The sequence below is a fragment of the Chitiniphilus shinanonensis DSM 23277 genome (assembly GCF_000374805.1).
Classification (GTDB): domain Bacteria; phylum Pseudomonadota; class Gammaproteobacteria; order Burkholderiales; family Chitinibacteraceae; genus Chitiniphilus; species Chitiniphilus shinanonensis.
Genome location: NZ_KB895353.1, coordinates 1 through 57,671, shown reverse-complemented (window position 1 = coordinate 57,671; position 57,671 = coordinate 1). Strand labels below are relative to the sequence as shown.

At 63.5% G+C, this 57,671-nt stretch carries 43 protein-coding genes (1 of these 43 running past the window's edge); 29 read left to right on the top strand and 14 right to left on the bottom strand.

Features of this window, described 5'->3' with window-relative positions; translation table 11 throughout:
* From C556_RS20800 to C556_RS0116155, 20 genes are all read left to right on the top strand, one after another.
* Positions 1-1,078 carry the 3' portion of a flagellar biosynthesis protein FlhA gene (locus tag C556_RS20800; RefSeq protein WP_040431340.1) on the top strand. The gene continues 965 nt to the left of window position 1, outside the view, so 1,078 of the gene's 2,043 nt are visible here — the last part of the coding sequence; the start codon falls outside the window, past its left edge; it ends in the stop codon at positions 1,076-1,078.
* Positions 1,079-1,093: 15 nt separating this feature from the next.
* A complete protein-coding gene (locus C556_RS22450; RefSeq protein ID WP_083930640.1) occupies positions 1,094-1,768 on the top strand; it encodes a flagellar hook-basal body complex protein in 675 nt (224 codons plus the stop codon).
* A gap of 17 nt (positions 1,769-1,785) precedes the next feature.
* On the top strand, positions 1,786-2,550 hold the full coding sequence (locus C556_RS22445; protein ID WP_083930639.1) for a flagellar hook-basal body protein: 765 nt from the start codon (positions 1,786-1,788) through the stop codon (positions 2,548-2,550).
* 15 nt (positions 2,551-2,565) lie between these two features.
* Complete coding sequence (locus tag C556_RS22440; RefSeq protein ID WP_157236223.1) at positions 2,566-3,162, top strand: flagellar basal body L-ring protein FlgH; 597 nt, start codon at positions 2,566-2,568, stop codon at positions 3,160-3,162.
* Complete coding sequence (flgI, locus tag C556_RS22435; protein ID WP_157236222.1) at positions 3,123-4,262, top strand: flagellar basal body P-ring protein FlgI; 1,140 nt, start codon at positions 3,123-3,125, stop codon at positions 4,260-4,262. Before C556_RS22440 ends, flgI begins: the two co-directional genes overlap by 40 nt.
* Before the next feature lie 12 nt (positions 4,263-4,274).
* Positions 4,275-4,568 carry a hypothetical protein gene (locus C556_RS23190; RefSeq protein WP_157236221.1) on the top strand — a complete coding sequence of 98 codons (294 nt, stop codon included), beginning with the start codon at positions 4,275-4,277 and terminating at the stop codon, positions 4,566-4,568.
* A 4-nt stretch (positions 4,569-4,572) separates the two neighbouring features.
* On the top strand, positions 4,573-4,899 hold the full coding sequence (locus tag C556_RS23185; protein ID WP_157236220.1) for a flagellar basal body rod protein FlgC: 327 nt from the start codon (positions 4,573-4,575) through the stop codon (positions 4,897-4,899).
* The gene (gene fliE, locus C556_RS24290; RefSeq protein WP_157236219.1) at positions 4,896-5,186 is read left to right on the top strand and encodes a flagellar hook-basal body complex protein FliE; all 291 of its coding nucleotides are present in this window, start codon (positions 4,896-4,898) and stop codon (positions 5,184-5,186) included. The genes C556_RS23185 and fliE overlap by 4 nt, the downstream gene beginning before the upstream one ends.
* A gap of 8 nt (positions 5,187-5,194) precedes the next feature.
* Positions 5,195-6,562 carry a flagellar M-ring protein FliF C-terminal domain-containing protein gene (locus C556_RS22430; RefSeq protein ID WP_083930636.1) on the top strand — a complete coding sequence of 456 codons (1,368 nt, stop codon included), beginning with the start codon at positions 5,195-5,197 and terminating at the stop codon, positions 6,560-6,562.
* Between the two features lie 311 nt (positions 6,563-6,873).
* Positions 6,874-7,545: a FliH/SctL family protein gene (locus C556_RS22425; protein ID WP_245559266.1), complete on the top strand. Its 672-nt coding sequence runs from the start codon at positions 6,874-6,876 to the stop codon at positions 7,543-7,545.
* On the top strand, positions 7,538-8,866 hold the full coding sequence (locus tag C556_RS22420; protein ID WP_040431335.1) for a FliI/YscN family ATPase: 1,329 nt from the start codon (positions 7,538-7,540) through the stop codon (positions 8,864-8,866). The genes C556_RS22425 and C556_RS22420 overlap by 8 nt, the downstream gene beginning before the upstream one ends.
* A 1-nt stretch (position 8,867) precedes the next feature.
* Entirely contained in the window at positions 8,868-9,314 is a 447-nt protein-coding gene (locus tag C556_RS0116180) for a hypothetical protein (RefSeq protein ID WP_018749294.1), read from the top strand.
* Positions 9,314-9,997 (top strand): hypothetical protein, encoded by a 684-nt coding sequence (locus C556_RS23175; protein WP_157236217.1) that lies wholly within the window; start codon positions 9,314-9,316, stop codon positions 9,995-9,997. The genes C556_RS0116180 and C556_RS23175 overlap by 1 nt, the downstream gene beginning before the upstream one ends.
* Before the next feature lie 10 nt (positions 9,998-10,007).
* Positions 10,008-10,424, top strand: a complete 417-nt coding sequence (locus C556_RS0116175; protein ID WP_018749293.1) for a flagellar hook assembly protein FlgD — start codon at positions 10,008-10,010, stop codon at positions 10,422-10,424.
* A 7-nt stretch (positions 10,425-10,431) separates the two neighbouring features.
* Positions 10,432-11,622: a flagellar hook-basal body complex protein gene (locus C556_RS22415; RefSeq protein ID WP_083930634.1), complete on the top strand. Its 1,191-nt coding sequence runs from the start codon at positions 10,432-10,434 to the stop codon at positions 11,620-11,622.
* Between the two features lie 3 nt (positions 11,623-11,625).
* A complete protein-coding gene (locus C556_RS22410) occupies positions 11,626-12,360 on the top strand; it encodes a FliM/FliN family flagellar motor C-terminal domain-containing protein (protein WP_083930633.1) in 735 nt (244 codons plus the stop codon).
* 8 nt (positions 12,361-12,368) lie between these two features.
* Entirely contained in the window at positions 12,369-12,695 is a 327-nt protein-coding gene (locus C556_RS0116170) for a FliM/FliN family flagellar motor switch protein (protein ID WP_083930632.1), read from the top strand.
* A gap of 276 nt (positions 12,696-12,971) precedes the next feature.
* Positions 12,972-13,742: a flagellar type III secretion system pore protein FliP gene (locus tag C556_RS0116165; protein WP_026263152.1), complete on the top strand. Its 771-nt coding sequence runs from the start codon at positions 12,972-12,974 to the stop codon at positions 13,740-13,742.
* Positions 13,743-13,805: 63 nt separating this feature from the next.
* Positions 13,806-16,520 (top strand): M16 family metallopeptidase, encoded by a 2,715-nt coding sequence (locus tag C556_RS0116160; RefSeq protein WP_018749290.1) that lies wholly within the window; start codon positions 13,806-13,808, stop codon positions 16,518-16,520.
* A gap of 127 nt (positions 16,521-16,647) precedes the next feature.
* The gene (locus tag C556_RS0116155) at positions 16,648-17,178 is read left to right on the top strand and encodes a hypothetical protein (RefSeq protein ID WP_018749289.1); all 531 of its coding nucleotides are present in this window, start codon (positions 16,648-16,650) and stop codon (positions 17,176-17,178) included.
* Between the two features lie 365 nt (positions 17,179-17,543).
* Here the strand turns inward: C556_RS0116155 and mutY are convergent, their stop codons facing one another.
* Both mutY and C556_RS0116145 read right to left on the bottom strand, forming a co-directional pair.
* Positions 17,544-18,584 carry an A/G-specific adenine glycosylase gene (mutY, locus tag C556_RS0116150; protein WP_018749288.1) on the bottom strand — a complete coding sequence of 347 codons (1,041 nt, stop codon included), beginning with the start codon at positions 18,582-18,584 and terminating at the stop codon, positions 17,544-17,546.
* Positions 18,581-20,824: an AsmA family protein gene (locus C556_RS0116145; protein ID WP_157236213.1), complete on the bottom strand. Its 2,244-nt coding sequence runs from the start codon at positions 20,822-20,824 to the stop codon at positions 18,581-18,583. Before C556_RS0116145 ends, mutY begins: the two co-directional genes overlap by 4 nt.
* Before the next feature lie 249 nt (positions 20,825-21,073).
* Between C556_RS0116145 and C556_RS0116140 the strand changes: the two genes are divergently transcribed.
* The 5 genes from C556_RS0116140 (at position 21,074) to C556_RS0116120 (ending at position 26,980) form a co-directional block, all read left to right on the top strand.
* Positions 21,074-21,484: an acyl-CoA thioesterase gene (locus C556_RS0116140; RefSeq protein ID WP_018749286.1), complete on the top strand. Its 411-nt coding sequence runs from the start codon at positions 21,074-21,076 to the stop codon at positions 21,482-21,484.
* A gap of 1 nt (position 21,485) precedes the next feature.
* Positions 21,486-21,965 (top strand): LEA/WHy family protein, encoded by a 480-nt coding sequence (locus C556_RS0116135; protein ID WP_018749285.1) that lies wholly within the window; start codon positions 21,486-21,488, stop codon positions 21,963-21,965.
* 31 nt (positions 21,966-21,996) lie between these two features.
* Positions 21,997-22,557, top strand: a complete 561-nt coding sequence (locus C556_RS0116130) for a hypothetical protein (RefSeq protein ID WP_018749284.1) — start codon at positions 21,997-21,999, stop codon at positions 22,555-22,557.
* A 131-nt stretch (positions 22,558-22,688) separates the two neighbouring features.
* Positions 22,689-23,891 carry an amino acid aminotransferase gene (locus tag C556_RS0116125; protein ID WP_018749283.1) on the top strand — a complete coding sequence of 401 codons (1,203 nt, stop codon included), beginning with the start codon at positions 22,689-22,691 and terminating at the stop codon, positions 23,889-23,891.
* Positions 23,892-24,052: 161 nt separating this feature from the next.
* Positions 24,053-26,980, top strand: a complete 2,928-nt coding sequence (locus C556_RS0116120; RefSeq protein WP_018749282.1) for an HD domain-containing phosphohydrolase — start codon at positions 24,053-24,055, stop codon at positions 26,978-26,980.
* 180 nt (positions 26,981-27,160) lie between these two features.
* Here the strand turns inward: C556_RS0116120 and murJ are convergent, their stop codons facing one another.
* On the bottom strand, positions 27,161-28,699 hold the full coding sequence (murJ, locus tag C556_RS0116115; protein WP_018749281.1) for a murein biosynthesis integral membrane protein MurJ: 1,539 nt from the start codon (positions 28,697-28,699) through the stop codon (positions 27,161-27,163).
* Between the two features lie 168 nt (positions 28,700-28,867).
* Between murJ and rpsT the strand changes: the two genes are divergently transcribed.
* Positions 28,868-29,134 carry a 30S ribosomal protein S20 gene (gene rpsT, locus C556_RS0116110; RefSeq protein ID WP_018749280.1) on the top strand — a complete coding sequence of 89 codons (267 nt, stop codon included), beginning with the start codon at positions 28,868-28,870 and terminating at the stop codon, positions 29,132-29,134.
* 89 nt (positions 29,135-29,223) lie between these two features.
* Here the strand turns inward: rpsT and C556_RS0116105 are convergent, their stop codons facing one another.
* Positions 29,224-29,580 (bottom strand): hypothetical protein, encoded by a 357-nt coding sequence (locus C556_RS0116105; RefSeq protein ID WP_018749279.1) that lies wholly within the window; start codon positions 29,578-29,580, stop codon positions 29,224-29,226.
* Between the two features lie 243 nt (positions 29,581-29,823).
* Between C556_RS0116105 and C556_RS20780 the strand changes: the two genes are divergently transcribed.
* Both C556_RS20780 and C556_RS20775 read left to right on the top strand, forming a co-directional pair.
* Positions 29,824-30,939 (top strand): response regulator, encoded by a 1,116-nt coding sequence (locus tag C556_RS20780; RefSeq protein ID WP_018749278.1) that lies wholly within the window; start codon positions 29,824-29,826, stop codon positions 30,937-30,939.
* A gap of 676 nt (positions 30,940-31,615) precedes the next feature.
* Positions 31,616-32,236: a TetR/AcrR family transcriptional regulator gene (locus C556_RS20775; RefSeq protein ID WP_051083255.1), complete on the top strand. Its 621-nt coding sequence runs from the start codon at positions 31,616-31,618 to the stop codon at positions 32,234-32,236.
* A 361-nt stretch (positions 32,237-32,597) separates the two neighbouring features.
* Here the strand turns inward: C556_RS20775 and C556_RS0116090 are convergent, their stop codons facing one another.
* The 10 genes from C556_RS0116090 to C556_RS23165 form a co-directional block, all read right to left on the bottom strand.
* A complete protein-coding gene (locus tag C556_RS0116090; RefSeq protein WP_018749276.1) occupies positions 32,598-34,211 on the bottom strand; it encodes an NAD+ synthase in 1,614 nt (537 codons plus the stop codon).
* A 201-nt stretch (positions 34,212-34,412) separates the two neighbouring features.
* Positions 34,413-35,528, bottom strand: coding sequence for a hypothetical protein (locus C556_RS0116085; protein ID WP_018749275.1), 1,116 nt, complete (start codon positions 35,526-35,528; stop codon positions 34,413-34,415).
* 253 nt (positions 35,529-35,781) lie between these two features.
* Positions 35,782-38,703 (bottom strand): response regulator, encoded by a 2,922-nt coding sequence (locus C556_RS20770; RefSeq protein ID WP_051083254.1) that lies wholly within the window; start codon positions 38,701-38,703, stop codon positions 35,782-35,784.
* Positions 38,704-39,059: 356 nt separating this feature from the next.
* Positions 39,060-39,323 (bottom strand): transposase, encoded by a 264-nt coding sequence (locus tag C556_RS20765; protein ID WP_018749274.1) that lies wholly within the window; start codon positions 39,321-39,323, stop codon positions 39,060-39,062.
* Between the two features lie 10 nt (positions 39,324-39,333).
* The gene (locus tag C556_RS21840; RefSeq protein ID WP_018749273.1) at positions 39,334-42,591 is read right to left on the bottom strand and encodes a sensor domain-containing protein; all 3,258 of its coding nucleotides are present in this window, start codon (positions 42,589-42,591) and stop codon (positions 39,334-39,336) included.
* Between the two features lie 3 nt (positions 42,592-42,594).
* Positions 42,595-44,196: a methyl-accepting chemotaxis protein gene (locus C556_RS20755; protein ID WP_018749272.1), complete on the bottom strand. Its 1,602-nt coding sequence runs from the start codon at positions 44,194-44,196 to the stop codon at positions 42,595-42,597.
* Between the two features lie 907 nt (positions 44,197-45,103).
* A complete protein-coding gene (locus C556_RS21835; protein ID WP_245559264.1) occupies positions 45,104-46,717 on the bottom strand; it encodes a methyl-accepting chemotaxis protein in 1,614 nt (537 codons plus the stop codon).
* A 494-nt stretch (positions 46,718-47,211) separates the two neighbouring features.
* On the bottom strand, positions 47,212-48,825 hold the full coding sequence (locus C556_RS20745) for a methyl-accepting chemotaxis protein (RefSeq protein WP_018749270.1): 1,614 nt from the start codon (positions 48,823-48,825) through the stop codon (positions 47,212-47,214).
* 376 nt (positions 48,826-49,201) lie between these two features.
* Entirely contained in the window at positions 49,202-50,812 is a 1,611-nt protein-coding gene (locus C556_RS20740) for a methyl-accepting chemotaxis protein (RefSeq protein ID WP_245559263.1), read from the bottom strand.
* A 216-nt stretch (positions 50,813-51,028) separates the two neighbouring features.
* The gene (locus C556_RS23165; RefSeq protein WP_157236211.1) at positions 51,029-51,199 is read right to left on the bottom strand and encodes a hypothetical protein; all 171 of its coding nucleotides are present in this window, start codon (positions 51,197-51,199) and stop codon (positions 51,029-51,031) included.
* A gap of 638 nt (positions 51,200-51,837) precedes the next feature.
* Here C556_RS23165 and C556_RS0116045 point away from each other — a divergent pair.
* A partial coding sequence (locus C556_RS0116045; protein ID WP_018749268.1) for an SdrD B-like domain-containing protein occupies positions 51,838-57,671 on the top strand: 5,834 nt, incomplete at its 3' end.

Here is a 57,671-nt window from a genome sequence, read left to right as displayed (position 1 = left end):
TCAAGTCACTCCTGAAAAGGAAGAAACCAGCGATGCATACCTAGAAATATCGAATTATGCGATCGATATTCGAGCAGGAGAAAATATTCTTGCCCTGGGTGTTAAATTTGAAAGCCAAATAATAGATCAATGTTCTTCCCTGCGTAAGAAAATTGCGAAAGAAATGGGGGTCGTTATTCCAGAAGTTGTAATTCGCAAGGATGAAGCTATTGATCCTGATGTCTATAGGATATATATAAAAGGCGCGTGCTGCGGCGAAGGGGTGCTTTATCTCGAACGGGTAATGGCGATTGCTCCAAAAAATGCCATTGACCTCATTGATGGAATTGCGGTGGCAGATCCTGCATATGGGCTGCCTGCAGTCTGGGTTGAGCCGGCACAAAAGGCTGCCGCGCAAGATGCTGGGTATACTACAGCAGATGCGATGACTGTTTTCTTTACTCATTTTGTCGATACCATTCGAAGAAATTTGCCGTCTTTACTTACTAGGGCAGAGACCGAGCGACTGGTTAATCGAATCAGAGCGAATCAGCCAACTCTTGTCGAAGAGCTCGTGCCGAACATTCTTACATTGTCTGATGTTCAGCGGGTGCTTCAAGGTTTACTTCAAGAGGAAATACCGATTTTGAATATCGAGCAAATCCTTGAGGTTTTGGTCGATCAAGGCCGCCAGCAAAAGGACCCCGTTCAATTGATCGAACGGGTGCGCCAACGATTATCCGCAATAATCTATCAATCATTGCTTGGCAACCGTCATGAGTTAAAGGTTATTACTCTTGATCCGGCTACAGAGTTGGCTATCGCTGAAAGTCTAAGAAATGGATTGCCTTCATCGGGCATGATTCTCAACCCGAGATTGGCCGAACAGCTCGTTTTCAAATTGTCAGATTATGCAGAACGCACGGCTCTGGAAGGGGCTAAGCCAGTCCTGATCTGCCAACCAGATGTTAGACGAGGAATTCGTTCCTTCCTGGAGAGGATTATTCCTCATTTGGCGGTTTTGGCGATTAATGAATTGCCGGCCCAAGCAAAGGTTCGCTCAGATGGTGTTCTGCAGTTAAGCCCAATTGATTCATGATAAGGGGAGTGAAAAATGGGGGTTTTTGATGTACTTGCTCGAGGAATGCAAGCTAACGAGCAAATGCTGCATTATCAGAGCTTGAATATAGCCAATATGCAGACTCCTGGGTATCTTCGCACACAGGCCAATTTTAGCTCCTTATTGAAAGAGGGCCTAAACGAGAGATCATTGACTTATGATAAAAGCTCGGGCCCCTTTGTTGCGACGGGAAGACCTTTGGATTTATATCTGCAACCAAGTATTTATATGCAGGTCCGTGATGAAAGCGGTGTTGCCTATTCTCGATTTGGTCGGTTAGAGATAAATAAGGATGGCGAACTTTTAGATGGAAACGGAAAGCCGCTCGATGTTGTCGGTGCTTTTTCGGCTTCCGATATTTCGAAAGCTCGTATTGATGAACAGGGGGGCATCTGGGTCGGCGAGGAAAAGAAGGGTGCTATTGCCTTGGTTAAAATTGATAACGCGACCGTTATTAAGGAAGGGTATGTAAGAGAGGCGGAAGGCATAAGCCAATCGATCAATTCCAACGCATTGTTGAGCGGAGGGTACGAAATGTCAAATGTCAATTTTTCAGACGAGGTCGTTGATCTTATGTTAAGCATCCGATATATGAATGGACTTCAGTTTGCATATAAAAGCATCGACGGATTATATCAAAAAGCTATTTCGGACCTCGGGCGATTTTGAATTAAAAGGAGGAGGGTATGATTGATTCTATTTATATTGGGAAAAATGGTTTACGGGCGCAGCAGCAGGTTGTAGAAACCATCTCTAACAATATTGCTAATCTGAATTCAATTTCTTTTAAGAAACAACAAACCAGATTGTCTCAAGTGATTGTTTCACAGTTGGACGAAAGCGAGCGGGCCAGCATTGGTGCCCAAGAGCAAGGGCCAGCAGTGACCGGTATTTGGCGAAATATGTCGCAAGGTCAGCCACAAAAGACCGATAGGCCGCTTGATTTGGCTATTCAGGGCGCTGGTTTCTTCATTGTTCGTAAGCAGAATGGAGATATTTCCTATACCCGTTCCGGGTCGTTCGGCATTGATCCAGATGGATATGTTTCCGATAAATATGGCAATCGCCTGGAGCCTGAGATACAGCTCGAAGGCGGTGAAGTTGATTTGAAAATTGGCGCCGATGGTATGATTCAAATCACAACAAAGAATGGCTCAACGAAGGAGCTTGGAGTTTTGGAGCTAGCCTACTTTGCTAACCCAGATGCACTCCAGCTTGATGGAGCAGGGGTATTTGTTGAGACGGAAGAGTCGGGGCGTGCAGTGACTGTCGCACCAGGGCAAGATAATGCGGGATTGGTTATGCAAGGGTATCTTGAGGGCTCAAACGTAAATTTGGTGGATGAATTTACCTCACTGGTCATGGCTCAGCGCGCGTATGAAGCCAGTGCCAAGATAGTACAGACAGCAGGTGAGATGTTCGATGCCGCCAATTCCTTGCTGAAAGCGTAATAAGCTATGGGGACGATGGCAAGAATTTGGGCATCTCTCTTTTTTTTGTTTTTATTCTTTTTTTGCCATGCAGAGAGTTTGTTCGATCAAGGGAGCTACCATGCGCTTACCAGCGATAATCGGGCACTTCAAGTTGGCGACAAATTAACTGTATTGGTCAGGGAGAGTACTTCGGCAATTAGTACTGCGGATACATCGACGTCGCGGGAGTCCGAATTTGCGGCTTCGGTGAAGTACTATTCTGACGCTCACTCTGGGGGAACGCATAGCGGTAGCGGTTCTGCTGCCCTTTCCCTTGAAAGAAGTGCTATGGGTCAAGGGAAAACTGCCCGCGGCGGGAAAATTGCAGCCGAAATTACGGTGATGATATTAGCTGTAGAGCCAAATGGAGACGTGCGAGTCGCTGGCGATAAGTTGGTTTCCGTAAACGATGAAAAGCAGTTCATAAGCGTGGAAGGAAGCGTAAGAAGAGGGGATATAGCAAGTGATAACACGATTGAGTCGAACCGCTTAGCAAACGTTAAGATCGCTATCAAAGGCGAAGGGGACCTCACTGCCAGTCAAAGGCAAGGTTGGCTAACAAAAATATTAGATTGGCTTCGGATTTTTTGATGAGAAATTTGCCTATTTTAATTTTCATTTTTTCTTCTATTTGTTCTGCTGCGGATTTGCAACTTAGAAGCATTGGGCGGTTCGAAGGATGGAAAGAAAACTATTTGTCTGGCATCGGCCTTGTTTCAGGGTTGGCTGGCTCTGGTGACTCCCCTCGCAGTAAGGCAACACGGCAAGCATTGGCAAATTTGTTGTCTCGATTTGACCTCAGCGTTTCTGATTCGCAGATACTTAGCCGAAATGTTGCTTCGGTTATTGTAACCGCTACGTTACCCGCTGTTTCTCGCGCGGGAGATAGAGTCGACGTGACGGTCACTTCCATGGGTGATGCGAAATCGTTGGCTGGTGGCTCTTTACTCGTTGCTCCGCTGAAAGGCCCCAATGGAGTAATATATTGCCTTGCGCAAGGGGCAGTGAATGTGGGGGGGTTTAAGGTTGAGGCGAATCAAACAGTAGAGCAGAAAAATTATCCTACTGTTGGAATCATCCCTGGGGGGTGTGCTGTCGAGCAAGGGACATTGTCGAGCCCAAGGCCTCCGGATGGGAAACTTCGGTTTTTGCTGAACAATCCTGATTATCTGATGGCCAATCAAGTAGCAAGCAAAATAAGAGCCTCAGTTTCTGATGTAACTGTCGTCCCAAGGGATGCTGGCTTGGTGGAAGTTCAGTTTTCCGAATCTTTGTCGGATCAACGACTGGTTGAGCTAATTGCGGGGATTCAGGCTGTCCGGGTGGAGCCGATTAATCAGGTAAAAATTGTTGTAAACGAACGCAGTGGTGTAGTTGTGGCAGGTGCAAATACGGTCATATCTCCAATAACCATCTCTCATAGTGGCTTGCGTATTTCTGTTACCACTACGTCGATAGTGACTCAGCCATTGCTGGTCATCGATTCCCCTGGAACTCGGGCAACAGTAGAGAAGGACAGTAGAATTGCGGTTTCGGAAACAAGTGGGGCTGTAATTACTCGGCCGGGGAACACTATTGCAGATTTAGTCGGGGAATTGAATCGCCAACATGTCACCGCGCGTGACATGATTGCGATTCTCCAGGCAATAAAGGCATCTGGCGCCTTGTATGCGGATATTCTTGTTCAGTAAAAGGGGGAAGGCGTGAGTTCGATTCAATCGATAGATTCCATAGTAGCATCGATGACGAGCATTATTGGGCGTAGCAACGACATCGCAAAACGTATCGAAACCTTTAGCCAAGCCGTTGCCGAGGTTCAAGAGGAGGGGACGGAAGCTGCGACAGAGACCCTACTTCCGAGTGTAGACCGTCCGGAAGCAAGCCGCTTACTTGTCGATTTAGCTCATGAGGTTGCCCGCTATCAAGTATTAGGCAAACTAGCGTCTGGGGAATTGGGTATCTATTCCTTGATAGCCAACGATGGAAAGGGAGTGTGATTCAGTGGACGCATTTGCTTTGTTTGATGTGGCTCGGGCTGGTATGGATAGACAGCAATTGGTTATCCAAGCACTGGCAAACCAAATCGCATATAGGGATTCCGGCGGGGGTGGGGGAAAAGATTTCTCAATGCACATTCAACGTGAAAAGGAGGCCGCGCATGTGGGCGAACTAGATACTTCCAGTCAAGTAGAGGCAAATAAGGGCTTATCCTATTTGACGAGTGTAACCGATCTAATGGATGCGATGCGCTTGTATCAAATGAATTCCACAGTGGCCAGTGCGGCTAAAAGTTTGATTGAGCGATCTTTAGAAATTACAGGAAGATGATGATAAATCCAATTTCTTCGACGGCAAGCGTTCCCTTCCTGTCCGAGGTGGCTCATAGTTCGACCGCAGAAGTTTTTTCGAAAGTCGCCGGAAAGATAGAAGCTTTAGAGGAGAGTATTTCTTCTAATGGCCGCAGAATTGAAGGCTTCATTAATGGGAGTTCTTCAATTCCGACGCATGAGCTTGTTATCCGAATGGAGGCAACGAGGCTAGATATGGCTTTGGCTTTGCAAGTGAAGAATAAAATAGTTGAGACGGTTCAGGAAATATACCGTACACAAATTTAGGAAAAAATATGTTTTTGGGGCTGGGTGCTATAACAAATAAAAGCAAGCCGATTTTCATCGTTTTTGTAGTGGCTGTTGCTGTGTTGTTTTCGGGAGTGCTTTATTGGATTTTTTATCCTAGACAAGCCGTTCTCATTTCGGGGGGAGATTCAAGAAAGATATTGGAGGTTTCTACCGTGTTGGATAAGGAGAAGGTTCCTTATTCATTGGTTGAGGATGGCCAGGCCATTACTGTCCCAGAATCTGCCTTGAACAATGCAAAGCTTAAAGTTTTTGCCGCTGATGCAAATCTTGCTCACGAAGTAGGGCTTGAGATATTTTCTGGCGGCGATCTCGGGATGACCGATTTTACTCAGCATGTCAATTTGGTCAGGGCATTACAGGGTGAATTGTCTCGTACTATCGGAAATTTGCCCGGAATCGGATCGGCCAGGGTTCATATATCGGTTCCGGAAATGTCGGCTGGAACGCGAAGCCGTATTCTTCAGCCAAAGGCTGCTGTTACGGTAACGATGAGCACAAAAAATGATTTTTTGCCTGAAGAAAGAGTACTTGCAATTCAACAGGTAGTTGCGGCAGCAATCCCGGGGCTTCGCCTAGATGAAGTTTCCGTTATCGACGGATCCGGGCGTCCAATTTCGGGAGCAAACGAAAGTTCTGCTGGTTCATACGGACGCCATGCGCAGGAAGCCTATTTAGAAGGTAAAGTCAGGCAAGTTCTTTCGCCAGTGGTCGGAGCATCGGGTGGCTTGAGTGTTGCAGTCGCAATTACTTACAGCCAGCAGCATAGGAAGACCCTGAAAGAGGAGCCGCTGGCAGCGGGAGCCTATAAGCAGATTCCGGTTGGTGTTCTCCAATCAAAGCGGTTGCATGGTGCCGAAGTCCTGGCTGAAGATGAATCGGTGACGGATGGGGTTGAAGGCAGCGCTAAGCAGGACGAAGACTTAACTTTTGCTACTGGAAAATTCGTTGAACAAGTAGACGAAGGCCCCAGCGCAATTATTCGGTTATCCGCGAGCGTAATCATCCGCGACCCGGAAAATCCGTTATCCGATGACGCTTATACCAATATTGTGGCTGATGCGCTTGGAATGGATACTCAGCGCGGAGATCGAGTCTCGGTACAAGTTTTGGAAAGCCAGGTTTTGAATAAAGATCCACTTTCCTCCGCAAATATACCTATCGAGAAGGCTGATCGCGTTGCTGTAATTGACGGCACTGCTGATGAGCCAGGACCTAGGTATCGGGTATGGTTTCTCAGCTTGTTGGCATTTGTATTTGTAGTGGTTGGTAGTGTGTATCTTTTTAGGCGAACACAATCGCGGCGAGATGTGCTCGTCGCCGAACTACGGGCTTTGCTGTCACGTTTACACTGAGCATTCTTCCCATGAGTAAAGTTGATTTGGTGATATCGTTTTTGGAGAAGCTCGACTCTCATGAAAGAGAGAAAGTGCTTTGCTCGTTGAGTCCCGACGAAAGAGGTTTGCTCTCGAGTATTCTAGGTGAAGCGCCTGAGCGGATTGAGGGGGAAGCGCCTTCCTTTCCCGGGCTTCCAATGGATTACCAGCTTCTACTTAATCGATTAATGCTAGAGCCAGACCAAGCGGGATTGGCTTCTGCTGCTCGTAGCGCGTTGCGACGTATTATAGATGCCGGATATCTAATTTGTTAAAAAAGGGCATTGATTGTGCCGACAATTTTGAAAAAGAGCGAAATTCGCTTTTTTACCCCAAAAGATGAGGGGGATAGCTTAATCGAAGAACATCGCTGCGAGGACGATGTCGAGTTGAGCATTCTGTCTTCGGCTGTGCAAGTTCAACATGTACCTTCCCCTAGTCAGGAGCAAATGGATTTTGAGCTGCACAGACAATTGGAAGAATTGAAAGAAAAGGCTTATCAGGAAGGCTTAACGCGGGGGATGGAGGAGGGGGAGAGGAACTCGGCCTTGGTTCGCAACCGATTGGGGGCGATGTTGGATAGAATTCCCCGCGAAGTCGATAAGCAAACTTTGCAGCTTGAGGAAGTTGCAATTTCAGTTGCACTTGCGGCATCGGTCAGAATTGTTGGAGAGCATGCATTGGACCATGAGCGTGCATTGGCAACTGTGCGTTATGTTCTTGGCGAAGTGCGAGCGGAGAGGATTACGTGTCTACATCTTTCTCCCGGGGATTATGAATTCCTTACTTCTCAAGGGGTTGATCTTGGAGATAGAAGGCTCGTGCGTATCATTCCGAGCGCGCGTGTTGAAATAGGTGGATGTATAGTTGACACCGAGTCTGGGTCTTTGGACGCAAGATATGAAACACAATTAGAGCGTGTGCGTGATATTTTGAAAAAGGCCTTGAAAGAAATTGATTAGTAACCGATTCGAGCGGGCTCTTCGACGGGAGGAGCTGATATCAAGGGTAGGCCAGATTGTACGGTGTGCTGGGACAATTGTAGAAGCGGATGGCCCCGATGCTTATCTGGGGGAGATCTGTGAAATTGCCTCTATGAGGTCAGGTGAAATCACTTTTGCCGAGGTAATCGGGATTAATAATGGAAAGACATTATTATTTCCTTATGGCGATGTCGCTGGTGTTTCTGTTGGTTGCGAGGTATTTGCAACGGGGCGATTGCCAACGGCGAAAGTGGGTAATGAGGCGCTTGGAAAAGTTTTAAACGCATTTGGTGAGCCTTACGCTGATGACCAGCGGTTTGATGCCGAGACTGAGTATCCCCTTAATGCGCAGCCACTTAATCCATTGAAGCGGACCCCGATTTCCCAACGCCTGCATACGGGAATTAAAGTAATTGATCACTTCTTATCTATTGGTGTTGGGCAGAAAATCGGAATTTTTGCTGGCGGCGGGGTTGGCAAGACTTCGTTGCTGCAACAAATCGTTCAAGGTACAGACGCCGATATCTGTGTGATAGCGCTTATTGGCGAGCGAGGAAGAGAGGTCCTGGATTTTGTCCGGCATATCTCTGCTTCCAAAATTCTAGAGCGGACGGTTGTTGTTGCCGCTACGTCAGATCAACCAGCAATCATGCGGCAACGCGCAGCATACTATGCTACCGCATTGGCGGAGTATTTCCGTGATCAAAGCAAAAATGTGCTGTTGGTCATGGACAGTGTTACGCGTTTCGGGATGGCGCAGCGCGAAATTGGTCTTGCGATCGGTGATATGCCGACCGCTCGTGGTTATACGGTATCGACGTTTTCCAATTTGACTCGCTTGGTTGAAAGATGCGGAGCCATTGAAGGAAAAGGCTCGATTTCTGGTGTATATACGATCTTGGTTGAGGGGGATGATTTAAATGAGCCTCTCTCTGATACGATGCGGGCCACATTGGATGGCCATATAGTCCTTTCGCGAGAATTGGCGAATGAGCGCAGATTTCCCGCAGTTGACCTGTTGCATAGTACGAGCCGGGTTATGCCTGCTGTTGTCGATAAGCAGGCGCTGAGCTGGGCCTCGCAATTGATACGCGTAGTTGCTTTTTATGAGCGATATAAGGAGCTGGTTAACCTCGGGGTGTATGAGCCTGGCAGCAATCCAAAGCTTGATCAAGTGCTCAATGTTATCCCCGTAATTCAGGAGTTTCTGAGCCAAGATAGCAATGTGCTTGTGGACGCGGAGGTAGGCAGAGTTGGTTTGGCCAAGCTGTTCACGCATATTTCCGAAATTGAGGTTTAGCTTGGCTCACATATTTGAGACCCTAGCTCAGATCAAACAATATGAGTTGGATCGTGCCTTATTGCAGAGGGCGAAGCTCAATGAGAAGTACTTGGCATCTGAACGAAAATTGACTGATGATCGAGCTGCGCTGAGAGGCGAGTTAGCCTTGATTGAGTCCTTTTATTCTCGCGGAAAGCACCAGATGGTGCTTGCAGGCGGTGTATTGCAGCGGGTTGAGGAACTACAACAGCGTGTAAAATCATCTGCCATAGCATTGGCTCGACTGAAGACCGAATTAGATGCTTTCCAAGAGGATGTGTGGAGATTGTTCGGGCGCGTTCGGGTCTTAAAAAATGCAATTTATATCGGGGTTCAGACTTCGAGAATAAAAATTGTTAGAGACCAGGAAAAATTGCTCGACGATATCTTGGCAGTTAGGAAGTGGCAAGTTGATGGGACTGAGTAATGAACAATATTTCTTTTGGAAGTGGCCATTCGTACCTTTCATTTGAGAAGGAACAAGGCACACTTTTGCCCCCCTCTGATCAAGGGAGAAGCGGATTTTCCTGTACGTTGCAGCAATTGGAAACGTCGTTCTCCCGAGAGGCTTTCAAGGAACTACGTAACCCGGTTGGGGATTTGATCAGTGTGGCTACGGAGGCCCCTTCACCTAACCTTCAACAACGAACCCAGCCAGATGGTGTTTCGGATGGAGAAATCGCTCGCTCAAGGTTTGACGTGCAATCACCCGCCGAGGGTAAAGCTCCACTTTTACCTTCTTCCACTTTTGATTTATTTGTCTTGCGGGCGTCGAAAGTAAATCCTGGTGTGCCGAAATCGATGGGTATGGTGGAGTTGGTTTTGGCAAAAAACTCTTCTTTAGAAAATCTTTCCTTTGATGGTGCAAGCGGTACTTCGGCTTTGCCTTTTTTAGTAAAAAATGAAAATAAGGCGCCGGCTGAAAAGAGATACCGATTTTATCAAAGTGATCGCAATGGAAGGCAGGGGGTTGTTCTTGTTTCAAGCCAGGAAGATACCCTTAATTTATGGAACGACCCTGATGTGGCGATGGCATTGGGGAGCATTCCTCATGATGGACAGGTTGACGAATTGATAGTGTCCGGGAAAAAATCAAATTTAAAGAAATGAGAGGTCGGAAATGGCTATTGATTTGATCGGTGCGGTGGCGGCAAGTCCAACTCAGACGAGTTCGAGTGTAGGCAGTCTGGGGCAAGATGACTTCCTGAAAATTCTCATGACTCAATTGACCTATCAAGATCCTTTGAAGCCGATGGACAATCAGCAGTTCATCGCACAAATGGCCCAGTTCACCACGCTTGAGCAGACAAGATTGTTGAACGAAAAAATGGATTCTTTTTTAAGTAGTCAAGGCGTCCTTCAAGCATTTGGATTAATTGGAAAAAACATCGAGTATTCATCGCCTTCCGGTTTGATTTCTGGAAAAGTTGTGGCAATTAATTTTGAGAATGGTCAGCCTTTGCTGACTGCTCAGGGCGCGGCAGGCGATTTGGTTACCCAAATCAAGCTCTCTTCGGTAGCTAGCATCCGTAACTGAGGCCGTTATGTCAATAAATAGCATTCTGATTTCTAGCTCGGCAATGGCCGCTTATACACAGGGTCTGTCGACGATCAGCGAAAATATATCTAATTTGAATACAACTGCCTATAAAGGAAAGCGCCTTTCCTTTTATGAGCAGCCAGGTCAGCTGCATAAAAGCCCTTACGACGAAGGAAGCTCATTCTCTGGGGTGAGCACTGGCGAACCAACGCGTTTGCTACTTCAGGGCGATGTGCAGCAGACAGGAGCCTCATTCGATTTTGCAATTGAAGGAGAAGGTTATTTCGTGATTGGGGACACAGCCGCTCCTCTTTTTACTCGCGCGGGCAGCTTTGTTGTCGATGAGGGCAAGCGACTGGTACAGCAAGGGAGCCGTTTGCCGCTGCTTGTGTATGATCCTTTGGGGAATCTCGGACCGATTATTTTTAAATCCGAGGATAACGTCTTTCCTGGAAAAGCAACTGCGGTTTTGCATTTTGCTAATGTGCTAAATTCAGCTGCTTCAACTTATGATCTCCCCGATGCTATTAGTGTATTTAATGATGCTGGGAATGCTATCTCAGTCAAGATGAGTCTCGCGCGAGACGAAGAAGATTCAAGCAAGTGGAAGGTTACGCTAAAGACGGATGAGAAGGACTCAAAGGAGTTGGGCTCTGGGACGATTCGCTTTTTGGATAGCGGCGAGGTTGACCCAGAGAATTCAACGATTCAGTTTGAATTTACTCGTGGTGATGAAGCATCGCAAAGCATTACACTAGATTTTTCCAAGGCAAAGTGTTTTTCAACACTTAGCTCAACGTTGTCCTTAGATGGCCAAGATGGGCTTGCTGCTGGCCAGCTTAATGCTATTAAAGTCGCAAAAAATGGTGAAATAACGGCAAACTATACCAATAATAATTTAAAAATTTTGGGGAGGGTTGCGTTGGCAAGCATCGATAACCCTGATTTGCTTATTTCTCGTGAGTTTGGTGTTTTCGCCGCGGAAAATCCGTTGCTGAATATAGAAATTGGGAAGGCGGATGAGCGAGGTAGGGGGCAACTGACCCAGGGGGCTTTGGAAGCTTCTAATGTGGAATTGACTCAACAGTTTTCTTCTATGATCATTATGCAACGCGGCTATCAAGCAGCCTCTCAAGTGATTTCCACTACCAATGAGATGCTGGGGCTGCTATTTGATATTAGAGGTAAGCGTTAATTGATGGAGAAGCTTGTTTATCTGGATAGCAGCATTGAGCGGTCGCTGCTACTGAATAGCATTCGGCGTCATGTTGAGAAATGGTCTGGTATGTGGCTTAGGGTGGTGCCTCAATGCGAGATTGTTTTCCCACAGGCGGAGCCCCCTTTTGCGGCCGTATGGCTTCAAGCTGAAGGTGATCAGTTACGCGGCTGGGGGGGGATTGATGCAGCCAGGATTTGGCTATTCAGGCATGTAGTAGGTCATGATACGGATGAATTATTGACCGGCTTGCCAGCTTGGTGTGAACAATGGATGAATGCTGCGTTAGCTGGTTTTTGGCAGGCACTTTCTAGTTCATCATGTGCCCCTGCAAGTTTTGTTGATGAACCACCGAACGTTGTCGACGGCTCACGGTTTTTCCAGGTCATACTTAGCTCCGAGTTAGGGGTTTTCCGGATTATGTTGCGGCTCTCCGATGTTAAGAGGGTTTATGGGGAGGATGTAGCAAAGAGACAGGTTTCCAGTTGGGGAAAGTGCTTGGGGGACGAACGGGAGGCCTACGGTGTTTTCTTGCCATCTGTTGAACTACCCTTGTCGGATGTTTTGAGCTTGGAGTTGGGGGACACCATTTTGCTTGATAAGCCGGTCCAAACTCGAGTTGAGGTCCGGAGAAACGATAGATTTCTGGCTGAGTGCGAGGTTTCTTCTTTACCGGGGTCCCTTTTGAAAGTCATCAGATTGTCGAATGAAAGGTAATCGAATTTATGGAAGAGCTTCCGATGGTATCTGCTGTGCAATTGAAAGATATGGTGCCGGAAAAAGAGGGCGAGCTTATTCGTACGCCAAGTGGTCTTTTCGATCCATTGCGTTATGTGGGTGATGTTAAGGTGAAGTTGGAGTTTCGAATTGGCGAGGCTAGCTTGTCGATAGCTGATTTGCGTAAAATGAAGCCTGGCGCCTTTATTGCAATGGAAGATAAGCCTGCACTAACGGTGGATATCTTCCTTAACGGAAGCCTGATCGGGGTTGGTGAGTTGGTGAATTCTGAGGGGGTTCTTGGTGTAAGAGTGGTGAATTTTTCAGCGGAGTGATGGTGGAAATTTGGTCTGTCCTATTGAATAGCCTTTTGTTTTTGTTTGTTGTGGCCTTGCTTTTCCTTGTGGCGGGTTACTTCAAAAAAAAACAAAGTGGCAGTCTTAAGTTCGGGAGATGGGGAGTACGAGGCGAAGAATGGGTTCGTGTAACTGGAAGGAAGGTTATATCCACCCGGCATAGCTTAATTGAATTGGAGTGGCGGGGGGTGAGGTATTTCGCCCACCTGAGCGACTCTCATATCACAATAATAGATCAGGAAAAGATTGAAGGTGATGAGGCCGTGTAGATTTTTAATCTTCGTATTTATTCTTCTATTGCCCTCCGTTATTTTTGCGGCAAGCGAAGATCATGCGATGGCAAGTGCGGTTGGTTCCGCAATGGACTATGCCAATGGCACAAGCTATATGCGCATCGTTGTGTTGATGACGTTGCTGGCTTTGGTGCCAATTTTATTGATATCTGCAACGGCATTTACCAGAATTTTGATTGTGCTGTCTTCTGTGCGGATGGGATTGGGCATGCCCGAAACCCCGTCCTCGTCGGTGATTATTACTTTGGCACTCTGCCTGACGATGTTTGCGATGGCGCCTGTTGGAAGGTCAATAAATGAAGTGGCCTTGCAACCATACTTGGAAAATAAAATTAGCTCCGTTGATTTTATTGAAAAGGCTTCGGTCCCTTTGAAAAAATTCATGTTGGCTCATACAAGAGAGGCTGACATTTTGCTTGTGGACGATCTCGCTCGGGGTAATGATATTGAGGGGACTGCTGAAACGGAGCACGAGACCTTGGCTAAGGAGCCTCCTCTTTGGCAGCTGGTTCCCGCTTTTATGCTTAGCGAGCTGCGTACAGCATTTCAAATGGCCTTTATGGTTTTACTGCCGTTCTTATTGGTGGATTTGCTGGTGTCTGTTGGATTGATGTCATTGGGGATGATGATGGTCCCCCCTACAACAATTGCCTTGCCTTTGAAAATATTGATGTTTGTTTTGGTTGATGGTTGGGCTCTGATCGCTCGTTCACTTGTAATGGGATACAGCTAGTTGGTTTCCTTCTTCAGATGGCTGTGTTTCGTAGTTTTTTGGTGGAGCCTGGTAGCCCAGGCGATGGTCGGGAATGATGGAGCTGACGCTTTACGCGAAGGCCGCCTCGCCAACGGCCTGAACTACATCGTGCGCAGTCATGCCACGCCCGCCGACAAGGTGGAGCTGCGCCTGCTGGTGCGGGCGGGGTCGCTGCACGAGGCCGACGACGAGCAGGGCATCGCGCACCTGGTCGAGCACCTGGCGTTCGGCCACACCCGGCATTTCGCGCCCGGCGAAGTGGTGGATTTCCTCAACGGCCAGGGCATGCGCATCGGCAGCGACAGCAATGCCTTCACCGCCCACCATTTCACCGCGTACCAGCTCAGCGTGAACCGCGACGCCGCCGACCGCGCGTTGACGCTGCTGGCCGACTGGGCGGACGGTGGTGTGGTGTTCGACCCGGCCATCGTCGCCAGGGAACGCACCATCGTGCTCGACGAGATGCGCCTGCGCGAAGCGGCGACCAAGTGGAGCGGCGAATACCTGGACGCGATGTTCGCCGAGCCGCGCTACGGCGCGCGCATGCCGATCGGCCAGGAAGCGGTGATCCGCGAGCTGCCGCTGGCGCGGATCGAGGCGTTCTACCGCCGTCACTACGTGGGGCCGCGCATGACGTTGCTGGTGGTGGGCGACCTCGATGCGGCGCAGGTCGAGGCGCGGGTGAGGCAGGCGTTCGCCAAGGTGCCGGCCGGGCCGGCGCCGGCCGAGCCCGCCGTGGTGGCGCCCAGCGGCGAGCGGCGCGGTTTCACCCAATTCCAGGCGCAATGGCTGGCGCGCTCACAGCTCAATTGGGCGTGGGTCGAAGCGCAGCCGGCCGCGCGCCCGTTCGAGCAGGAGCTGGCCGACTACCGGCGCGTGTTGGCGATGATGCTGGTCCAGGCGCGATTGGGCATGGAGCCCGGCTACTGGCCGCTGGCCGACCTGACGCCGCAGCACCGGCAATGGATCCTGCAACTGAACAGCAAGCAGGGCGGCGACCGCGCCACGGTCGAGCGGATGTATGCCGCGATCGAAGCCGCGCGGCGCGATGGCTTTGGCGACGACGAAGTGGCCGACGGCAAGCGCCGGCTGCGCGAGCTGGTCGAGGCCAACCACCCGATGGAGGCGGCGCGCTGGACCAGCGCAGCGTTGGTCAACCAGTACCAGGTGGCCGCGCTGATGCACGACAACGTCTACGAACCGGCGCAACTGCATGCGCTGTTCGAGCGCTTCGCCGAACAGACCGATGCGGCGGCGGTGACCGCGGCGTGGCGCGACCTGAGCGCGCAGCCCACGCAGGTGGTCTCGGCCTGGCGCGCGCCGAGCGAGAACGCCACGGCCTTCGTCGGCATCGACGACGACGAGGTGGCGCAAGTGGTGGCCGACCTGGGCGCGCGCCAGCGGCTGGAGGGCGGCCGGGCGGCGAATACCGTGCAGTTGATGGCCCACCTGCCGCCGGCTGGAACGGTCGCCAAGCGGGAGGACGCGCCGGGCGGCGGCGTGCTGCATCTGGCCAACGGCGCCACCGTGGTGTGGCAGCGCCAGCGCTCGCCCAGCGAGCAGATGGGGCTGTCGCTGACGATCGACGGCGGCCAGCTTTCCGCCGGCAGCCCGGAATGGCTGGCGACCGCCGCGGTGCCGTTCTATCTGAACGAAGCCGGCTGGGGCGGGCTGTCGCGCGAGCAGGTGCAGGGCGCGTTGGCCGGCAAGACCGTCATGCTGTGGCCGTGGGTCGACCTGGACACGCACGGCATCGGCGGCGCCGCGCGCGCCGAGGAATTCGAAACGCTGCTGCAACTGGCGCACCTGCAATTGCTGGAGCCGCCGCCCAGTGCCGCCGCGCGCGACTACGCGCTGTCGCGGCTGAAGGCCGGCAGCGGCCAGTTCCTCGGCGCGGCTTCGTGGCAGCGGCTGTACGCGCCGCTGGTCTGGCCCTACGACAACTGGAAGGATCAGGACTACCGGCTGCTGTTCCCGCTGGAGGTGGTCACCGCGCACCGCAACCTGTACGGCGATCCGGCGCGCTGGACCGTGGCGGTGACCGGCGTGGCCGACCCGGCGCGGCTGGAGGCGCTGGTCGCGCGTTACCTCGGCGGCGTGGCGCCGCGCGCGCCCAGCCGCGCCGCGCCGGAGCCGCAACGGCTTCAGCCCCATGCGCAGCATGTCTACGGTGGCGGGCCGGCCAAGCGCGAGGCCAGCCTCATCTGGCGGGTGATGGCCCCGGAGGATTTCGACGGCGCCGATGCGTGGATCGCCGCCTCGCTGGCGGACATCCTGCGCCAGCGCCTGATGGCCAGCCTGCGCTTCGAGCAGGGCGACTCCTACGGGGCGGAGGCCGGCCACGGCATGTTCCGCTCGCTGGGCGTCGGTCTGTGGCTGCGCGCCAGCGTCCCGGCCGACGCGTGCGCGCGCACCATCGAGACCTCGGTGGCGACGCTACGCCGGCTGGCGGGCGAGGGCGTGACCGAGGCCGAGTTCCAGGGGGCGCAGGCGCGTTCGCGCAAGTGGGTGGCCGATCTGCCGCAGATGCCGGTGGATTACGCCAGCGCCGTCGCCTTCCAGTACCGCATGGGCGGCAAGGCCGCGCTGGCGTTCGAGCCGGCCCGCCTCTATACCCGCGCCCGGCTCGACGCCGCCGCCGCGCGCTGGCTGGCGCCGCAGCACGTGTACCTGGAACGGATCGGTTGCGGCGGCACCTGGGGCGACCATGACCTGGAGGCGTTGTGGCAGGCGCCGGCCCGGGTGGCGGGGCCCTGACCGGCGTATTGCGGGCACTGTCCTACAGCGATCCGCGCGGCGTCCCGACAGCTTCGGCGGCGCCGTGCGTGCACGCTATCGGTATCCGGCCGCAGCCGCGGCCCAACTGATCGCAAGGAGGCGCCCCATGCTGAGCGAACTGATTTCCGCCGAGCGCGCGCGGACCAAGATTGCCGCGTTGTTCGATTCCGAAGCCGCCGCCACCGGCGCCGCCGAGCGGGTGCGGCGCGATGCCGGCGTCGACCGGGGCCAGGTGCGGCTGGTGCGGCCCGGCGAAGCGCACTTCGGCCGCAAGCTCGAACCCGAGGAACGCGGCATCGTCCTGACCGCGATCCGTGCCCATCTGACGCTGGGGCTGGTCGGCGCGGTGGTGGGGTTGATCGTGTACGGGGTGCTGTATATCGCCGGGATTCCGGCGGTGGTGAGCAGCCCGGTGGTCGCCGCCGCCCTGGCCGCGTCGTTCGGGCTGGTATTCGGCCTGCTGGCCGGCGGCCTGGCCACCGCGCGTCCCGACCACCAGGCGGTGGTCGCCCCTGTGCGCGAGGCGGTGCATGCCGGGCGCTGGGCGGTGGTGGTGCACCCGGCATCGCCTCAGCAGTGCGACGACGCGCTCAAGGTGCTGCACGGCGCCAGCGGCGAGGTGGTGCGCACCATTTAGGGTGAATCGACATTCAAACGCGGGTGCGAAGGACGAAGGCCGGGATGCAGGGCAAGGCGTGCCGAGCGAAGTGGGGTGATCCCCACGAGCGAGGCGCAACGCAGCCATGCGCCCGGCCTTCGTCCTTCCCTGCGGGTTGGTCCGTGGGCCGGCGTCTGCTTTGTCGCACGGCTTGCAGATAGGAGGGCTATCTGCTGCGCCGCGCTTCGCGCAGCCATCCGGCCCACGGATCAACGCATCCCACGTTTGAATGTCGATTCACCCTAGGCGGCATCGTACTGCGCGGGGCCAGAGATAGAGCCTCGTCGTGGCTCCTGGTCATGCAAAGGCCCCGCCGGCGGGGCCTTTGTCATGGACCCGCCCGTTCAGGCGCGCGCCAGCAACTTGCGCAGCGGGGTGGGGATGCCCGCGGCCAGCGCTTCGGCGCGGCTGAACCAGCGTCCGGCGGATTCGCGCAACACCGGCGCGTGACCGCTCACCCGCGCCGGCAGCGGGGTGATGGTCAGGCGGAAGTGGGTGAACACGTGCACCAGCTCGGCGCCGGCCGCGCCGGGGTCGATCTCCAGGCCGAAGCGCGTGCGCGCCGCGGCTTCCGCCTCCAGCGTGGTCGGCACTTCCGGCAGGCTCCACAGGCCGCCCCAGATGCCGGTCGGCGGGCGTTGCTCCAGCAGCAGGCGACCGGCGTCGTCGGCGATCAGCAGCATCACGGTGCTGCGCTCGGGCACGGTCTTCTTCGGTTTGGGCGTCGGCAACTCGTGCTGGCGCCCTTCGCGGCGGGCCGCACAGTCGTCGGCCAGCGGACAGGCCATGCACGCCGGCTTGCGCGGCGTGCACACCGTGGCGCCCAGGTCCATCTGCGCCTGGGTGTAGGCCGGCATCGCGGCGGCGTCGGCCGGCAGCAGCTCGGCGGCCAGCCGCCACAGGCGCTGCTCCACCGCGCGCTCTCCCGGAAAACCGTCGATGCCGGCCCAGCGGGTCAGCACCCGCTTGACGTTGCCGTCGAGGATGGGGGTGCGGACGGCGAACGAGAACGCGGCGACGGCGGCGGCGGTGGAGCGGCCGATGCCGGGCAGTTCGGCCAGCGCGGCCGGGTCGCGCGGGAAGGTGCCGCCGAAGCGTTCCATCACCATGCGCGCGGCCGCGTGCAGGTTGCGGGCGCGGCTGTAGTAGCCCAGGCCGCTCCACAGCGCCAGCACGTCGTCCTGCGGCGCGGCCGCCAGCGCGGCCACGTCGGGAAAGCGCTCCAGAAAGCGGGCGTAGTACGACAGCACCGTGGTCACCTGCGTCTGTTGCAGCATGATTTCGGACAGCCACACGCGGTACGGGTCGCTGACCTGCCACGGCAGATCGTGCCGGCCGTGGCTGGCGTGCCAGGCGATCAGGCGTTCGGCGAAGGAAGGGGTCATTGCTGTTTCTTGGCGGCCGGCCGGGCGGCCGGCGGAGTGGGGACGGGCTTGGCCCTGGCGGGCGCGGCGGGCTTGGCGGCGGCTTTCTGCCGGGCTTCCAGCTGCTCGCGCAGCGCGGTGTAGTCCACCCGGTATTCGGGCGAGGCCAGCGAGCCGGTCAGGCGGATCGGCACCGTCAGGCCGACGATGTCGCGCAGCTCGGGCACGCGCGGGTTGGCGCTGGCGCGCATGGTGTAGTCGATGCTGCCGCGCCCCAGGTCGATCTGCCCGCCGCCGTCCAGCCGCAGCAGCCCGGTGCCGACGTAGAGGTCGCGGTTGCTGGCGATGCCGTCCTTGATGGCCAGGCTGGCGTGCAGCTCGGAGAAGTGGGTGCTGGCCTTCATGTCGGCCGGGCTCACCTGCTCGCCGTTCATCAATCTGATCTGCTGGTTGGCGGTGCGCAGCAGCGCTTCCAGGTCCATGCCGCGGATCAGGCCGCGCGCCAGCGACATGCGGGCGCGGCCGTTGGCCGACGCGCGGATCTCCGATAGCCGCGAGCCGCTGGCCGAGACGTCCAGGTCGAGCTGACCGCGGCCTTCGAAGCGCGTGGTGGCGAGCAGGTCGTTCATCAGCGGGTTGACGTTGACGTCGGACAGCAGCTGCCGCACATGGAAGCTCGGCACGTCGCCCGAGGCATCGATCTCCATCTGGCCGGACAGCTCGCCGCCGTAGATGTGCGCCGACAGCGGATCGAGCCGCACCTTGCCGTCGTTGGCCTGGAAGTCGAGCGCGATGTTTTCCAGGTGCAGGTTGTTCACCACGAATTCGCCGATATGCAGCTGCCCCTGGGCGTCCATCTGCTGCAACCAGCCGAACTCGAACGGCGTCTCGGTATCGACCGCCTTGGCGCCTTCGGCCACCGCCGGCAGGTAGGGCGTGAGGTCGAGCCGCGCCAGGTCCAGGTCGAGGCGATAGCTGGGGCGGACGAAGTTGCGCACCCCGAAGCGGGTGGCGAACTCGGCGCCATCCAGCGTGCCGCGGTTGTCGAGCGCGATGGTCTCCTGTTGCAGGTCCAGGCTGGCTTCGCCCGACAGTTCGAACGGAATCGCGCCGCGCGGCAGGCCCTTGTTGGTGTAGGTGCCCGTCAGCCGGTAGTTGGGCAGGCGCGCCAGCGTGCCCTGGTGCAGTTCCAGCGGGCTGGCGAAGTTGAGGGTGAAGGTCTGGTCGGGCGAACTGAGCTTCACGTCCAGCTTGGCGGCATCGGCGCGCAATGAGCCGCGCTGGGTGCCGGCCAGCGCCGGCACGTCCAGCTCGGCCTCGATGCGGCTTTGCGGGCTGCGGATGTCCAGCGCGAACTTCAGGTCGTTCAGCCGCGCCACGCCGTTGCGGAAATCGATGCGCGGCGCGTCCAGGTTCCATTGCCACGCCTGCCGCTCGCGCGTGCCCACCGCCTTCACCTTGAGCGAGCCGCCGTTCAGCCGCAGCGGCTCCCAGCCGTAGACCAGCTCGCCGGTGGCGTCGAGTTGCGCGTGCGTCACCGCCAGGCTGTCGGCGCTCTTGCCCTGCTGCGTCATCGACAAGGTGAGCCCGGCCACGTACAGGCGGCGCTCGGCGGCCACGTAGCGCAGCGCGGCGCCGGCCTCGGTGTGGGTGCGCCATTGCGGCCGACCGCCTTGCGCCAGCACCAGATCGCCGCTCAGCGTCAGCGCGCCTTCCTTGGGATCGGTCGGGCGGTCGACGGTGACGTTCAGCTGGTTCAGGGTGAGCGAATCGCCGCTGGTGGTGTCGACATAGTCGAAGCGCGCCTCGCGGAACGACAGCGCCTGCAGGTCGAAGCGCAGTTCGGCGTGGGCGCCGCGGCTGGAGAGCAGGTCGTCGAAGTTGTAGCGACCGTTGCCGATGCGGCGGATCGACAGCTCGGGGCGCTCGGCCTCCAGCCGGGTGATGCTGACCTGGTGCCGGCGCAACAGCGCCCACGGCGACAGGTCGATGCGCACCCGGTCGGCGCGGGCGAAGCGGGTGCTGGCGTCGGTTTCGGACAGCGTGACGCCCTCGGCGATCAGCGCCGGGGAGGGCAACAGCACCACGTGGGTGTCGCCCTGGATCGTCAGCATGCGGCCGGTCTCGCGGAATATCAGCGCGCGCAACTCGTTGCGCGCGTATTCGGCGTCGAAGAAGTACGGCCCGATCCCCAACAACAGGGTCAGGGCAAAGACCAGCAGCAAGGTGATCCGGAAGGGACGGGAATGTCGGAGGTCCATCGCTTCTGCGTGCGATTCGAAAGCAGCCGTGGCAATGCGACCGATTATCGCGGGCGATCCGTCGTTTTGCCTAGGATTTAGTTGGTGTGTCCGGTCGTGCATCAAAGGCCGTCGTCACCTTCGGCGCGAGGCCGGCGGGCGTAGCGCACGGCGTCTCGTTTCAAACGTCTTGGTTCGTGACATTCACCTCTTGTTCCCGGGAATGGTTGTTCTAAGATTCTCCGACCCGATTCCCCAAGGCGCTTCGCAATGTCCCAATCCACCCGCATCAAGGTGCGCGGCTACCATCTCGACCTGTACGGCCACGTCAACAATGCCCGCTATCTGGAATTCCTGGAGGAGGCGCGCTGGAACATGATGGAGCAGGGCGGCCACCTCGACTGGTTCATGCAGCAGCGGCTGGCGCTGGTGATCAGCCGCATCGACATCCAGTACAAGCGCCCGGCCACCATGGGCGACGAACTGCTGGTGGACAGCGTGCTGTCGGCGCTGGCCGAGCGCCACGGCGTGGTCACCCAGCGCATCGTGCGCGCCGACAACGGCAAGCTGGTGGCGCAGGCCGACGTGACCTTCGCGGTGATCCATCCCGACCAGCCCGGCGCGCAGCCGATGACCGGCGAGATCGCCGAGCGCCTGGGCGCAATGCTGGAGGCCCACTGAGATGCGCCGCCTGCTGACCCTCTGCCTGATCCTGCTGCTGAGCGCCTGCGCCAGCCTGCCCACCGACCTGCAGAAGCCGCGCGTCTCGCTGGCCGGCATCTCGCTCAAGGAGGCCGGCCTGTTCGAACAGCGCTTCACCCTGACGCTGCGGGTGGAGAACCCCAACAACGTGTCGTTGCCGATCAAGGGGCTGGATACCACGCTGGCGATCAACGACAAGCCGCTGGCCTCGGGCGTCGCCCCGCAGTCGGTGACCATCCCGGCGATGGGCGAAGCCAGACTGGCGATCGACGTCACCAGCAACCTCGCCGCGCTGGTGCGCCAGCTGCGCGCCGCCAAGGGCGAGGGTGGGCCGCGCTACCGGCTTACGGGTAAACTGTTCGTGCCGCTCCGCGCCGACGGCATCCCCTTCGAACTGGAGGGCGAAGTGCCGGCGATCGAGGGGCTGTTCGAGCCGGCCGGCAAGACGCAGCAGTTCTAGCCGGTATTTCCCACCGCAGCCTGGCAGACCCATGAGCGAGAACGACCCGGACCGCGAACCGGTCATCGAGATCGTCACCACCTCCGACGAGGACGAGGCGCCCGACGCGCCGGCTCCCTCGGTCGTCCTCCCGCCCGGGCAGGCGTCGTTCCTGCATCGTTATCGCCTGCCGCTGTTGCTGGGCGGCGGCGCGCTGCTCGGGCTGCTGCTGCTCGGCGTGGGGCTGTTGCTGGGCATGTTCGTGCGGGAATTCAACGAAAAGCAGTACGTCGACCAGATCGTGCTGCTGCGCGGCGCGCTGGAGAAGAACGCCGAGGCCAGGGATACCGCGCACCAGGAACTGGCAGCCGCCGCCGCCGAGCGCCAGGCGCTGGAGAGCGAACGCGACGGGCTGAAGGAACAGCTCGCGCTGTCGCAGCAAGCGCTCAAGTCGGCGCTGGCGCAGATCTCCACCCTCACGCCCGCCCCGGAGCCCAAGATCGAACCGGGCCCCGACGGCAACACCGGCTATCTGCGCTTCGGCAACAAGAACTGCCTGATTCGTCCGGGGCAGGACCGCGCCGAGCTGGAGAAATGCCTGCGAGGGGATTGAGCGCCCCGTTTCGCACGCCATTTTCATTCGCGTCGCTTACCCGCCGTTACCTAGCCGCATGCCAGGCCGGCGGCGGCGTTCGTGTAAAATGCCGGCTTCCTTTCTATGGGCGAAGCCCGCCTGGAGCACAGATGACCGCCTCGATCTTTGCCGCCGTCGAAATGGCCCCCCGCGACCCGATCCTGGGTCTGAACGAAGCCTACAACGCCGACACCCGCAGCAATAAAGTGAACCTCGGTGTCGGGGTCTACTACAACGACAACGGCAAGATCCCGCTGCTGGCCGCCGTGAAGGCCGCGGAAGAAGCCCGCCTGAAGAATGCTCCGCCGCGCGGCTACCAGCCGATCGAGGGCCTGGGCGCCTACAACACCGCGGTGCAGAACCTGCTGTTCGGCGCCGGCAACGCGCTGGCCGAGGCCGGCCGCCTGGTCACCGCCGAGGCCCTGGGCGGCACCGGCGCGCTGAAGATCGGCGCCGACTTCCTCAAGCGCCTGTCGCCCGAAGCCACTGTCTATATCAGCGACCCGTCGTGGGAGAACCACCGCGCGCTGTTCGAATCGGCCGGCTTCAAGGTCGAGAACTACCCGTACTACGACGCCGCCACCCGTGGCGTGAACTTCGCCGGCATGAAGGCCGCGCTGCTGTCGTACGCGCCGGGCTCGATCATCGTGCTGCACGCCTGCTGCCACAACCCGACCGGCGCCGATCTTTCCGACGCGCAATGGGCCGAAGTGGTCGAAGCCTGCCGCGAGCGCGGCCTGGTGCCGTTCCTCGACATGGCCTACCAGGGCTTCGCCGAAGGCATCGACGCCGACGCCGTCGCGGTGCGCGCCTTTGCCGCATCCGGCCTGCAATTCTTCATCTCCAGCTCGTTCTCCAAGAGCTTCTCGCTGTATGGCGAGCGCGTCGGCGCGCTGACCATCATCACCAGCGGCAAGGAGGAATCGGGCCGCGTGCTGTCGCAACTGAAGCGCGTGATCCGCACCAACTACTCCAACCCGCCGATCCACGGCGGCGCCATCGTCGCGGCGGTGCTGTCCGACGCCGGCCTGCGCGCCCAGTGGGAAGAAGAACTGGCCGGCATGCGCGACCGCATCCGCGCCATGCGCACCGGCCTGGTCGAAAAACTGAAGGCCCGCAACGTCGCCCAGGACTTCAGCTTCGTCGTGGGTCAGCGCGGCATGTTCTCCTATACCGGCCTCACCGCCGCCCAGGTGGACAAGCTGAAGGACGAATACGGCATCTACGCCGTGTCCACTGGCCGCATCTGCCTGGCCGCGCTGAACAACCAGAACATCGACTACGTGGCCGACGCCATCGCCAAGGTGGTCTGAGCCCGACCGGCGCTGTTCACCGGCAAAGCCCCGCTTCGGCGGGGCTTTTTCTTGGGCGGCGGAGCACGCCGGGCGGAATAGGGTGATTGCCGTTGGTTTGAGTCCTGCAATCTTCGGGTTGCGCCTCTAAGCTCAAACCGAACCCGTCGCCAAGGCCCGCCATGCCCCCCGCCCTGCAAAACGTACGTTATCCGCTGCATATCCATATCGCCTGGCTGTTCCTGGCGCTGATCGTCACTTTTTCGTCGATCAGCATCATCTACCACGACCGCCAGGCCAGCCGGATGATCCTGTCCGACTCGCAGCTGCTGTTCTCGCGCATCGGCGAGCAGACCGCGCAGCGCGTCACCGCGCTCTACGACGGCAGCGGCACCGTGGTGCGCCTGCTGGCGCACCACGACTTCGCCGGCGCCACCACGCTGGCGCAGCGCCTGCGCTGCCTGCCGTACCTGGCGCAGGCGCTGGCCAGCCAGCCGGCGCAGTCGGCGATCTATGCCGGCAACAGCCACGGCGATTTCTTCCTGCTGCGCCGCTACGATCCGGCCACCATGACGTCGCGTTTCCAGGCGCCGCCCCAGACCGCGTTCCTGGTGCAGAGCATCGAGCGCGATGGCGAGGCGGTGCGTGGGCGTTACCTGTTCTTCGACAGCGCGTTGCGGCAACTGGCCGAGCGCGACGATCCCGCCTACCGCTTCGATGCCCGCCAGCGGCCGTGGTACGCGGCGGCGCTGCGCGCCAAGGACGTGGCCGCCACCGCGCCCTACGTGTTCTTCACCACCCGCGAAGTCGGCACCACCGTGGCGATGCGCACCGCCGACAGCCAGGCGGTGGTCGCGGTGGACATCACGCTGGATGCCTTGTCGGTCGCGCTGGCGCGCGACCAGGTCACGCCCGGCGCGGAGCTGGCGCTGCTCGATGCCAGCGGGCAGGTGGTGGCGTACCGCGACCCGGGGCGGCTGATCAAGCTGAACGGCCCCGACCAGCTGGTGCTGAACCAGGTGTCCGGGCTGGGCGTGCCGGTGCTGAGCCGGTTGGCCGACGAACCGGCCGGCACCCGCCGCGCCAAGGCCGGCGGCCGGGCCTGGCAGGGGTACGTGGCGCAACTGCCGGTGACCGGCGGCGAAGACCTGCGGCTGGTGATGGCCGCGCCCGAGGACGAACTGCTGGCCGAGGCGCGCACGCTGCGGCGGCAGACCATGCTGATCGCGCTGGCGCTGGCCGCGGTGATGGTGCCGCTGGCGATCCTGCTGTCGCGGCTGGCGTCGAGCCCCATCGTCGCGCTGACCCAGGAAGCGCGCGAGATCCAGGCATTGCGCTTCGCCTCGCCGCTGAAGGTGCATTCGTTCATCTCGGAGATCGACGAGCTGGCCAAGTCGATGGGCGGGATGAAATCGACCATCCACCAGTTCCTGCACATCGGCTCGGCGCTGGCTTCGGAACACAATTTCGAGCGGCTGCTGGCGCGCATCCTGCGCGAAACCATCGGCCTGGCCGGTGCCGAGGGCGGCGTGGTCTACCTGCGCCAGGCCGACGGCAGCCTGACCCCGGCCCAGGCGCGCTGGCGCGAGCACACGCTGGAGACCGCGCTGCCGGCGCTGGGGGCGGCCGACGAGCATCCGGTGGCGCAGGCGGCACGCGAAGGGCACAGCATCCACGTCACCCACGGGCTGGCCAACCTGAGCGAGTGGTACGGCGCGCTGACCGAGTTCGAAGCGCCGATGACCCTGATCGCGATTCCGCTGACCGACCGCCACGGCGTGCCGGTGGGCGTGCTGTTGTTGCTGGAGGACGACCGCGACGGCCTGGGCGACAAGCGCAAGGTGGGGCGCGAGCTGGTGGCGCTGGTGGAGGCGGTGTCCGGCTCCGCCGCCGCGGCGCTCCAGACCCAGCGGCTGCTGGCCGAGCAGAAGGCGCTGCTGGAGGCGTTCATCCAGCTGGTGGCGGGCGCCATCGACGCCAAGAGCCCCTACACCGGCGGCCACTGCCAGCGCGTGCCGGTGCTGACGCGGATGCTGGCCGAGGCGGCGGTGAAGGCGGACAGCGGCCCGCTGCGCGATTTCACGCTGAACGACGAGCAATGGGAGGCGCTGCACATCGCGGCGTGGCTGCACGATTGCGGCAAGGTCACCACGCCCGAATACGTGGTCGACAAGGCCACCAAGCTGGAAACGCTATACGACCGCATCCACGAGGTGCGGATGCGCTTCGAGGTGCTCAAGCGCGACGCCGAGCTGAACTACTGGCGCGCGGTGGCCGGCGGCGCGGACGCCGCCGCGCTGCGTCCGGCGCTGAATGCCGAACTGGCGGCGCTGGACGACGACTTCGCCTTCGTCGCCGCCTGCAACGAGGGCAGCGAGGAAATGGGGCAGGACAAGGTGGAGCGGCTGCACACCATCGCCGCGCGCACCTGGCGCCGCACGCTGTCGGATCGCATCGGCATCTCGCACGAGGAGCGCCAGCGCAAGGCCGCCGTGCCCGAGCCGGAACTGCCGGTGTACGAGCCGCTGCTGGCCGACCGGCCCGACCACCTGTTCCACCGCTCGGTGCGCGACCGCCTGCCCGAAGGCCACGGTTTCGACATGGCCGTGCCCGAACACCTCTACAACCGCGGCGAGCTGTACAACCTGAGCGTGCGGCGCGGCACGCTCACCGCCGAGGAGCGCTACAAGATCAACGAGCACATCGTGCAGACCATCGTGATGCTGGAGAAACTGCCGTTCCCGCGCCACCTGACCCAGGTGCCGGAATTGGCCGGCGGCCATCACGAGAAAATGGACGGCACCGGCTATCCGCGCCGCCTGACGCGCGAGCAGATGAGCATTCCGGCGCGGATGATGGCGATCGCCGACATCTTCGAAGCGCTGACCGCCATCGACCGGCCGTACAAGGAAGGCAAGAAGCTGTCCGAAGCGGTGGCGATCATGGCGCGCATGGCCCGCGACGCCCACGTCGACGCCGACCTGTTCCGCCTGTTCATCGAATCCGGCGTCTACCGCGACTACGCCGACGCCCACCTGCGCCCGGCGCAGATCGACGAGGTGGACGAAGCGGCGGTGCTGGCGGGGGTGGGCGAGGGGGAGGGAGGCTGAACCCCAAATCTTGAACCACAGAGGACACGGAGAACACGGAGATCCACAGAGAACACCAAGCGAGTCATCGCCAGGAGCCGGCAGCTCAAAGCCTGGAAGCAGGTGGTTTTCTCACTGCCCCTCTGTGCTCTCCGTGTCCTCTGTGGTTCAAGACTTGGGGTTTGGCGGTTCAGGTTTTACTCACCCCACCGCGCGGCGGGAAAAGTCGCGGGGGCGGAAGCCCAGCAGGGCGAGGCTGCCGAAGTAGGCGATCAGGCCGATGCCCACCAGCAGCCCCAGCATCGCCAGCCGCAGCGGCATGCGGCCGCTGTCGAACGGCGGCAGCAGCCACATGGTGAGCGCCAGCGCGCCGGCCATCGCCAGCACCGCCAGCAGCAGCTTGCCGAAGAACACCTTCCAGCCCGGCTGCGGGGTGAAGATGTCGTGGTGGCGCAACTGGCGATACAGCAGCCCGGCATTCAGGCACGCCGCCAGCCCGATCGACAGCGCCAGCCCGGCGTGGCGCAGCTGCCAGACGAACGCCAGGTTCATCAGCTGGGTGGCGGTCAGCGTCACCAGCGCGATCTTCACCGGCGTCTTGATGTTCTGCCGCGCGTAGAAGCCGGGCGCCAGGATCTTCACCAGGATCAGCCCGACCAGGCCCACGGTGTAGGCGATCAGCGCCTGTTGCGTCATCAGCGCGTCGTGCGCGGTGAACGCCTTGTACTGGAACAGCGCCACGGTCAGCGGCCCCGAGATCACCGCCATGCCCACGGCGGACGGCAGCGCCAGCAGCAGCGACAGGCGCAGGCCCCAATCCAGCAGGCGCGAGTATTCGGCGGTGTCGTTGCTGGCGTGGCTCTTGGAAAGCGATGGCAGCAGGATGGTGCCCAGCGCCACGCCCAGCACCCCGGTGGGGAACTCCATCAGCCGGTCGGCGTAGTACATCCACGACACCGAGCCCGAGACCAGGAACGAGGCGAAGATGGTGTTGATGATCAGCGACACCTGGCTGACCGACACCCCGAGGATGGCCGGGCCCATCTGCTTGATCACCCGCCAGACCCCGGCGTCCTTGAGCGCGACGCGCGGCAGCACCAGCATGCCGATGCGCTTGAGCGTGGGGAACTGCCACACCAGTTGCAGCACGCCGCCGGCCACCACGCCCCAGGCCAGCGCCATCACCGGCGGGTCGAAGTAGGGCGCGAACAGCAGCGCGAACGCGATCATCGACACGTTGAGCAGCGTCGGCACGAAGGCCGGCACCGAGAAGCGGTTCCAGGTGTTGAGCACCGCGCCCACCAGCGACGACAGCGAGATCAGCAGGATGTACGGGAAGGTGACGCGCAGCATGTCCACCGTCAGCGCGAACTTGTCCGGCTCGGTGGCGAAGCCGGGGGCGGAGATCCACACCACCAGCGGCGCGGCCAGCATGCCCAGCACCGTGACCAGCGCCAGCACCAGCGTCAGCGTGCCGGCCACGTGGGCGAAGAAGGCGCGGGTGGCCTCCTCGCCGCGCTGGTTCTTGTATTCGGCCAGGATCGGCACGAACGCCTGCGAGAACGCGCCTTCGGCAAAGATGCGGCGCAGCATGTTGGGCAGCTTCTGCGCCACGAAGAAGGCGTCGGTGGCGAAGCCGGCGCCGAAGATCCGGGCGATCAACACGTCGCGCACGAAGCCCAGCACGCGGGAGACCATCGTCATCGAACTGACCGCGGCCAGCGACTTGAGCAGATTCATGTACAGGTACTTCGTTGCGCGAAAGCGGCATGTTAACCAGTTTCGACGGCACACGCAGAGCTTGCGTCGGCGGGGAAGGTTGCTGTACCATCCGCCGTTTCCGAATTGACTTGCCCGGCGCCTAAGGCTTCGGGTGTTCAGACCCCACAGCTTCAGGAGTTTCAATAAATGGCTAACAGCGCACAAGCTCGCAAGCGTGCTCGTCAGGCAGAAGTCACCCGCCAGCACAATGCCAGCCAGCGTTCGGCTTTCCGCACCGCGGTCAAGAAGGTGTTGAAGGCAATCGAAGGTGGCGACAAGACCGCTGCCCAGACCGTGTACCAGGAATCGGTCAGCATCATCGATCGCATCGCCGACAAGAAGATCTTCCACAAGAACAAGGCCGCTCGCCACAAGAGCCGCCTGTCCGCCGCCATCAAGTCGATGGCTGCCTAAGCAGTTCGGAAGCTCGAAAAAACCCCGGTTCGCCGGGGTTTTTTGTTGCCTGTCGCCAGCGTGGGCGGCGTGCGGTGCGGTTGTCCGCGCTACACCCGACGCCGCGCCGTCAGGCGGAACGACGACATGATGCGGCGATAGTCCGCTTCTTCCAGGCACCACCACATCTCGTCTTCCTCCTCGCCCTCCTGCCAGTTGGCGGTGATGCGGGTGTAGCGGCCCAGCTCGTTCCAGATGCCGGCGGCCAGCCGTTCCAGGCACCACACCGGGCTCTCGTGACGTACCGCGCGCTCGGCCTCGATGGCGGCCAGGCACATGCCGCCCGCCAGCGGCTGGCGGATCAGGCGCACCACCTTGGTATCGAGCGCGGCGACGGCGTTCGCGGCGGCGGCGGCTTCGTGCTGCGACAGCGGGGCGATGCTGAGGTAGATCTGGGCTTGGCTCATGGCGGCGGGACCTGTGCGTGCGGTGGGGAAGGGCGGGCCCGGATCAGGCCGAGGCTGGGCGGTGGTGGCTGGCCGACATGCGTTCCCCTTGGTTGGTCGCCGAAATCAGCCATAGTTTATCTGTCCGCGGGCCGTGATGGTATGGCCATTCCCCTGCGACCGAGCGGTTCCGCTCCGGCGTCGCCCTGGCTCCCCGGCTGTGATAGATTTGCCCCACTCTCCGTAAGCAAAGGCCGCCTGACCATGCAAGTCGCCAACGAGCTCGCGCCACTGCCCCGCATCCTGGTCGTCGATGATTCCCGCATCGTGCGCGCCACGGTGAAGAAGCACCTGGGCGACCAGTACGAGGTGGTCGAAGCGGCCGACGGCGAAGCCGGCTGGCAGCGGCTGCTGGCCGACCCCGACATCCAATTGCTGCTGTCCGACCTGACCATGCCCGAACTGGACGGCCTGGGCCTGCTGGCGCGGGTGCGCGCCGCCGGCGAGACGCGATTGCGGCAGTTGCCGGTGATCATCATCTCCGGCGAAGAGGACGAAGCCACCCGGCTGCATTGCGTCGAGTGCGGCGCCAGCGATTTCGTCACCAAATCCACCGACCGCGCCGAGATGCTGGCGCGGGTGCGCGCCAACATCGAGCGCGCCGCCAACCAGCGCGCGCTGGAAAGCAGCCGCGACGAAGCCGCGCGCTCCGCCACCCATCATCCGGCCACCGGCGCCGGCACCCAGCATCTGCTGACCTTGCAGACCGAGCAGGCGCTCGCCTTCGCCCGCCGCCATCACAGCGACGTGACCGTGGTGCTGATCGAGATCGACCACTTCCAGGCGCTGTCCGACAAGCTGGGCGCGCGCGTGGTCGAGCAGATGCTCGGCCTGCTGACCAAGCACCTGGCGGTGAAGCTGCGGCGCGAGGACACGCTGGCGCTGGTGGAAGGCGCCCGCTTCGCCGTGGTGTCGCCCGGCACCACGCTGACCGAGGCGCGGGTGCTGGCCGAGCGCCTGCGCCAGACCATCGCCGGTGCGCGCATCAATTTCCGTGGCGAGCATCTGCAGGTGACCGCCAGCCTGGCGGTGGCCAATTCGCGCGAGGATGTCTGCGAGGACGCCGCGGCGCTGATCACCAGTGCCAGCGACCGCCTCTACGCGACGCCCGGCGAAAATCGCGTCGTCGCGCCGGACGACATGCCGATCGCCCCGGCGCCCACCCTCAGCGAAGCGCTGCTGATGCTGCACAACGGCCAGCTCGACACGCTGCGCCCGCATCTGCCGGGGCTGATGGCCGCCCTGGCACCGCTGATCACCCTGGCCAACGACGAACTGCATCTGGGCTGGTCGCTCGACAGCCTGCCGCGCCAGCACTGACCACTTCGCGCCTGTCCCGCCCGTTCCGCGCCATGCGAACGGCATGGATCGGTCCTGCCCCGGCGCGGGGGCGGGGCCGTTTCCGGTGTTTCCGCCCCGTCAGGTGTGCCCTCCGAAATTGCACCGCCATGGTGCATTCCGCTCCATGTACCGCTGATTTGTAAGGGCGAGCCCTCGCCTAGGCGATTTGTCTGTTTTTCCCGCGGGCAGTGCCGGATTTTTCCTCGACCAATCGGGTTGCGTAGGCGTTTTTACCTGGCGACCTGCCCCGCAGGGCGCGCAACACGTCGCTCCGGTGCGGGGCAAGACACATGCGAACGCTTTCAGAAGCCCGTTTCGCTCGTGTAATGCGTGTGATTTTCATCACATAACTGACACCAAATCGGAGTTGTTCAGCCCATCCTTTCGCAAATTGGACTCTTCCATGTATCGTAAGATTTACGATAAATTTACATTTTTTAATATGGACCTTCCTGGCATGGTCAGTGAGGGGCAGGGAAAGAGGTGCTGCGCAAGTGGGGAAAGGTCATATCGCAACGAGTGCAAAGACACCTTTCGAGAGAAATAATGCTTTAAAAAACAAACGTGCCAGTCCGTATGTGGGGCGCTAATTTGCTGGAGTTGCGGGGGATAGCGAAACGTTATAGCCTGACGCCCGTCAGGTAGAATTAACGTCATGGCTACACAATCCGAACGCTCATTCCTTACTCAGAATCGCTTGATCCGGGCAACGGTGGACATCCTGGTCGAGCAGGGTTACGCCGCGCTGGGCGAGCAACGCATCTGCATGCGGGCCGGGGTCAGTCGGGGGGCTTTGCGCCACCACTACCCGCAGGGTCGCTACGATCTGCTGCCCAACGTCGTGGAAAGCCTGCTGGACGAGGAAGCCTCGCGCATGGCCTCGCTCGGGCCGCTCAGTGCCAAGGAGCGGCTGTATCTGATGCTGTATGGCCTGATGGCCATGCCCAAGCGTCAGGCCTCGGTGGCGATTCTGGAAATCTGGATGGCCGCGCGCGGCGACGCCAAGCTGGCTCGCTGCACCCAGGCTGTCTTCGACGACGTGCTGGTGCGCCTGTTCGGCCACGTGCCCGGCCAGCCGGCCGATCCCGAGGAACTGGCGCTGCGCTGCCTGCTGCATGGCGCGTCGCTGCATCGTTTCTCTTCGGATTACGACGGCGAGGTGTTGCAGGCGTCGTTGCGCTGGGCCATGGAGCGGCTGGAGCCGCCCCCCAAGGTGAGCCAGCTCCTGCCGACATGGCTTGAAAGCGCTGCCAGGACCGAACCCGCCCTGGCCTGAGCTTTACCCCGCACCGCGTCGTGCCCCACTGGGCCGGCGCGGTTTCGCATGCCGGCGCCCTGGAGCGCCGGCTTGGCGTTTCAGAGCCTGTTTGGAGCGGCTAACAAAACCCTCCTGGCGGTGTCGCGTGGGGGCGCCGAGCTGAAACTTGCCGTACTTACCCGTACTGTCTGCGTTTCGCGCTCCTTGCCAGGACCGCTGCGCTGGGTTTTGTTAGCCGCTCTTGATCTCTTTTCGCGATAGCGTTCCGGGACATTGCCGGTTGCGGCAAGGCGCAGCACGCCTGCGGCATGGATGGCGTGAGCGGCGTGCAACGCGGCAGCACGCCGGCGCTGCCGCGAAAAGACAGCGGAACCGGCCCTCAGGACGCCCAGCGGTTGGTGATCGGCATGCGCCAGTCGCGGCCGAACGCGCGGTGCGTCACCCGCGGCCCCACCGGCGCCTGCCGCCGCTTGTACTCGTTCACCTTCAGCAGCCCCACCACCCGGTTCACGTCCGCTTCGCTGTAGCCGCGCGCCACGATCTCCGCCTTGGAGACGTTCTCCTCGACATACGCGGCCAGGATCGCGTCCAGCACCTCGTAGGGCGGCAGGCTGTCCTGGTCCACCTGGTCCGGCCGCAGCTCGGCCGACGGCGGGCGGGTGATGATGCGCTCGGGAATCACCGCGCCGCCGCCAAACGCATTGCTGCGGTTGCGCCATTCGGACAACCGGTACACCAGCGTCTTGGCCACGTCCTTCAGCACCGCGTAGCCGCCGGCCATGTCGCCGTACAGCGTGGCGTAGCCGGTGGTCATCTCGCTCTTGTTGCCGGTGGTCAGCACCAGCCGCCCGCTCTTGTTCGACATCGCCATCAGCAGCGTGCCGCGGATGCGGCTTTGCAGGTTTTCCTCGCTGGTGTCGGGCTGGGTGCCGGCGAAGGCCGGCGCCAGGCCGGCCATAAAGGTTTCGTAGATCGGCCAGATCTCGATTTCCGAATACTGGCAGCCCAGGCGGGCGATCATCTCGCGCGAATCGTCCACGCTGATGTCGGCGGTGTAGCGCGACGGCATCATCACCGCGTGCACCTTGTCGACGCCGAGCGCGTCGCAGGCGACGGCCAGCGTCAGCGCGCTGTCGATGCCGCCGGACAAGCCCAGCAGCACGCCGGGGAAGCGGTTCTTGCCGATGTAGTCGCGCACGCCCAGCACCAGCGCGCGGTACACGCTTTCCAGCTCGTCCGGCGCGGGGGCGAGCGTGCCCGGTTGCAGATCGCCGTCGGCGAATTCGACCACGGCCAGCGCCGCCTCGAACGCCGGCAGCTCGGCCACCACGCGGCAGTCGCGGTTCATCGCGAACGAGTGGCCGTCGAACACCAGTTCGTCCTGGCCGCCGACCAGGTTGACGTACACCGCCGGCACGCCGGTTTCCTCCACGCGCTGCGCCAGCACCTGGTGGCGGGTCGATTGCTTGGCCTTGTGGTAGGGCGAGGCGTTGAGCACCAGCAGCAGTTCGGCGCCCTCGTCGTGCGCGGCGGCGGCCGGTTCGACCTCCCAGATGTCCTCGCAGATCAGCACGCCGACGCGCGTGCCGTCCTGTTCGAACACCAGCGGCGCCGCGCCGGGGGTGAAGTAGCGCACCTCGTCGAATACCGCGTCGTTGGGCAGCAGCATCTTTTCGTAGCGGCCCAGCACATTGCCGTCGCGGATCACCGTGGCGGCGTTGAAGCGCTCGTCGCCGCTGGCGTAGGGGTGGCCGATCACCAGCGTGATGCCGTCCACCTCGTCGATCAGCCGGCCGATGGCGGCGGCGCAATCCTTGAGGAAGGCCGGACGCAGCAGCAGGTCCTCGGGCGGATAGCCGGTGAGCGCCAGCTCGGGGGTGACCAGCACATCCGCGCCGGCCGCTCGGGCATCGCGCGCGGCGGCGAGGATCAGGTCGAGGTTGCCGGCGAGGTCACCGACCAGAGGATTGAACTGGGCGAGGGCGATGCGCATGGAGTGGATCGATCCAGGGGGAAAACCTCGATTCTAGGGCGTGTCATCGATGGTGTCGCGGCACCATCGATGACACGCCCTGGGCTGGATCGACCGCCAAGCGGGGGCGCGAAGCACCAAGGCCGCGATACGGGGCGGGGAGGGCTGACGGCCACTCTCCAGCGGCCCGGCCACGCGCAGGCGCCGGGCCGTGGGCCGGGATCAGCTTTCCAGGCACTTGGCTCGGGCCTGTTCCGGGCTCAGGTTGCGGATGCTGATGTAAAACTGCTGGCACACCTGCGTGCCGCCCACCGGCCAGCGCTGCTGGCAGGTGCCGAGCGCGCCGGCGGGGTCGCCCTGCGGCTGCGCGGCCATCGCCACCTGCCAGCAGGCGGCGGTCAGGTCCTGGCCCATCACGCGGATGCCCGCGGCGTCGGCTTCCTGCTGGTTGCCGCCGTACTGCTTGGGATCGGCGGCGTACCAGATATAGCTGGGATGATTGGCGCCGATGGCCTGCACCGTGCGGCCGGGCACCGGCTGGAATCGGGTCAGGCCCAGCACCTTGATCGGCGGCAGCTTGTAGTACTGCGCCAGCCATTGCCGCGCCGGGCCGCCGAACGCCACCAGCGGGCGCGCCACGCCGTCGGCGCCCGCCGTCCACTGGCCGAGCAGCGACACGGTGTAGTCGCTGAAATCGTCGTAGACGCCTTCGAGCGAGCCGCCGGCATTGGCCGGCGCCGCGATCGGCGCGATGTCGACGATGGTCTGGTACGGATCGGTGGCGCTGGGGGTGACGCCATTGTTCACCAGCAGGCTGGCCCAGCGGCGGGTGGTGGCGGCCTGCAAATAGTCCTGGGTCTGGGTCATCACCGTGTCGGGCGGGAAGTGCAGCAACTGCACGCTGGGGTTGTTGCGCATGGCGAAGCCCAGCGGCAGGAAGAAATGCCAGCTCGGCTGCCATTGCCCGGCCTGCTGTACTTTCTGCGCGTCGGCGTAGCCGAGCTGGCCGCTGGCGAGGAAATGCCGGATGGTCTGGCCGTAGTCGGCCGGCACGCCGCGCAGCCGCGCCACCACCTGGCCTTCCTCCTGCGCCACTTCCACCTCGCCGTCGGCGTAGCCGTCGCGCTTCACGCTCAGCGCCAGCCAGTGCTGCACCGTGTCGGTCAGGGTGGGCGCGGGCGTCGGGCACTGGTCGAGGCAGTTCGGATACGAGAACAGCTCGGTGACGCGCTGGGTGTCGCCCAGCGGCACGGTGGCGGTCACCGGCGGGCGCGGCGTGGTGCAGGCGCCGAGCAGCAGCAGCGCGAGGATGGACAGGCGCGAAAGGCGGACGGGCATTGCGAGTGCTCCTTGTAGCGGGGAGAGGAAGCGGTGGCTGGCGAGGCTCGGCGTGGGTGTCATGTCCGGCCTTGCTTAGCGCTTATTTTTGAATGACATCGTGCGACGGGAATGCACGCATCGATTCGTTCTAGGCGGTGTTCGGCCGAGTTTCACGATTTGCGTGCGAAATTGTTCGCGGGCAGGCCACCGTCGGGCGCACTAAGGCGTGGCGCCGCGCGTGGCGAGCCCGGATGGGGAGGGGCGCTTCGTGCTAGGAGCGGGCGTTGTCGCGCTCGGCGAAGTAGCCGTTCAGCGAGGCGACCACTTCCTCCAGCGCTTCGCACAAGGCCTCGACCTCGTCGGCGCAGCGACCGCGGTAGGCGGCCTCCTCCAGCGCGGCCGCGCAGTCGGCCAGCCGCTGGGCACACACGTGCCGGCCCACCGACTTGAGCGAATGCGCGGTGCGTGCCACGTCGTCCAGCCGCAACGCCGCCAGCGCGTCGCGCAGTTGCGCCGGGGTGTCGGCGTGGTGGCGCGCCAGGTTGCGCAGCACCGCCAGGTAGCGCTCGGTGGCCAGCCCTACCTGGACGCAGCCGGCGGCCAGGTCGATGCCGGGCAGGCGGGGCAACGGCGGGTCGGCCGGCGGCGGGGCCTGGGCCTCGGGCGGCGGCGTCACCCAACGCGCCAGCACGTGGTACAGCGTGTCGGCGCGGAACGGCTTGGTGATGTGGTCGTTCATGCCGGCGGCCAGACTGCGTTCGCGGTCGCCGCTCAGCGCGTGCGCGGTCATCGCGATGATCGGCAATTCGGTGAGGGCGGCATCGCGGCGGATCTCGCGGGTGGCGGCCAGGCCGTCCAGCTCGGGCATCTGGATGTCCATCAGCACCGCCTGGTAGCAGCCGCTGCGCGCCTTGGCGATGGCGTCGTGACCGTTCTCGGCGCAGTCCACCGACACGCCGACGGCGTCGAGCAGTTCCTCGGCGATCTGGCGATTGATCGGGTTGTCCTCCGCCAGCAGGATGCGCGCGCCGCGCAGGTGCTGCGGCGCCTGGCGCGCCAGCGGCAGCAGATCGGGCGGGCGTCGGCAGGGACGATCGTCGTCCTGGTCGGCCAGCAGCGTATCCAGCGCCTCCAGCAGCGCCGGTTCCAGCACCGGCTTGAGCAGCGGCGCGACCGGCGCCAGCGCGGCCGGATACTGCTGCACCCGATCGCGTCCGGCGGCGTCCACCAGGCACAGCACCGGTAGCGGGCGCAGCGCGGCGTCGTCGCGCAGTTGCGCCAGCAGCGCCGCGCTGGTCAGGTCGGGCAGGTCGGTGTCGAGCAGCAGCAGCGCGTACGGGCGTTTCTCGGCGGCGGCCACCCGGGCCGACGCCAGCGCGGCGTCGCCGCTCGCGGCCTGGTCCACCAGCGCGCCCAGCCGCTCCAGCAGGCTGGTGAGGGTGGCGCGCGCCATGGCGTTGTCGTCGGCCAGCAGCACGCGCTTGCCGTGCAGGCTGCCGGGCTGTGGCGGCGGACCGTCCACCGGCACCGTGTCGAACGCCAGGGTGAAGTCGAAGCAACTGCCGCTGCCGGGCACGCTCTCCACGCGGATGCTGCCGCCCATCGCTTCGACCAGTTGCCGGCAGATCGCCAGCCCCAGGCCGGTACCGCCGTAGCGCCGCGTGATCGATTCGTCGGCCTGGGCGAAGGCATCGAACAGGGTGTCCTTTTTTTCCGGCGGCACGCCGATGCCCGAATCGGCGACGGCGAACAGCAGCTTCACCTGGTGGTGGCCGGGCTCGGCGACGCTGACCAGCACCAGCACCTCGCCGCGCTCGGTGAACTTGATCGCGTTGTTGACCAGGTTCAGCAGCACCTGGCCCAGGCGCAGCGGATCGCCGTACAGCAGCTTGGGCACGTCCGGCGCCACGTCGAAGATCAGCTCCACCGGCTTGTCGCTGGCCTTGTAGGCCACCAGGCTCGCCAGGTTGCCCAGCACGTTGTCCAGCGAGAACACCGCGTGTTCCAGTTGCAGCTTGGCCGCCTCCAGCTTGGACAGATCGAGCACGTCGTTGACCAGACCGAGCAGGGTGTCGGCGGAGTAGCGGATCTTGTCCAGGTAATCGCGCTGCTTGCGGGTCAGCGTGGTTTGCAGGGTGAGGTTGCTCATGCCGAGGATGGCGTTCATCGGCGTGCGGATCTCGTGGCTCATCCGCGCCAGGAACTCCGACTTGGTGCGGTCGGCCTGCTGCGCCCGGTGCGCCGCTTCGCGCAGCGAGTGCATCCAGTGGGTGACGAAGCGGTAGCCGATGAAGGCCATCGCCACGAACAGGATGGCCAGCACCCAGTACACCGCCGAGGTCGAATCCTGCACCAGCGCCATCGCCTGGCGCAGCCCGACCGGGTCGGGGCCGGCCATCAGCTCGGCGGCGGCGCGACGGCTCAGCGCGAACGACAACGACAGGAACAGATAGACCGCGATCACCAGCATGCAGGCGGCGCCGAGCATCCAGCGCGGGTTGCCGGTGTTGGGGCGGGCGCTGGCCGGGTCGTGGCGCACGCGCCAGCGCACCAGCGTCGGCGCGGCGATCGCCAGCAGTGGCGCGGTGATCAGCACGTTCTGCAGGAAGTTGCCCAGCCACCAGCCCTGCCAGATGGCGAAGGTCTGCTGCACCGTGGCGGTGTTGGTGTGGGTCCAGATGAAGGCGCCGCTGGCGCCGAACACCGCGCCGAAGAACGCCAGCACCACGAAGAACAGCAGCGCGTCGGCACTGCGCAGGTCGATACGCACCGGCAGCGCGCGGTACGACACCGCGAACACCGCCAGCCCCAGCGGGTTGGACAGCGCGAACAGCGCGGCCCAGCCCGGCGGCATGCCGGCCGCCAGCGACAGGCACAAGGTGGCGATGTAGGCGGGGACGGCGCCCCACCAGAAGCCGAAGCAACAGGTCCAGATCACGCACAGAGTGAGGGGCGGGTAGATCGAGACGAAGATGTCGCTGCCGCCGAAATCCAGCGGCAGCCCCGACCAGTCGGCATGCAGGGTGAGCAGGCCCAGCCCGATGCAGGTCAGCAGCGTCACCGACCAGGCGGCGCACAGCGCCGCGTTGCCGGGCCTGGTGAACGGGGGCAGCAACTGCCGGAACGGCAGCGGAAAGTGCAGGCGGTCGTCCTGACCGGCGACGACGGGGGAGGGCGGATCGGCGTGCGTCATCAAAGGGCAACGGGTCGGTTGGGTCGGTTTTTCTTGCCCCCGCACGGGTGGCGTGGGTGATACATCATTGTTCGAACCGACCGATCCGGCCAGTGGATACGACAATCGGGCAATGCCTTGCCGCGGGCCGCCCGCCCGCGGATTGGCTTCCGGCTCGACGAAAGCCGTCGGTTGCCGGCTCGACCCTGTCGGGGCAGGCCCGGCGAACGCCCGCCCGGCCGCGTCGCCATGGCCATGGCGGCCGGCGTCTGCTTTGTCGCACGGCTTGCAGACAGGAGGGCTATCTGCTGCGCCGCGCTTCGCGCAGCCATCCGGCCCACGGACCAATGCACCCTGCGTTTGAAGGCCGATTCGCCCTAGCGCATGGCCAGCGTCACCATGAAGGGATGGCGCGGCGCCGGCTGGGTCGGGGTGTCCGCCGGACAGGGCGCTGGGCGGCGGGGCGCGAGCCGGGCGCCGGTATCCTGCATCAGGCGCTGGCGCCACTTGTAGTAGAGGCCGTCGGAAATGCCCACGATGCGCGCGGCGCGCGAGACGGTCTCGCCCAGTGCGACGGCATCGTCGATCTGTTGCAGCATGGCCTGGATCTGTTCGTCGGTGTAGCGGCGGGGGCGGCTCATGAGGGTGCTCCTAGGGACGTTGCGCAGCGGCCGCGATGGGCGAGCCCAGCGGGCGCAGCAGTTGCTTGAAGGGGTCGGTCTGCATCGGGCGGCCGTAGTAGTAGCCCTGGGCCTCGATGCAGCCGTTGGCGGTGAGAAAGTCGCTCTGCACCTGGTTTTCCACGCCTTCGGCGATCACCCGCATGCGCAGGCTGGTGGCCATGGCGATGATGGCGTTGACGATGGCGCCGCCATCGCGGGTGCCGATGCGGTTGACGAAGGAACGGTCGATCTTCAGCTTGTGCACCGGGTAGCGGTACAGGTAGCTCAGGCTGGAATAGCCGGTGCCGAAGTCGTCGATGGCGAGCTTGATTCCCAGCTCGTTGAGCCGGTGCATCAGCGAGATCACCGATTCGGCCTGCTGGATGATCGAGCTTTCGGTCATCTCCATTTCCAGCTGCCCGGCGGGGATGCGGTAGCGCGCCATGATCTGCGCCACCGTGTCCAGCCATTGGGTGTCCTGGAACTGGGCGGCCGAGATATTGATGGCGATGGGCACCGGCGACAGGCCGGCGTCGCGCCAGCCGGCCCAGATGCGACAGGCCTCTTCCAGCACCCAGCAGGTGATGCGGCCGATCAGGCCGTGCTTTTCGGCGATGGGGATGAAGCGATCCGGCGGCACGAAGCCCAGTTGCGGGTGTTGCCAGCGCAGCAGCGCCTCGCAGCCGATCAGGCGCGGTTGCTCGTGCATCAGCACCTGCGGTTGCAGGTGCAGGCTCAGCTCGCCGCGTTCCAGCGCGCCGTCGAGCGCCTGGCCGAGCGACAGCGCGTCCTGCACCGCTTCGTTCATGCCCGGCTCGTACCAGCGCAGGGTGTTGCCGCCTTGTTCCTTGGCCGCGCGCATCGCGATATGCGCGTGCTTGAGCAGGGCGTCGGCGGTGTCGCCGTGCAACGGGTGCTCGGCCAGGCCGACGCTGGCGGTCATGCGCAGCGGGCGGCCGTCGATCATCATCGGCTGGCCGATATGTTCCAGCAGGTCGCGCAGCCGGCTGTTCACGTGTTCCGTATCGGCCACGAAGGGGGCGAAGAGCACGAATTCGTCGCCGCTGAAGCGGAACAGCTGCACCGGGGCGGTGCGGAGTTTGTCCTTCAGGCGCGCGCCCAACTCGCTGAGCAGGCTGTCGCCGCTGGCCAGGCCCAGCGACTGGTTCACCAGGTTGAAGCGGTCCAGCCCGATCAGCGCCACGGTCACGTTGCGGTGCTCGCCGTGCAGCGCCTTGGTCAGCGCTTCGTTCAGGCTCTGGCGGTTGGGCAGCGCGGTCAGCGGGTCGTAGCGGGTCAGGTAGTCCAGCCGGGAGTGGGTTTCCTTCAGGCTGCTGATGTCGCTCAGGATGTGGATGTAGGCGGAGATCTGCTGGTCGGCATCGATCACCGCCGATACGGTGTGCCACACCGCGCGGATGCTGCCGTCGGGGCGCCGGATGTAGCGTTCGCCCTGCCAGCGCTGGTCGCGGCGGCAATGGGCCAGCATGGCGTCGTAGCTGACGGTGTTGAGGTCGGCGTCGTCGAACAGCGTGGCCAGGGGCTGGCCGAGCACCTGCTCCGGCTGGCGGCCGGTCAGCGTGTAGTAGGCGGCGTTGGCCTTGGCGGCGACGCCGGCGAAGTCGCTGGTGATGATGGCCTGGTCGGTTTCGCGGTAGATGTTGGCCGCGACGCGCAGTTGGTCCTCGGCGGCGCGGCGCTCGGTGACGTCGCGGATCACGATGTGCACCAGGCGCTGATCCTGCACCCGCACCTCGGAGAAATTGGCTTCCGCCAGGAAGTGGCTGTCGTCGTGGCGGCGGTGCATCGCCTCGCCGCACGGCGAGCTGGCCAGCCAGCTGACGAAGTCGGCATCGGCGTTCTGCCGGTTGCATTCGGCCAGGCGCGGGCAGGGCGTCGGGCCGCGCGCGCCCTGCACGTTCTGCCCCGAGCACAGCTGGCGGAAGCGCATGGCGGTCAGCGCCTCGCGCGACAGGCCGTAGCCCTGGCAGGTGGCGTGGTTGACGTCGATCACCGCGCCGTGGGAATCGGCCAGCAGCATCATGTCGCGCGAATTCTGGAAGATCTGCTCGAAGTTGTGGCGTAGCGTGTTTTCCCGTTGCAGCGCGCGGTAGCGCTGGCCGCGATACCAGCTGACCCCGCCCACGCCGAGCAGCAGGGCCAGGCCGACGATGCCGAGCGCGATGTTGCGCACCCGGGCGTTGAGGTCGGCGTAGACCTGCTGGGCGGGCACCAGGGTGGTGATGAACCAGTCGGTGGTGCTGAAGCGGCGGCTGTAGCCGAAGGTGGGCTCGTCGTGCAGGTCGACGCCCTCGATCAGGCGATCGTGACGGGTGGCGGGATCGGTCAGCGCCAGCAGCCAGCGCCGCGTCTCGGGCAACTCGTCGGTCAGCCGCACGCGCTGGCCTTCGGCGTCCACGTATTCGAATTGCGAGCCGGCGCGCCGGATCAGCCAGGTGTGGCCGGTCCAGGCCGGCAGCGCGCCGCGATGCAGCAGCGGGAACGCGGTGCGGGTCGGGTCCAGCTCGAAGCGCAGTTCCAGGTCGCCGCCGTCGGGATGGGCGCTGCTCGGCAGCATGCGCCGCACCAGCCAGCGCACCGGCTCGGTGGCGGCACGCGATGTCGTGGGGATGACCGAGGTGGCCGGGCCCAGTTCGGGCAGGGCGGCGGTGTGCGACAGGTCGATCACCGGCATGCCGTCCTGCCCCGGCCGCGGGCCTTCCCAGCCCGAGGCGGAGAGCAGCACCTGGCCGGTGGCGGCGGCCAGCACGCTGATGTCCTGGTAGCCGTAGAACGCCTTGATCCGCTCCAGGTAGTTGCGCAGCTGGATGCGCTGGATGTCGTTGGGCCGGCCCTGCCGCTGCCAGTTGCGCAGCGCCTGCACGAAGAAGTCGTCGCCGGCCACCACGTCCAGGTCGGCCTGGCGGTCGGCGAACCAGATCTCCATGCTGTGGCTGGTCAGGCCGTTGAGCGCGTTGAGCATCGATTGCGCTTCCTCGCGCACCGAACGCTGGGCATCGCGGTACAGCACCAGCGCCACCGCGCAGCAGGCGAGGACGGTGGCGGCGCCCGCGGCCAGCATCAGCGGGGTGGCGCGCGGCCATTGGCGTCGCAACTGCCGTCCCCACCGCGCCCACGGCCACTCGATGGACGAGGGCCACACCCACGGCACCGGCGCGGCCAGGGTCCCGGCCGCGATGGCGCCGCGTTGGCGGAAAAGACGCCGGAGCAGACGGCCTGCGCTCATCAATCACACCTTGTAGCGTTCGATGACACGCTGCATGTCGCGGGCAAGGCCGTGTAGGTCGTTGCTCGACTCCGACGTGCGCAGCGCCGCGGCGCTGGTTTCCTCGGACATCTGCGCCACCTTTTCGATCTCCTGCGCCATCATGTTGCTGGCGCTGCTCTGCTCGCGCATGGCGGACGAGATCTGGCCCACTTCGCTGACCACCGATTCGGTGCTGCGGCGGATCTGCTGGATCGCCTCGCTGGCCTGGCCGGCGTGGGTCACGCCTTCCTCCACTTCCTTCACCGCGCGCTGCATCGCCTCGACCGTCTGGTTGGCCTCGTGCTGGATCGCGCCGACGGTGTCGGTGATCTCGGCGGTGGACGACGCGGTGCGCTCGGCCAGCTTGCGCACCTCGTCGGCCACCACCGCGAAGCCGCGGCCCATCTCGCCGGCGCGCGCGGCCTCGATCGCCGCGTTCAGCGCCAGCAGGTTGGTCTGGTCGGCGATCTCCTTGATGGTGTTGACCACGGTGCTGATGTTGGCGGTGCGCTGCACCAGCGAGCTGATATAGGTGGACGAATCCTGCACCCGCTCCGCGATATGGTTGATGCGCTCGATGGTCTCGCCGATCACCGTGCCGCCGTTGCTGGCGTACTGGCCGGCGCTGCGCGCGATCTCGTCGGTGCTTTCGGCGCGGTCGGCCACGTGGTTGACGCTGACCGTCACCTGTTCCACGCCCGCCGCCATGCTGGTGGTCGATTCGCTGACCATCTGCGAGGCGGACGACAGCTCGTTCGATGCCGTCGCCACTTCGCCGGCATGCTGGCCCACCTTGTGGCCGATCTGGGCCAGATCGCGCAGGCTGCCTTGCAGCGTGTCGAGCAGGCCGTCGAAGGCGCGGCTGGTCTCGGCCACCTCGTCGCGACCGTTCGCGTTCAGGCGCTGGGTGAATTCATAGTTGCGGGCCACGTTGCCGACGAAGTCGCGCAGGCGGAACAGCGGCGTCACCACCGAGCGGGTGATGAATTCGCTGGTCAGCAGCAACAGCAGCGCCGCGGCGACACAGATGCCGATCAGCGCCGTCAGCAGCGTGCTGAAGCCGCTGTTGATGGCGTCGTTGCACTGGCGGGTGAGCTTGGCGTAGTAGGCCCCCATGGTGGAAAGGTGCTCGAACACCTTGGTGGCCTGCGGGGCGGTCACGCGCTTGACCAGATCCGCCGCCTCGTCCTTGCGTTGCTCGGTGGATGCCTTCAGCGCCTGCTCGGCCACGACGTAGTAGGCCTCCATCTCCTGGCGCGCCGCCTGGGCGTACTTGGCGTCCTGCTGGTCGTAGACCAGCTTGTCGTACTCGTCCATCTTCTGGAGCAGCTTGGCGCGACCCTCCTCGAAATGCTGCTGGAGCGCCTTCATGCCGGTTTCGTCCTTCTCCAGGATGTGCAGCAGCAGGTCGCGACGGGTGTCGGAAAAGGTGATGTTCATGTCGGTCAAGAGAGCCAGGGTCGGCACGATGTTGCCGGTGAGATCCTCGACCGGGGTCTTGGCCCGTTCGATGTAGACCCAGGCGATGGCTGTTGTCAGCATCACCGCAAGCAAACCTGCCACGCCAAGCAGGCGGACGCGCATTCCAATCTTCATTTTATTGCCTCAAATATAAAATGCACTTCATGAATTCAATGTTCCGATTCCCGATGTCTGCGCCTATTGGTGCTTCTTTATGCATTGATTCATGAAGAGAATTTAATGAGCCCTTCAGATTCGCGCGATAAAAAGGGGTAATGCGGAACAGCCGGATTTCACTGCCAACACCCCGAACGGAAAATTCTGATCCCGCGCCGAACGACCAGCGATGGGATAAGCGCGCGCCTGTTTTCCAAGGGCGGGGCCGGTTCGTCGCTGCGGGTGGGGCAAAGCCATCCATGGCGGGGAGATCGACGAAGCGCTGGGCCCGAATTGACGGAAATGGATATTTCCCTCAATGCAATTGATCGGTGAATTGACGTGTTCGAGCATATTGAACGCCCCCTGGGACGGTCAAACATCAGCAGTTGTTAATATGGTTTGCCCACCCAATCGGCGGGGGATGGGTTTTTCCCCGTCTTGAAAGCTTGCAATTGTCGTTTTTGGGAAAAATCCAATCCGGCTTTCGGGGTAATTGGCCTGTTTATTTGATTGAAATCAAATTCTGACTTCTTCTGTCGTGTACGCGTGAGAAGTGGCGAGGTTCCCATGTCGGCCCAAGAAAAAAGGGCCGTGTCGCCGACTGCCGTTCATCAGTCCCTTTTATGGTGGGGCCATCCGAAGCGGATTGTTCCGTACAGAGAATTCCGTCTGCCCGACCACCCGCCGGGCGCCGCTTTGCAAGCCGTGTCCGGCTGCGCACGGAAACCCGGCCCACCCGCGATCCGTGCCCACCCGTCGGATGCCGCCACCTTGCATATCGGCGATCCGACGCCCTGCTCCCCAGGGGAAGCGCCGTGGTCCCGGGCGGAGCCGCCCGGGCCGCGGCGATGCCTCTCGATGGGGCGGCCGACTACACCTTGTAGCGCTGGATCTCGGTCTGCATGGCGTGGGCCAGGCTGCGCAGGTCGTTGCTCGATTCGGAGGTGCGCAGCGCGGCGGCGCTGGTCTGCTCGGACATCTGCGCCACCTTCTCGATCTCCTGCGCCATCATGGTGCTGGCGGTGCTCTGCTCGCGCATCGCCGACGAGATCTGGCCCACCTCGGTCACCACCGAATCGGTGCTGTGGCGGATCTGCCGGATCGCCTCGTTGGCGCGGCCGGCGTGCACCACGCCTTCCTCCACTTCCTGCACCGCCCGGCGCATTGCCTCGACCGTCTGGTTGGCCTCCAGCTGGATGGCGCCGACGGTGGTGTTGATCTCGGCGGTGGACGACGCGGTGCGCTCGGCCAGCTTGCGCACCTCGTCGGCCACCACGGCGAAGCCGCGCCCGGCCTCGCCGGCGCGGGCCGCCTCGATGGCGGCGTTCAAGGCCAGCAGGTTGGTCTGGTCGGCGATTTCCTTGATGGTGTTGACCACGCTGCCGATGTCGGCGGTGCGCCCGACCAGCGATTCGATATTGGCCGACGAATCCTGCACCCGGTCGGCGATCAGGTTGATACGTTCGATGGTCTCGCCGATCACCGTGCCGCCGTCGCTGGCGAACTGGCCGGCATGGCGCGCGATCTCGTCGGTGCTTTCGGCGCGGTCGGCCACGTGGTTGACGCTGACCGTCACCTGCTGCACGCCGGCCGCCATGCTGGTGGTCGATTCGCTCACCTTCTGCGACGCGGTGGACAGTTCGGTGGATGCGGTGGCGACCTCGCCGGCGTGCGCGCCCACCTTGTGGCCGATGTCGGTCAGGCTGCGCAGGCTGGCCTGCATGGCGTCGAGCAGGCCGTCGAAGGCGCGGCTGGTCTCGGCCACCTCGTCGCGGCCGCTGTCATTCAGGCGCTGGGTGAATTCGTAGTTGCCGGCCACGCCGACCACGAAGTCGCGCAGGTGGGCCAGCGGCCTCACCACCGAGCGGGTGATCAGTTCGCCGATCAGCAGCAACAGCAGGATCGCCGCCGCGCACGCCACGCCCTGGATGGTGAGCAGCGTGCGGAAGTGCTGGTCGATCAGGTCGTTGCATTGCTTGGTCAGCGCGCCGTAGTACTGCACGATGGCGGTGCGGCGCTCGAACACCTTGGCGGCCTGCGGCGCGGTGACCGTGCGCACTTCGCGGGATGCTTCGTCCTTCTGGTGCGCGGCCGAGACGGCGATCACCTTGCGCGCCAGATTGAAGTACGTATCCAGTTCCTGGCGGGCGGCCTCGTAGTTGGCGCGGTCGGTGTCGTCGCGCACCACCTTGCCGTAGGCGTCCAGGTGCTCGTAGAGCCGGGTGCGCGCGGTCTCGAACCGTTCCTGCGTCTGCTTCATGTCGGCATCGTTGGATTCCAGGATGTGCAACAGCAGCTCGCGGCGGGAATCGGCGAAGTTCAGGTCCAGTTCGCTCAGTGTGCCCAGGGTGGGCACGATGCGATCCGACAGGGTCTGCACCGACTCGTTGGCCCGCTCGATGTACACCCAGGTCAGCAGCGACATCAACAGCACGACCAGCAGGCCGGTGGCGCCCAGCAGGCGCACTCGCATTCCGATTTTCATCTCATACCTCGCAATCGCGTTCGATTGGTTTGCCAGATTTCTTTTCCATGCCTTTGTAACGTTGCGGTTCGTGCTAATCGATAGGAATCATCGGGTTCGGCAACCAGGGGTGCTGGACGAACAGGCAAAGGCAATGGCGGCGTGCGTCGTCGGGGGAGGGGGCGCGCACGCCGCTCGGCCCAGGGGGAGCGGGCGATAGCCAAAGTATGGCGGGCGAGCGGGGAGGGACATGCGCCAGATGGCCGTCCCCCCGTTGGAGGGGGCCGTGGCGAATTGGCGGGAAATCGCACCAATGTGGTGCATGAGCGCGTGTCGGCCGGACGATCCGCCGCGCGACAGCCCGCTGCGCCAAGCCGTGGCCCACCGGGCGGCGAAGCGGGTTGCGAGGATGGGGTGGCGGGGCCCGGGTGGCTCACGCGCCCGCGCGGGCCGCATCGCCCGTCGTGCAAGGCCGACGGACGGCGCCGCGTTGGAAGGTGGATGCGCCCTGGCGGCTACACGCGATAGCGCGCGATCACCTGCTGCATGTCGCGCGCCAGGCTGTGCAGGTCGTTGCTGGCCTCGGAGGTGCGCAGCGCGGCGGTGCTGGTCTGCTCGGACATCTGCGCCACTTTTTCGATTTCCTGCGCCATCGACGTGCCGGCGGTGCTCTGCTCGCGCATGGCGGACGAGATCTGGCCCACCTCGCCGACCACTGATTCGGTGCTGCGGCGGATCCGCTGGATCGCCTCGCTGGCCTGGCCGGCGTGCGCCACGCCTTCCTCCACTTCCACCACCGCGCGTTGCATCGCCTCGACCGTCTGCCGGGCTTCGCGCTGGATGGCGGACACGGTGTCGTTGATCTCGGCGGTGGACGACGCGGTGCGCTCGGCCAGCTTGCGCACCTCGTCGGCCACCACCGCGAAGCCGCGCCCCTGCTCGCCGGCGCGGGCCGCTTCGATGGCGGCGTTCAAGGCCAGCAGATTGGTCTGGTCGGCGATTTCCTTGATGGTGTTGACCACGCTGCCGATGTTGGCGGTGCGTTCGACCAGCGATTGGATGTTGGCCGACGAATCCTGCACCCGGCTGGCGATCTGGTTGATGCGCTCGATGGTCTCGCCGATCACCGTGCCGCCTTCACTGGCGTACTGGCCGGCATTGCGCGCGATCTCGTCGGTGCTCTCGGCGCGGTCGGCCACGTGGTTGACGCTGACTGTCACCTGTTCCACCGCCGCCGCCATGCTCACCGTCGATTCGCTCACCTTGTGCGACGCCGCGGACAGCTCGGTGGACGCGGTGGCCACCTCGCCGGCATGCGCGCCCACCTTGCCGCCGATGTCCGACAGCTCGCGCAGGCTGCCTTGCAGCGTGTCGAGCAGGCTGTCGAAGGCGCGGCTGGTCTCGCCGACCTCGTCGCGGTCGGTGGCGCCCAGGCGCCGGGTGAATTCGTAGCTGCGTCCCACCTCGGCGACGAAATCGCGCAGCCGCAACAGCGGCCCCGCCACCGCGCGGGTGATGTATTCACCGGTGATCAGCAGGCCCAGCGCCGCCACCGCGAACACCACCCCCAGCGTGGTGAGCAGCGCGCTGAAGCCCGCGTTCACGCTGTCGCGCGAGCGCTGGGTCAGCACGGTGTAGTAGTCGCCCATGCGATCCAGCGCGTCGAACACCTTGCCGGCCTGCGCCGCGCCCGGCCCCAGCGCCTGCTGCATCGCCTGGTCCTTCTGCTGCTGCTTCGAGGCATCGAGCGCCTGGTGCGCCAGCACGAAGTAGGCGTCCAGCTCGCGGCGGAATTCGTCGGAGTTCTTCTGGTCGGTGTCGTCGGAAATCGTCTTGTTGTATTGCGCCAGGCTCTCGCGGATCAGCTTTTCCGAGTGGTTGAACTCTTCCTCTACCTGGCGCATGGCCGCTTCGTCGTGGTTGAGCACGTGCACCAGCAGCTCGCGCCGGGTGTTGCCGAATTCCACGTTGAGCTGGGTCAGCAGCTCCAGCGTCGGCACGATGTTGTCGGTGAGGTTCCGGACCGGCTCGCGGGCGCGCTCGACGAAGACCCACGCCACCACCACCGTGACCGCCACCACCAGCAGGCCGGCGATGCCCAGCGAACGTACCCGTGTGCCGATCTTCATGTCGTTCCCCTCGGTTCGAAAGACGTCGTTGCCCCGGCGGGGCTGGATACGGCCGCTATGGTGGCCGGTGCGCCTGTTCATCGCATCCCGCCGCCTTCGATGTATAGCGAGGCGCAAATCAAAATGCGATGAAAAATCAGTGGCGTGTCGGGCAGGCGCAACGGCGGGAAAAAACGGGCGAACGGCAAGGGGAGGGCGGCGGTATCGGGCGGGGCCCCGCCAAGGGGGCGAGGTCGCGAACGGCTTGGGGGGCGAATCGACCTTCGCACCCACGTTTCAAGGCCGATCCGCCCTGGGAAACCTGGATGCAAAAACGCCCCGCCTTGGTCTGCGGCGGGGCGCGGAGCGGGGCGTTGGCCCCCCTGGCTGAAGCTGGCTAGACCTTGTAGCGCTCGATCACGCGCTGCATGTCGCGGGCCAGATCGTGCAGGTCGTTGCTCGATTCGGAGGTGCGCAGCGCGGCGGCGCTGGTTTCCTCGGACATCTGCGCCACCTTCTCGATCTCCTGCGCCATCATGGTGCTGGCGCTGCTCTGCTCGCGCATGGCGGACGAAATCTGCCCCACCTCGTTGACCACCGATTCGGTGCTGCGGCGGATCTGCTGGATCGCCTCGCCCGCCTGGCTGGCGTGCGTCACGCCTTCCTCCACCTCCGCCACCGCGCGCTGCATCGCCTCGACCGTCTGGTTGGCCTCGTGCTGGATGGCGGACACGGTGTCGTTGATCTCGGCGGTGGACGATGCCGTGCGCTCGGCCAGCTTGCGCACCTCGTCGGCCACCACGGCGAAGCCACGGCCCTGCTCGCCGGCGCGCGCGGCCTCGATGGCGGCGTTCAGCGCCAGCAGGTTGGTCTGGTCGGCGATCTCCTTGATCACGTTGACCACGCTGCCGATGCTGGCGGTGCGCTCGACCAGCGAAGCGATGTTGGTCGACGAATCCTGCACCCGGCCGGCGATATGGTTGATGCGATCGATGGTCTCGCCGATCACCGTGCCGCCGTCGCTGGCGAACTGGCCGGCGCTGCGCGCGATCTCATCGGTGTTTTCGGCGCGGTCGGCCACGTGGTTGACGCTGACCGTCACCTGCTCCACGCCGGCGGCCATGCTGGTGGTCGATTCGCTCACCTTCTGCGACGCGGTGGACAGCTCGGTGGACGCGGTGGCGACCTCGCCGGCGTGCGCGCCCACCTTGTGGCCGATCTCGGTCAGTTCGCGCAGGCTGCCTTGCAGCGTGTCGAGCAGGCCGTCGAAGGCGCGGCTGGTCTGGGCCACCTCGTCACGGCCCGCGTCGTGCAGGCGCTGGGTGAATTCGTAGTTGCGCGCCACGTTGGCGACGAAATCGCGCAGGCGGAACAGCGGCGTCACCACCGAGCGGGTGATCAGCTCGCCGACGACGACCAGCACCAACGCCGCCAGCGCGCACACCCCGAGCAGCGACGACAACAGCGTGGAAAAGCCCGAATCGATGTCGCGCTGCGCCTGCTCGGTGATCTTGGCGTAGTAGGCGCTCATGGTGTTGAGGGTGTCGAACACCTTGACGGCGTCGGGCGTGGCGTCGCGCACCGTCTGGGTGGCCTCTTCCTCGCGCAGTTGCCGCGACAGCTCCATCACCTGCCGCGCCTTGCCGTAATACACCGCCAGCTCCTGGCTGAGGCGCTCGGAATTCCGCCGGTCCGTCTCGTCGACCAGGCTCTTGTTGTACTGCGCGATGCTTTGCTGCAACGCGTCGTGCAGCTGCGTGATCTGTTGCTCGTTGGCCTGCATCTGCTGCGGATCGGTGTTCAGTACGTGCAGCAGCAGCAGGCGCCGCACCTCCGAGTATTCCTGGTTGATCTTGCCGATCAGCGCCAGGGTGGGGATGACGTTGTCACCCATATTCTTGACCGGCACCTTGGCTTTTTCGATAAAGCTCCACGTCAGCAGCAGCGCCAGCAACAGCACCGCCAGGCCGGCGAACCCCAATAGACGGACCCGCATTCCTATCTTCATTTGTCCATTCCTCTTTGCATGATGTGATGGGGCATTGCTGGCGCAATGTCCGACTGGCATTGGCTTTCGTTCCGGAATTGCCGCTGGGTGGGGTAATGCGTAATGCCCGATATCTGGAACCCGGCTTGGGATGAAAGCCGGCCCGAATGGGACGCGCCCGGCCGGCTTGGAGGATGGCGGAATGCCTTGTTTCGAGCCGGGCGGGATGGGGCGAGATTAATCATTTGCTGATAAACGGGTCAATTGGTTGATCATGCTTCCGGCATTGCCCCACCTATCCGGATGGGTGGGGCGATTTGCCGGGTTTGCCCAATTGATTTGTTCTTTATCAAATATTGCCGGGCAAATGGAAAGCATCCGGTTTTCAGCAAAAAAGGCGTTATTCACCTAATACCCCATTCCACCAAAGCCTTACCTCGGGAACAGTTTTTTTGGTGACAACTTTTCTCTTTCATTCGAGCGTCCGGGCATGGGCCGGCGGGCCATGCCTGGCCTCATGGATGGGGTGGGGGCCGGTGGTCGGCCGTGGCAGCTGCCGGCGACGCGGCGCCTGGGGCGAAGGCGTATCGCGAGGTCAGGCGCGCGTGACTGGCAAACGGGTGGCCCGCCTGCGGGGCGCCGCTTGCTGCGACAGCAAAAAAGGGCGGCCCGGCCGGGGGTTGCAGCGGGATTGTCAAATTTTGTCTGGCATGACGCGTAAAAAATCCTGCTGGACAAGAATGCGCACCGCATCCCAAACGCGCTTCCTGCTTAGGTCGGAAGTGGTATTGGCGTAAGTTTTTTCTTGTCGAGGATGGGTGGCCCGCTTCAGGTATTCCCCGGGCATTGTCCGCCGTCAACGCCTCGTCGATTGCTGCGTCGCAGCATCCGCGCCAATGCATGTCATGGCATGCATCCCGTCTGTCACGCGAGTAGATCCAATGACACCAGCTATCTCGGCGCGGCGCCGCTTCCGGCCCGGCGCAAGGGGGGCGGCTTGCCTCCTGTTCCTGGCTGGCCTGGCGTGGTCGGGCCCCAGTTGGGGCTTGTCCAATGTCCAGGTCACGTCGTTCAGCGATACGCCCGACCCGGTCAGCGCCACCGCCGAACTGGTCTACGCCGTCACCGTGGAGAACGGCGGCGACATGCTGGCCAACGATGTGGTGGTCACCACCGACATCCCCGCCGGCGCGTCGTTCCTGTCGGTGTCCGACTCGCGTTGCGCGCAGCAGGGCGCCCAGGTGGCGTGCCAGTTCGGCGCCCTGGCCGATACCGGCGGCGGCGGGGGCAGCCCGATCGCCTATTCGATCCGCCTGCGCGTCACCGCCGGCGGCGGCAGCGTGCTGAGCAGCACCACCACCATCGCCAGCGCGTCGCCGGACGCCAACCCCGGCAACAACAGCGCCACCCAGGCCACCACCGTCACCAGCGGCACCGACCTCGCGATCTCCGGCGGCGGCAGCGCCACCGCGGTGGGCGGCGGGCCGGTGCAATACACGGTGAACGTGGTCAACCACGGCCCGGATGCCGCCAACGGCACGCGGGTGCGCTACACCCTGCCCGCCGGGGTCAGCTACGGCAGCGCCAGCGGCGGTGGCTGGAGTTGCAGCGCCGCCGGCCAGCTGATCACCTGTACCCGCGGCGGCGCCAGCGCGCCGGGCGCGTTGCCGCAGATCACCATCAACGGCACCGTCACCGGCTCCAGCAGCGGCACCGTCACCGCGTCGATGACGGTGGACGCCACCACGCCGGACGGCCTGCCCGACAACAACACCGCCACCTTCGACACCGCCATCGCCAGCGGCACCGACCTGGCGATCACCAAGAGCGCCACCAGCCCGCAGATCGGCGGCGAAGCGGTGACCTTCACCCTGCGGCCGCGCAACAACGGCCCCATCGCTGCCAGCACCGTGACGGTGAGCGACAGCGTGCCGGCCGGCTACGCCATCCAGTCGGCCAGCGGCACGGGCTGGAACTGCGGCATCGCCGGGCAGCTGGTCACCTGCACCCGCGCCAGCTATGCCATGGGCGCCAGCAACGACATCGCCATCGTCACCACCGCGCCCGCCAGCGGCAGCTACACCAACACCGCCACCATCGGCAGCGCCACCACCGACCCGGTGCCGGCCAACAACAGCGGCTCGGTCAGCGCCAGCATCCAGCAGCAGCAGTCCGACCTGAGCCTGACCAAGACCAAGACGCCCAACCCGGTGGCGGTCGGCAGCAACATGATCTCCACCATCGCGATCAGCAACGCCGGCCCGGCGGCCCGGCTGGCGCCCATCGTCGTCACCGACGTGCTGGGCGCCAACGAGACCTACGTCAGCGGCAGCGGCAGCAACTGGTCGTGCGTGCTGACGGTGCCCGCCGCGCCGCAGACGGTGACGTGCACCTACAGCCAGAACCTCGCCAACGGCGCCTCGGCCCCGGCGCTGACCGTGGTCACCCGCGCCGGCGCGGCGGGCAGCCTGACCAACAACGCCACCGCGCTGCCGTCCGGCCTGTGCGCCACCGACGCCAGCCAGTGCGACCTGAACCTGGTGAACGATTCGGGCTCGGTCAGCGTGACCGCCACCGCGCAGACCGCCGACCTGGCGCTGACCAAATCGATTCCCGACCCCGCCGACGATCCCCTCGCCGCCACCGACAACAGCCTCACCTACCGCCTGACCGTCACCAACCTGGGCCCGGACGACAGCACCGGCATCGCGCTGCGCGACACCCTGGCGGCCCACTACAGCAGCGGCACCGGCGTGACGGTGAGCGCCAACACCATTCCCGGCATGACCTGCGGCATCGCCGGCGCGCTGGTGTCCTGCAACGGCGGCGCGCTGAACAACGGCGCCAGCGGCTACGTCGATATCACGCTGACCCGGCCGCTGAAGGATGGCGCCATCGAGAACGTCGCCACGGTGAATTCCACCGACGTCGGCGATCCCGACCGCCTGAACAACCGCGCCACGGTGTCGTCGGTCATCGACCCGGTGGCGGATCTGGAAGTGGTCTCCAAGACCGTCAACCCGGCCACGGTGAAGGCCGGCGTCGAGGCCACCTACGTCATCACCGTGCGCAACAACGGCCCGTCGGCCGCGACCGCCGTGGCCGCCAGCGATACCTTCAGCGTGCCCGGCGGCGACAGCGGCTTCACCTTCATCTCGGCCGTCGCCTCCAACGGCGGCGCTTGCAGCGGCCTCACCGCCGGCACCAGCTACACCGGCAACCCGGCGCTGAACTGCACCTGGTCGGGCAGCGTGGCCACCGGCGCCACCCGCACCGTCACCGTGGTGGTGCGCCCCAACTGGATGGCCGGCAGCGCGCAGCGCCAGCTGGGCAACCAGGCCGCCGCCAGCACCACCACCCACGACGCGCAACCCGCCAACGACAGCAAGAGCGCCACGCTGCTGATCGACCCCGCCCAGGTGGACATGCTGGTCAACGTCACCGATGCCGCCGCCGTCGGCGCCGGGCCCGACCCGCTCGGCTACGACCCGGTCAACCTCGGCGACAACGTGATCGTCTACCGCGTCACCGCCACCAACAACGGCCCGTCCTACGCCAGCGGCATCACGCTGACCAATGTGTTCACCCCGCCGGCCGGCAAGCGCTACACCTTCCTGTGCGACAGCGACACCGCCGCCGGCGCGCGCCAGTGCACCCCGGCGCCGGCGCAGTGCGACAACGTCGGCGCCAGCTACCAGGGCGTCGCCGCCACCATCACCTGCAACGCGCCCACCGGGCTGATCAGCGGCGAAGGCCACGTGCGCTTCCTGGCGTTCCGCATCGAATCCGCGCCGGGCGCCGGCGGCGACGTGTATCGCCTGCAAAGCACCGTGGGCCGCAACGAAACCGATAGCAACGCCGGCAACGACAACGCCGACGAAACCACCACCGTGCGCATCCGTGCCGACCTGGCGCTGACCAAGGTGGCGTCCGCCGCCCGCGTCAGCCTGTTCGAGCCGTTCACCTGGACCATGGCGGTGCACAACAAGGGGCCGGGCGACAGCCTGACCACCACGCTGACCGACACCCTGCCGGCCGGCATGGAGTTCATCGGCGCCAGCCCGGTGACGCCGTCGCAAGGCAGTTGCAGCGTGACCGGCACCCAGTTCAGTTGCGACCTGGGCACCGTCGCCAACGGCGGCGACGCCAGCGTGACGGCGCGGGTGCGCCACACCGTGTGGCCGGCCGGCGGCAGCGTGACCAACACCGCGCGGGTGACCACCAGCGAAGTGGACCCCACCGCGCTCGACAACACCGCCAGCGGCACCGTCGCCATCGTGCGTTCCTCGCTGGCCGGGCTGGTGTACTTCGACCGCGCCGGCAACGGCGTGCTCGACGCCGGCACCGATCCCGGCATCGCCGGCGTCGCGCTGCAACTGAGCGGCGCCGACGCCTGGGGCAACCCGGTGGCGCGCAGCGCGACCAGCGACGTGGACGGCAGCTACCGCTTCGCCGACCTGCCGCCGTCCGGCGCGGCCGGCTACACCGTCACCCAGACCCAGCCCGCCGGCTACCACAGCGTGCGCAACGCCGCCGGCAGCGCGGGCGGCAGCGTGGCCGGCGACACCATCGGCGGCATCGTGCTGGCGGCCGAGACCGACGCCACCGGCTACCTGTTCGGCGAAACCCAGGCCACCGGCCTGTCCGGCGCGGTATATGTCGATGCTGACGCCAACGGCCAGCGCGACCCCGGCGAGGGCGGCATCCCCGGCGTGACCATCACCCTGACGGGCACCAGCAACAGCGGCGACGCCGTGCACTGCACCACCGTCACCGACAGCGCCGGCAACTTCGTCTTCCCGGCCGCCGGCGCCAGCGGCCAGTGCGCCGCGATCCCGCCCGGCACCTACGCGCTGACCGAAACCCAGCCCGCCGGCTTCAACGACGGCGGCGCCACCGCCGGCAGCGCGGGCGGCGACACCGGCGTGGCCAATGTCATCGGCAACGTGGTGCTGGCGGCCAACACCGCGGCCAGCGGCTACCTGTTCGGCGAAGTGGGCACCGGCATCTCCGGCCAGGTGTACGTCGATCTGAACGACAACGGCCAGCGCGATCCGGGCGAGCCGCCCATCGCCGGCGTGACCATCGTGCTGGAAGGCACCGACGTGCTCGGCCAGCCGTTGCAGCGCACCGCCGTCACCGACGCCGCCGGGCAGTACCTGTTCCTCAACGTGCCGGGCGCCGACGCGGCCGGCTACACCCTGCGCGAGACCCAGCCCGCCGCCTGGGGCAACGGCAAGAGCCGCGCCGGCAACATCGGCGGCACGGTGAACGGCGACGTCATCAGCGCGATCCCGCTCGGCGCCTCGCAATATGCCGGCGGCTACGACTTCGGCGAAGTCGGCGGCGCGCTGGCCGGCACGGTCTACCTCGACCGCAACGACAACGGCGTGCGCGACAGCGGCGAAGCCCCGCTGCCCGGCGTGGTGGTCACCCTGAGCGGCACCGGCGCCGACGGCAGCACCGTCCAGGCCAGCGTCACCACCGACGCCGACGGCCGCTACCGCTTCGAGCATCTGCCCAAGGCCGGCCCCGGCGGCTACACCCTGAGCGAGACCCAGCCCGCCAACTATGGCGACGGTCGGGCCAGCGCCGGCAGCGCCGGCGGCAGCGCGGGCGTCAACACCACCGGCGGCATCGCGCTGCCGGCCGGCGTGCGCGCCACCGGCTACGACTTCGGCGACACCGTCGCCGCCACCGCCACGGTGGCCGGCAAGGTGTGGATCGACTACGACCACAGCCGCGACCAGGACGGCGCCCGCGCCGGCAGCGGCCAGTCGGGCTGGACGGTCGAGCTGCTGCGCGGCGATGCATTGGTCGCCAGCGCCCAGACCGACGCCGACGGCGCCTACCGCTTCACCGACGTGCTGCCCAGCATCACCGTTGGCGACCATTACCGCCTGCGCTTCGTCAGCCCGCGCGGCTATGTCTACGGCGTGCCGGTATCGCCCACGCCGCCGGGGCAGGGCGCCTTCGAGCAGCACTCCATGCCGCGCGCCCAGCGCGAACGGGTGGACGGCATCGTCGGCCTGTACCTCGGCGCCGGTGCCGACGTCACCCTGCAAAGCCTGCCGCTCGACCCGTCCGGCGTGGTGTACGACAGCGTGCGCCGCGTGCCGGTGGCCGGCGCCACCGTGCGCCTGGACGGCCCGGCCAGCTTCGACCCGGCGCTGCATCTGGTCGGCGGTCGCGCGGTGCAGGTGCAGACCACCGACGCTTCCGGCATCTACCAGTTCCTGCTGATGCCGGGCGCCCCGGCCGGGATCTACACCCTGGGCCTGAGCGCACCGGCCGGCTACGCGCCGGGCGTCTCGACCATGATCGCGCCGTGCGCCAACCCCGTGACGGTGCTGGGCTCGCCCAACCCCGCCCTGGTGCAGGACAGCATGAGCCCGCCGCCCGCCGCGGCGCCGCAACACCAGCCCGACGCCTGCCCGGCCACCAGCGCCGGCCTGCTGAGCGGGCGCGGCAGCACCCAGTACTACCTGCAACTGGCGCTGACGCCGGGGCAATCGGCCAACCTGGTGAACAACCACCTGCCGGTCGATCCGATCCTCAGCGGCGCGCTGGTGGTGCGCAAGACCAGTCCGCTGACCAACGTGCAGATCGGCGATCTGGTGCCGTACACCATCGTGGCGCAGAACACGCTGGCGGCGCGCCTGGCCGACGTCGACCTGCGCGACCAGCTGCCGCCCGGCTTCAAGTACCGCAGCAACAGCGCCACGGTGGACGGCGTGCGCCAGGAGCCCACCGTGGCCGGGCGCGCGCTGACCTGGTCCGGCCTCGACTTCGAGGCGGGGCAGCAGCGCACCGTCAAGCTGCTGCTGGTGGTCGGCACCGGCGTCAACCAGGGCGACTACGTCAACCAGGCGTGGGCGCT

Coding starts and splice junctions, on each gene's coding strand:
- C556_RS22450 (WP_083930640.1), top strand. CDS start 1,094: ATGGGGGTTTTTGATGTACTTGCTCGAGGAATGCAAGCTAACGAGCAA.
- C556_RS22445 (WP_083930639.1), top strand. CDS start 1,786: ATGATTGATTCTATTTATATTGGGAAAAATGGTTTACGGGCGCAGCAG.
- C556_RS22440 (WP_157236223.1), top strand. CDS start 2,566: ATGGCAAGAATTTGGGCATCTCTCTTTTTTTTGTTTTTATTCTTTTTT.
- fliE (WP_157236219.1), top strand. CDS start 4,896: ATGATGATAAATCCAATTTCTTCGACGGCAAGCGTTCCCTTCCTGTCC.
- C556_RS22430 (WP_083930636.1), top strand. CDS start 5,195: ATGTTTTTGGGGCTGGGTGCTATAACAAATAAAAGCAAGCCGATTTTC.
- C556_RS23175 (WP_157236217.1), top strand. CDS start 9,314: ATGAACAATATTTCTTTTGGAAGTGGCCATTCGTACCTTTCATTTGAG.
- C556_RS0116175 (WP_018749293.1), top strand. CDS start 10,008: ATGGCTATTGATTTGATCGGTGCGGTGGCGGCAAGTCCAACTCAGACG.
- C556_RS22415 (WP_083930634.1), top strand. CDS start 10,432: ATGTCAATAAATAGCATTCTGATTTCTAGCTCGGCAATGGCCGCTTAT.
- C556_RS22410 (WP_083930633.1), top strand. CDS start 11,626: ATGGAGAAGCTTGTTTATCTGGATAGCAGCATTGAGCGGTCGCTGCTA.
- C556_RS0116170 (WP_083930632.1), top strand. CDS start 12,369: ATGGAAGAGCTTCCGATGGTATCTGCTGTGCAATTGAAAGATATGGTG.
- C556_RS0116165 (WP_026263152.1), top strand. CDS start 12,972: ATGAGGCCGTGTAGATTTTTAATCTTCGTATTTATTCTTCTATTGCCC.
- C556_RS0116160 (WP_018749290.1), top strand. CDS start 13,806: ATGGTCGGGAATGATGGAGCTGACGCTTTACGCGAAGGCCGCCTCGCC.
- C556_RS0116155 (WP_018749289.1), top strand. CDS start 16,648: ATGCTGAGCGAACTGATTTCCGCCGAGCGCGCGCGGACCAAGATTGCC.
- mutY (WP_018749288.1), bottom strand. CDS start 18,584: ATGACCCCTTCCTTCGCCGAACGCCTGATCGCCTGGCACGCCAGCCAC.
- C556_RS0116145 (WP_157236213.1), bottom strand. CDS start 20,824: ATGGACCTCCGACATTCCCGTCCCTTCCGGATCACCTTGCTGCTGGTC.
- C556_RS0116140 (WP_018749286.1), top strand. CDS start 21,074: ATGTCCCAATCCACCCGCATCAAGGTGCGCGGCTACCATCTCGACCTG.
- C556_RS0116135 (WP_018749285.1), top strand. CDS start 21,486: ATGCGCCGCCTGCTGACCCTCTGCCTGATCCTGCTGCTGAGCGCCTGC.
- C556_RS0116130 (WP_018749284.1), top strand. CDS start 21,997: ATGAGCGAGAACGACCCGGACCGCGAACCGGTCATCGAGATCGTCACC.
- C556_RS0116125 (WP_018749283.1), top strand. CDS start 22,689: ATGACCGCCTCGATCTTTGCCGCCGTCGAAATGGCCCCCCGCGACCCG.
- C556_RS0116120 (WP_018749282.1), top strand. CDS start 24,053: ATGCCCCCCGCCCTGCAAAACGTACGTTATCCGCTGCATATCCATATC.
- murJ (WP_018749281.1), bottom strand. CDS start 28,699: ATGAATCTGCTCAAGTCGCTGGCCGCGGTCAGTTCGATGACGATGGTC.
- rpsT (WP_018749280.1), top strand. CDS start 28,868: ATGGCTAACAGCGCACAAGCTCGCAAGCGTGCTCGTCAGGCAGAAGTC.
- C556_RS0116105 (WP_018749279.1), bottom strand. CDS start 29,580: ATGAGCCAAGCCCAGATCTACCTCAGCATCGCCCCGCTGTCGCAGCAC.
- C556_RS20780 (WP_018749278.1), top strand. CDS start 29,824: ATGCAAGTCGCCAACGAGCTCGCGCCACTGCCCCGCATCCTGGTCGTC.
- C556_RS20775 (WP_051083255.1), top strand. CDS start 31,616: ATGGCTACACAATCCGAACGCTCATTCCTTACTCAGAATCGCTTGATC.
- C556_RS0116090 (WP_018749276.1), bottom strand. CDS start 34,211: ATGCGCATCGCCCTCGCCCAGTTCAATCCTCTGGTCGGTGACCTCGCC.
- C556_RS0116085 (WP_018749275.1), bottom strand. CDS start 35,528: ATGCCCGTCCGCCTTTCGCGCCTGTCCATCCTCGCGCTGCTGCTGCTC.
- C556_RS20770 (WP_051083254.1), bottom strand. CDS start 38,703: ATGACGCACGCCGATCCGCCCTCCCCCGTCGTCGCCGGTCAGGACGAC.
- C556_RS20765 (WP_018749274.1), bottom strand. CDS start 39,323: ATGAGCCGCCCCCGCCGCTACACCGACGAACAGATCCAGGCCATGCTG.
- C556_RS21840 (WP_018749273.1), bottom strand. CDS start 42,591: ATGAGCGCAGGCCGTCTGCTCCGGCGTCTTTTCCGCCAACGCGGCGCC.
- C556_RS20755 (WP_018749272.1), bottom strand. CDS start 44,196: ATGCGCGTCCGCCTGCTTGGCGTGGCAGGTTTGCTTGCGGTGATGCTG.
- C556_RS21835 (WP_245559264.1), bottom strand. CDS start 46,717: ATGAAAATCGGAATGCGAGTGCGCCTGCTGGGCGCCACCGGCCTGCTG.
- C556_RS20745 (WP_018749270.1), bottom strand. CDS start 48,825: ATGAAGATCGGCACACGGGTACGTTCGCTGGGCATCGCCGGCCTGCTG.
- C556_RS20740 (WP_245559263.1), bottom strand. CDS start 50,812: ATGAAGATAGGAATGCGGGTCCGTCTATTGGGGTTCGCCGGCCTGGCG.